This is a genomic window from Niastella sp., from assembly GCF_045805085.1.
Lineage (GTDB): Bacteria > Bacteroidota > Bacteroidia > Chitinophagales > Chitinophagaceae > Niastella.
This window is the reverse complement of sequence record NZ_JBJMLX010000184.1, coordinates 1-43,164: the sequence shown is the minus strand read 5'-3', so window position 1 is coordinate 43,164 and position 43,164 is coordinate 1. Positions and strand designations below refer to the sequence as shown.

Here is a 43,164-nt window from a genome sequence, read left to right as displayed (position 1 = left end):
TGTCAATCTTTGATGAAAGGATTTTAATGAAGCACTTGTCAGAACATCAATAAAAGATGTGATTTTGCCATTTAAAAGGGTTAAGTCTAAGCGGTCGAAGTCGTCAATTTTACACATTATTTAAGCATTAGTAAAGTGTCAATTTGAAGGCCTGAGAATGCGCGCCACTAAAACAACAGCTAACTTTTATATTGCTGCTAATATACGCTGTCTTTTTACTGGAAACAATATCTGAAAACTATTCCTTTTGAACCTTTTAGCAAGAAGGCATGCGACCTTCACCGTGTAGTCACAATAAAATAATATGTAGATTAATCTTAATCATCCGATGGCCTTACGATTTTTACCAGGTTGTTATTTCGGGCATGAAGGTATCCAAGGGCCGGAATATTATTAATGTCGCCAATTCAAAAAAGAAATACCTGCTAACGCCAATGCCGTGTGCATTGAGCGTTATGAATATTACAGGGTAACGCACAGAAACGAAACGGAGGCCAACAAGTATATTTTCGCCAGTTTGGACAAACTGTTCAATTTTATGGCATTAGATTATGTTGAGTTGAGTTCACCGTGTCCATTATTATTGATTGATTGTATTTATTTCTATTTGACAGCCATGTTCGATTCTGCCATTTTTAAACTACTATAAATCAAATCAAATTGCGAGAGTTGCGAGGGGGCCAAGTCAATGGAAAATCAGTTTAACAAGCTGATTTACACATATTTTAGAGAGCTACATTCGATTCCTGTCGGGACTACCAATAAATTGGAAAGGCTTTAAGTCATTGGACTTGAGGCCTTTTTGGTTGAATGGGACGATTCTCGCATTCCCAGTTTTTTATTAATTTTACAAGAAATGTTACCCAATGATACCCGAAGCAAAATTAAAAATATCACTGGTGGAATTATCATTGAAGGGAGCCAAGATTCTTGCACAACAATCAGAAATCTCCTTTGCGCAAGCTTTCCAACAAGTACAACGGTTAAAGAAGACTTCGAAGGTAAATCAGTCATCAAAGAAAGGCAAGCAGTCATCTTAAAAGCTTTCTGTGAGGAAAATGATTTATGGGTTAATGAAATTCCTGGAGAAGACCGATACTTAATTAGCACTACCTCGACCGCCGAAGCTTTGGCGCATTTCCCTCGGTGTTGAATTCGTCCACGATTTAAAGGCCTTTCTAAATGCAGTAAGGTCTGAATAGCCTAAGATGTCGGAAACCTCGGATATTTTTATAGCCGGGTTTTGCATTAACTGGAAGGCAATTTCTTTTCTTATTTCTCCGGCAATATCGCGGAAGGTGGTTTGTTCCTGCAGCAGTTTGCGTTGCAAATTGCGTGGTGTCATACTCATGGCGGAGGCTGCTTCTTCAATCGTAGGTATCCTTCCCTTGAACTGCATGAATAATACCTGTTTTAAATTTTCTACAGTACTGTTAGTTTCCAACCGCGCCTGCTTATCAGCCACAATGGAGCTGAAAAGTTGAAACATGGATTGATCGCTGGTGAGTATAGGGGTTGATAAGACTTCTTTACTTAAAATAATGCGGTTGGTATCTTTATTGAAAAGCACCTCACAGCCAAAAAACTTCCTGTATTCTGATATTTCCCGCATTTCGTAAGCCAGTTCAATCCTTAAAGGAACAATATGCTTACCCAACAGAGTATTGATCGTATTGATGGTTGCTGCGAATAAAAAATCATTGGCATGCCTTGCTGGTTCCGGATGTTTCATTAGCCACATCTTGTTCTGCGCCATCTCAAGAATAGCCACCTCATTGACTGTATACCTGTATTCCACCATCGGCGATGCCATATGGCCATACCTGCATAATAGCTGAAGACCCTGGTCAAGATTTTTACTGCTTTGGATCAAAAAGCCAACCATTCCATGAAGCAGTTTATCTACCCCCATGCCAACATGCAGGCCAATCAATGGATCGCCCGACAGTTTTAAAAGAGGTACCCAAATAAGCGCTGCTTTCTCCCATTCAACCATGTTTTCTGAGTCGCTAATTTCTTCGGGGCTGATGCCTGATAGCTGGCAAAGGGTATCGAAAGCTGTTCCAAATGAAGTAGCCGTTTGAAAAATAGTGCGAATGACCGTGCCCTGTAAAGCCATGACGTAAAATATATCATTTTAGGCAGAAAATACCCCTTTTCCCGCCTGTAAAATGGCGGTGCTTTGCATTGTAAATCGAAATTATATGGAATCAGGTAAAAACATATTTTTAAAAAAGTGGGTAGCTGGCAGGCAACCTCGCCGTTTATTCCGGTGCGTTAGGTGTTTTTCATCCGCTTATTGCGCACGGTTTTACCGGCGATCATGATAAACTGTTAACAACCCCGCAGTTTATGATGCATACATTGTCTTTATTTGTTTTTGTTTTCTTTCTTGTAAGAACCCAGAACAAAACATTTCAAATGGCAGGGAAACGAAAAACCCTGGCCGGCATCTGGCCGTTTTTATTTTTTACGCCCTGGGTGTTCTGGCTCGGTTATTATACCCTGTTTGTACCCTTCGACATCTTGTTTATGTTCCTGTCAATTGGTATTATCAATGCCATACAATTAAAGCCGCTGGTTAAATCTCCAACAAGATCGGTATGGCAATGTATCCTTGGCTATTTGCTCGCAGCAGTAGCTGGTATTGTTATAGGCCTGGGCGCTTATCTGCTTTGCTATAAGAACATACAGGGAATTGCGAGGGATCTGGCCACCTGGCTATCCATCAGTATTCCTGCCGCGCTCGTTGTTGCTTACTACTTCAGGTATATTTTAAAGGTACAGGTCATCATGCCCGAAGATTATAAGTCTGATAATTTGCCCGAACAGAAAGTGCCTCTCTCAAATGTTGCCGTGCTTATTCTATTCATAGGCAGCGCAGTTTTATCATCCTGTGGCAAATATGGTTACCTGGCTGAAACCGAATACAATATTGAGTTTTACATAACACAATAGAATGCAGCAACGAAAGGCCTCCGGATATATTGTTTTAATATCAATATAATAAATTTATTATTCGTTTGCCTTGCATTAAAAAAAAAATCACTTCTATTTTGTGCAGAATCCTAAAAACAAAGTATCGATGAAAAAAATCACATTCAGTATCCTATTATTATCTAGCGTTGTATTTGCTAAGGCACAAACAGAATCACCATTTAAACCCTTTAAAGTAGATGTTAGTTTGGGTTATGCCATCCCGGGCGGGACAGGCGCTAAAGGTGGGGTGTTATTTGTAGTTGAACCTAAGTATGAAGTAATTCCGAATCTTTCAGTGGGTCTTCGGATGGAAGCTGCAGTTATGGCCCGCGGAACAGTTGACGCAAATGGAAACGCAGCAGATGTTAGTGTAAAAGCTGCAGGATCTTATCTGCTTACCGGTGATTATTATTTCACCCAAAACACAGTTCGTCCGTTTGCGGGTGCTGGCTTGGGTATTTATTCCCTGGCGGCTGCTTCTGTTAATAATAACGGTGCATCTTCTTCTGTTAGTGCCGCTCATAAATTTGGCGAAATGGTTAGAGCTGGTGTTGAACTTAGCCACTTCCGTGTAGGTCTGGAATATAATATCGTTCCTTCTACCAAGGTTGATGCAATTTCTTCATCAGGCAGCAAAACCACTTACACTTCAAAGAACGGATACATGGGCATCAAAGTTGGATTTTGTATCGGTGGTGGAAAGAAATAATAAACTAGTATAATCTTTTCAATATAAGGCCCCGACAATATCGTCGGGGCTTTTTTATTTTCAAGCTCTCTGTCGCAATCCCCCTCTGAAATTGTCGCATTTACACCTCTTTGACGAAGGGTAAGGTACATAAGTTTGCTACCTAACTAATAGCTCAATTTTAAAGATTATGAATAAAAAAGTGATGATAACTGTGAATATCGAAATATTAGCACCAATTGAACATATCTGGAAGATGTGGAATGATCCAAAAGACATTCAGCAATGGAATAATATAAATGAAGAATGGCACACCCCCCTGGTAGAAAATGATTGTAAACCCGGAGGGGAATTTTTATATCGCATGGGTACGAAAGATGGTAGATTCAGTTTTGATTTTACCGGCAAATATGATGAAGTAGTAAACCATGAATTGATCTCCTATACCCTAAATAGCGGCCGCACGGCTACCATCACTTTCAGTCAGGGTTACCCGGTAATACTTACAGAAACTTTTGAGCCTGATGAAAAACCCTCAGTGGAAGAGCAGCGTGATTTTTGCCAGGCTGTACTCAATTCTTTCAAGAATTATGTGGAGGGTAAACTTGTATAGTTTATTATCTTAAGCCACTTTACTGAACTTGTTCCGGTAGTCACCGGGCGTCATTCCTACTATCTTCTTAAATAGTTGGCGAAAAGCTTTTACGTCTATATAACCCACCTTGTACATCACCTCGTTTATTTGTTGGTCGGTTGATTCAAACAGACGTTTGGCCCCTTCTACTTTAACTCTTTGAACATAATCGGCAGGCGACAATTGCGTAGCTTTTTTAAATCGCCGGGTAAAATTAATCCGGTCCATACTGCAATGAACAGCCAGCTGGTCTACGGTCAATCGGTCCCCAATATGTTGCTCAATGAATTCCTGAATATGGCGGATCACATTGTCCTTATGATCCTTCAATCCTTCAAACATAATAAAAGGAGATTGTGAATCCCGTTCAATGTCGATCTGTAAAACCCTGGCGCAATAGAGTGCGGCTTCGCGTCCACAATATTTTTCTACAATATAGAGCGCCAGGTTAAGACTTGATAAAGCGCCACCTGCGGTGTACACGCCCTGTTGATCGGTGAGGATTTTATTGGTATGCAATTCCAGTTCGGGAAACAACCGGCGAAAGTAGGCTGCTGCTTTCCAGTGCGTGGCGCAGGGTTTGCCATTCAAAAGTCCCGTAGCTGCCAGCAGGAATGTACCGGTACACAAACTGGCCACCTCTGCACCGGCACTGAATTGATTGATAACCCAATCCAGCGCTTCGCGGTTTTTACCAATCGCATAATCGTCCTGCTCTGCAAAGCTCGGCAATATAATTATCCCGGCTTTACCGATGGTATCAAGCGGCGCCACCTGCAGACTGAATAAGCCATTCGCCAATCGTTGTTGCAGGTTAGTCCCGGTAAGCCGGATATCAAAATAAGATTGACCCGTTGTTTGTTCAAGAAATTCGTTGGCCTTTTCGAACACCTCAATGGCATTAAAAAGACAACTTGGTTTCAATACCCCGTCCGCAATCAAAAAGGTCACTTGTTTCATGAAGCTAAGGTATCATGGGATAATTGAACAAACAACCCCTCAAATTGCTAAATGTACACCCCCTCAGCAATTTACTGACACTATAGCTTTGCCTTCATGAAAAATAGCAAGATTCTCGTAAGCGGCGCCGGTGGCCAGAGTGGCACGCTGATCGTACAGGCACTGGCTGCCCAACAATACCAGGTTCGTGCCCTGGTGCGCAATACCGCTAAAGCACAATATGTAGCTGATTTACCAGGGGTCAACGTCTACACCGGCGACATGACCGTACAGGAAACGCTGAAAGCCGCATTGGAGGGCGTGGAGCGGGCCATGCTGATCTCATCGGCAAATGATCGAATGGTTGAAACACAATATACGTTTATTGATGCCTGTAAACAGGCCGGTGTGCATCATGTAATCAAATTCTCCGGCGAGGAATCCCAGCATGGCTATGACTCGCAACGATTCCGGTATACCCGTGAGCACGAACAGATCGAAGATTATCTTGAACGTTCTGGTCTGCAATGGACGCACCTGCGTCCCAGTCAGTTTATGCAGGTATACCTGCGTGAAGCAGCAGCCTTTCGGCAAACCGGTGAACTTCGCTTACCCCTGGAAAATATCCGGATGTCGCCGGTTGACCTTCGCGATGTAGCGAAGATGGGAGCTGCTTTATTGGCAAAAGGCGGGTACCAGGGAGAATCATTGCGGGTCACCGGGCCGGAGGCGCTGTCTATGGCAGACATTGCAGGTATCATAAGTAAGAGCTCCGGCAAAACGATCCGTTATGTGCCGGTAAGCTGGGATGAACGCAAAGCTGCATTGTCATCAGCAGGGTTACCAGCATATTTTATAGATGCATTGGAAGAACAGGCCGCGGAAAGAAGGCGGAATCCCGAAGCGATAATAGACAACCACACGCATGAATTGTTCGGTTTAACACCCACCACTTTTGAACAATTTGCCCTGCAGCATCGTCATATGTGGGAATAACCATTATAATAATAACTAATCAGACAAATATGAATAACTACGAAACATTCTTTCAGTTACATCTCCAGTCAGCACCATTTATAATTGCAAACGCCTGGAATGTGAAAAGTGCTAAACTCATTGAAGATAATGGATATCAAGCTATCGCCACCTCAAGCGGCGCCATTGCAAATTCATTAGGATATGAGGATGGAGAAAAAGTTCCATTTAATGAATTGTTGTATGTAGTGAAAAGAATAAGTTCATGTACAAATATTCCGCTCTCAGTTGATTTTGAAAGAGGGTACACGAATGACCTGGCCGCACTAAACGAAAACATTCAACATTTGATTGATGTTGGTGTAGTGGGTATAAATTTAGAAGACGCGCAGGGGGAAGAAATATATCTGAAAAAATTAAGCAATATTAAAAACTATTTGGTGAAAACCAATCAGCAATTGTTTATCAATGCACGAACTGATGGTTTCTTGCAAAAAATAGATTCACCGCTTGAAAGAACCCTGGAAAGAGCAAAGTTGTATAAAGAGGCAGGCGCAGACGGATTATTTGTTACCGGTGTTCAGGATACCCGGATAATTAAAGAGATCACTGCAGCTGTTTCTCTTCCGGTAAATATTGTTGGAACGCCTAAGCTTTCGACTGTAAAGACCCTGGCCGACTGCGGCGTAAAGCGGATCAGTATGGCGGTTTTTTTATATAATGCAACGTATAAACAGTTGGAAAAGGTTATCAGGGAAATAAAAGAGGAACAGTCATTTGCTCCTTTATTCTAAAAGAAAGATTGCTATTCTGCGGATTTTGTATTTTAAGATAATGTAGCGATCTTGATGCCAATGAAATTGACCACTACAGTCTATAAATACAAACGTTCCGCACCGTGGATGTTAGTGCTTATGGTGCTGGCAACCGTATTGTTTTTTTACTATTCATCCGTACTCAGTCCGCTTGTGAATCTTTTCGGGATCGCCATGCTGATCTTTTTTGCAGTGTATGCGGTACTGCGGCCAAAGTCGATCTTCTCGCTTCGTTCCGTTGATGACCGAAAGCTGGAAATTACTCCTGATGAATTGATCTGGGGAACATTGCGAATGCCGATCCGGGAAGTGGAAAAACTGGATATATACATTTTTGCTTTCGACACCTTTAAACACCATACTACGGGCCTTATGGGTCGAAAGGCATATGTCACGGAATATGGTGATAAAAATACAATTGCATTCGTTTATCGCGGCGTTAAATATGATTTGATCTTTTACCTGGGTACATTTAAACATTACGATGTCTTAGTTAAGATCATTCAAAGCTGGCGCGAGAAAGGGATTGAATTTTCAGCCCGGTCTGCTTTTGAAGATAGTTACATTCGGGAAGAGGTAAAGAAATTGGGTTGAATTAAAAACATCCTATCTTTCAACAATGCACCAGGAATTTGATCCGCCTTCAGCGCTGCAGGATATCATAGAGTGCTTTTGGTACGACCGGAGGGACCTTGGGGAACAACAAACAGGTTTTGAGGTTCTGCCTGATGGCTATGCTGAAATTATTTTTTATTTTGGAAACACCGTTAGCATTTCTACCAGTAAAGGATTGCAGTCATTGCCATCACCATTTCTGACCGGCCTGCTCGATCAGCCGGCTATTTTTTACACAAGAGATCGGTTAGAGGTCATTGGCATCAGGTGTTATCCCTGGACGGTGTTCGATTTGCTCGGGCTCCCATCTGGTAAAGACGGTATACGCACTTTTGAACATCCTGTCGCCCGGCTTCAACCTCTATTGAATAAATGGATCCAGGCTGGTAAAATAGAAGAAGCGGTGGAAGCCGTAAATCAATATTTCCTGAATGCAAAGGCGAAAATCCCTACTGACAGTATGCTGTTCAAAGCAGGCATTGCCATGCGGGAGGCAAATGGCTCCATACCGGTAAATCAGGTATCGGCGGCGGCGCATGCAACTGTGCGTACCCTCGAAAGGAAATTCAAGCAAGCTGCCGGTTACACCGTTAAAGACGTGTCAAGCGTGATGCGTTTTCAGCAGGTACGGAACCAGTTATGGATGAATCCGGATTCCAACCTGGCCGGCCTGGCTCATGAACTGGGCTATACAGATCAATCTCACCTGGGCAAAGAATTCAAACGCTACACCGGCACTACTCCTGCCGCATTTGCACGAAAAGTAAAGAAAGAAAAACAGGTTGGCAACGATTTTGTCGCGTTTATACAAGCCTGACGCGAACGCATTCCTCAATTTTGTGTATCAATCATTCTATATGAAAACTACACAAGATCATCCTATACACGATGTGATCATCTCCGGTGCTGGCCCTGTAGGGCTGTTCCTCGCCTGTGAACTGGCCCTGGCCAAATGTTCCGTTTTAATATTGGAAAAGGCTGCCGATCCGCATTCGCCGCTGAAGCAACTTCCTTTCGGCATCCGCGGGCTTTCTTCGCTTACCATTGAAGCGCTTTACCGGCGAAGAATGTTAAACGAATTGGAGCTGTACAAGCGTCTTAAAAATCCCCATCAAAATGCCAAACAAGGTCCCCGTCGTCAGGTAGGGCATTTTGCCGGTATCCCATTTCATGAGGGTGATATTGATGCTTCACAATGGGAGTATCGCCTGCCTGGTTCAACCGATACCAGTTTGATCTCTGAAATGCAGGAGCTTGAAACTGTGTTTGCGCGCCGCGCAGAATCCCTGGGTGTAACAATCAAACGTGGGCTTGCTATTACCGGCTTTCAGCAAACCGGGGACGGCGTAACTGTTCATTCAGGTGAACAATCTTTCCATAGTAAATGGCTTGTGGGCTGTGATGGAAGCCGTAGTGTTGTTCGCAAGATGGGCGGTTTTGAATTTGCCGGTACGGAACCGGAATTTACAGGCTACACTGTCCTGGCTGATATTTCCGATCCGGAAAAACTTAGTCCAGGCCGAAACGTTACCCCAACAGGCATGTACGTGCAATCGCAGCCGGGTTACATACTTATTCAGGATTTTGATGGCGGCGCATTTCATAATTCAGAAAAGCCGCTTACGCTTGAACATGTGCAGGAAGTACTACGCCGCATTTCGAATACGGACGTTACCATCACAGCCCTGCATACTGCAACCACCTGGACTGACCGTGCCCGACAGGCCACCTCCTACCGAAACGGACGAATACTGTTGGCCGGCGATGCCGCGCATATTCATGCACCGTTGGGTGGCCAGGGCTTGAACCTTGGATTGGGCGATGCCATGAACCTTGGCTGGAAACTCGCCGCAACTATTCAGGAAAAAGCGCCGGAAGGTTTGCTGGATAGTTATTATGCTGAACGATACCCAATCGGTGCACAGGTGCTGGATTGGTCGCGCGCCCAGGTGGCCATCATGCAACCAAACCCAGCTGCACGTGCACTGTATGCAGTTCTCCGCGACCTTATAAATACGCGCGATGGCGCCACCTATATGGCAGCACGAGTATGGGGTATCAACATGCAGTATAATCTTGATAGCAACCACCGGCTCGCTGGTCGCAGCGTTCCCAATTTTGAGTTCGAAGATGGTGTGAAGATTGGAGAGCTCATGCATAATAGCCAGGGAGTTCTGCTGGATTTTGATGGAAATGTGTCACTTAAAAAATTGGCGAGCGCATATGGAGATCAGATTAGGTATGTTTCCTGTAATGCAAAAGACCGGTTAGGGGTAAGTGCTTTGCTGATCCGCCCCGATGGAATTATCGCCTGGGCTGCCGACAACGATCCGGATTATAATGAGCTACAACTGGCGGCTGATCGCTGGTTTGAACGCATCTCATAGTTGGCTCTGATGCTATACTATTTCTCCTGAATGTTTATTCATATTACAGCAACCCGCATAAAATTGATTGTATGCGGGTTTTTTATGCGGTTAATTTGAATAAACAGGTTTACCCTATGAGGTACAAATTTGAACCTCTATATGTGCATCTTCTACTCTAACCCAGACCAAGCCCAGACCAAGCCCAGAGAAAACCCAGACGAACCCCAGTAATTGCCTGCGCTTGATATGTGTTTAGTGTACATTGTGTTAAATATTATTTTGCATTTAAATATAAAGAGGCTATATTCGGTTAATAATAAGGGTTACTAAATCATTTATTATGGCCAGATATACTAATGGGATCAATGGTCCATTCAAGGGTAAAGTAGGTACAGTAATAGGGTCATCCTGGAAGGGTGTTCCCTATATGAAATCATTGCCCGACAAACGCACTATTCCGCCGCATGAAAAAGAACAGCAGAACCGTAACAAGTTTGCCATGGCGCACCGGTGGTTGAAGCCTGTTACAGATTTTGTGCGGGCTGGCTTTAAAGGCTACAGTGAAAAAGTGGAAGGCTTTATCGCTGCAAAATCCTGGTTGTTGAAAAATGCGTTTGAAGGCGAGGGAGAAGCAATGGCTATTAATCCATCACGGGCGAAAGTAAGTTATGGCGACCTTCACTTACCTGCTAACATTACTGCAATTAAATCAGCACCTGACGAATTGCAAATAACTTGGGATGTTCCGAAAATGGATGACGATGCCTATGACCAGATCATGATCCTGGCCTATGATATAGAGCATGGCGTGGCTGAATGGAACATCACCGGTCAGTTCCGAAATGCCGGGCGCGACACCCTTAATCTTTTTCCATCTTCATTTGAAATGATCTACCACATCTATGTGGCTTTTGTTGCTGCAGATAGAAGCCGGCAGTCTGATAGTGTTTACCTGGGCACTGTTAGCAATAATCCTGAGTGAGAAGACAGCGCATTGCTTAAAGATATCTTTCCATCTAAATGGCGTTCCACCAGGCGCCATTTTTATTTTGTCCAGATCTGCCCTCTATAATGTCCAATTAGGACCCTGTGAAAGCTATAATTAGACAATACCTTTGTTATAACACCACTAAAAATTAAAACAATGACAACCCAACAAGCTATATTGACCACGCAGGAAGTAGCCGCCCGATTTAATGAGCTGGCTCAACAGGAAAAATGGTTCCAGATCCAGGAGGAGTTTTTTGCAGACAATGTAAAAAGCATAGATCCGCCGCAATCTCCCTATATGGGCTATGCTGAGGGCAAAGATGCCGTTCGCCGGAAAGGAGAGGAATTTGTAAGCCGGATAACAGACCTGCACAGGGCCTATACCAGTGAACCGATTGTTACCGGCAACCATTTTGCCGTGGTAAGGGAAATGGAAGTAACGGTGCAGCCACATGGCAGAATTCAATTAAACGAGATCATGCTGTATGAAGTAAAGGACGGCCAGATAATATCAGAGCAATTCTTTTATTAAGAATATTATGTTTTAAATTATAAGGTACCCGCTGTAACCAGCGGGTTTTCTTAATTGCTAGCCGGCCAAAATAGGTTAGTCAATAGCCATTCTTTCCATTTGAATATAGAGTGCTGCATTGTAATTTCGGGTAATACAAATTGCCAGATTATCATGCATAATAACGATTCGATCTCGCGCCGCCAGTGGTTGGAATACCTGAAGCTTCCGGCACTGGCCGTTGCCGGTGCTGCTTTACCTGCCATAGCTGTACAGGCAGCTCCTGCACCTACCCAATACACCAGTGACAATGTACCTGGCGCCCGTATTTTCAATGTGTGCGATTTTGGCGCCAAAGGCGATGGAAAAACGCTTAATACAAAAGCCATACAGGCTGCTATTGATACCTGCAATAAAGAAAATGGCGGTACGGTGCTGATACCGGCAGGCGATTTTATTTGCGGCACGGTAGAGCTGAAGTCGAATGTAACCTTGCACCTGTCGGCACAGGGGCGATTGTTGGGCAGTACCCGTCGCGAAGATTATGTGGCGGGCAAAGGAGTACCATCAGGAAACGGGAATATCGTTTTCGTTTATGCGGTAAATGCAGTAAACATTACCATTGAAGGAAGAGGTACCATCGATGGAAATGGCCAGGCGTTCTATAATGGGAAAGGTGATAATACAGGTCCGGGTCAACATGGAGTGGGCGGCAATTTCGATCGCCCGCATTTGATCGTGTTCTATGAATGCACCAACTTCCTGGTAAGGGATGTTTTTCTTACGCGCAGCGCCTACCATTGTTTTCGCATTCTGCATTGTAAACAGGTGCAGCTACAGGGTATCAGAATATACAACCGTGTAAACAGGAATAATGATGGCTTTCATTTTAACGACAGTCAATACGTGCATATCACCAATTGCGATATCCAATGCCAGGACGATGCCTGCGCCCTTTTTGGCAGCAACCAGTTTGTTACTATAACCAACTGCAGTTTTAGTACGCGCTGGTCAATATTCCGTTTTGGCAGTGGCGAAGCGCAAAACATTGTAGTGAGTAATTGTTTGATCTATGAAACATATGGCTGTCCGGTAAAGATCAGTTCAGGGAATGCCCGGGTGGAGAACCTTAGTTTCTCGAACATCATTATGCGCAATGTAACAGGGCCCATTGGTATTGCCTTTACCGGCAAAAATAATGGAGGAAATGATACTGGTGATACGCCTTCCTTTGTGCGCAATATTTCATTCAATGGCATCCGGGCAACCGTAGTGGAGAAACCGGTTGATCACCCTGATATTGCTTTTGGCGTAAAGGTGTTCGATGGTGAGATCAATTCCTGCATAACATTGAATGGTGTTGGTAAGGCATTCCTTGAGAATATCAGCTTTACCGATGTACATGTTACGTACGCCGGTGGCGGAACAAAAGAGCAGGCGTTAAAACGGGAAGTGCCCCAGGTGGCCGCTGAATATTTCGGCGTGTGGGGAACAGCGCCGTTTGGTCCGCCGGCATATGGTATGTATGCCCGTAATGTAAAAAATCTTACGCTGAATAACGTGCGCTTTGATTATGAAAAGCCCGATGCCCGCCCGGCTGTCATATTCGACAATGTGCAGGATGCTTCCGTAATGGGCTTAAGCGCACAGGGAAGCGCCGACTCGGAACTCATCAGGATCATAAACTCAAAAGATGTATTGATCGCCGCTTCCCGGGTGTTAAGCAATGCTGCTGTATTTTTACAGGTAGAAGGCGGCGCCAGCGAAGGCATAGTTGTAAATGGTGGGGATACCCGAAAAGCATTAAAACCTCTGGTGCTTGATAAAGGAGCCGGAAAAGATGCGGTGGCGATGGGATAAAAAGAGAAATATTAATTGTTGTTATAACATTACTGGCCCTCCCGATGCATCGGGAGGGCTTTTTTATTTATACAGGCCCTGCACGCTTTTGGGGTAAAACTGCACGCATATGGCCCAAAACTGCACACTTACTAAATGGCATCTGGCTTATATAATTTTTTTTCTATTTTTCGGCCGCTTAATTATATCCTATGAAAGTTATACCAATACAAATAATCTCCATGGCTGATAAATCTTGTGCGTATACACATTTTAGCAATAATTAAATCCTTAATTTTTATTCGTCTCTTATGAAGCAATTTTTTCTCATGTTGAGCATGGGTCTGGTAATTATGTCCTGTCATAAAAAGGACAGTGATGCACCCTCTTTTCTGAATTTTAATGTAGGTACCCTTTCCTTACCACCTGTTCCGGGCGCTTCGGCAGATCTGATCGTAGAATCAAATCTCGACTGGCAGGTATCTGTAGCCGCTGGAACTGATTGGTTGCAATTGAGCAAAACAACAGGTCATGGTAACGATACCATTCATGTTACGGTAATTAAAGAAAACCAGAATGCGGCGGCGCGTTCTGCTGTTGTTACCGCTGTACCTGTTAATTCGGGGATCAATTTACAGGCGCAGGCGACTGTAGAACAAAAACCGTATAATGTACAATTGTTATCGCAAAAAACATTTGGCGGATCAGGTGAGGACTTTATTTCTGATGTAGTATCTACTCCGGATGGCGGCTTATTTTTGGCCGGTATAACCAGCAGCAATAAAAGCGGCGATGTGGGCGCCAATCATGGTGATCGCGACGTCTGGATGATCAGGTTAAACAGCAACCGCGATACGGTGTGGACCCGTGTTATGGGCGGCGCAAACTATGATGGAGCCTCAAGGGCTATTGCTACTGCAGACGGTGGTTTTGCAATTGCCGCTTATACCGATAACGCGTTTGGTTACGGCGATTGGTGGATCATAAAATTGAAAAGCAATGGTGATACTGCCTGGACAAAATCAATAGGTAGCACTTATGATGATTATGCCGAAGATATAGTCGCTACCGCGGATGGCGGGTTTGTTGTGGTTGGTGGCTATTCCACTTCTGTACATAATGAAGATGTGATGGTGGTGAAATTTAACAATAATGGAGACATAGCCTGGCAAAAAACATATGGAGGGTCAAGCTATGATAGAGCAGATGCAGTTACTGTTTATCCCGATGGATCCATGATGATAGCAGCCTCTACATCGAGCAATAATTCCGGTGATGTAGGCGCCACTCATGGATATATGGATTATTGGATCTTAAAATTAAATGCGAATGGCGATAAGGTATGGGCGAAGGCCTATGGCGGTAGTCAATATGACACTCCTTTTGAGTTAGCAATTACGGCCGATGGCGGCGCCATTATTACAGGTTCAAGCAGCAGTAGCCAGTCTGGTGATGTAACAGGCGCCAACCATGGAAAGGCCGATCTGTGGGTAGTGAAAGTGAATGCGAATGGCGATATGGAATGGAACACATTGCTTGGCGGAACCGGTACAGAGGAGGATTGCGTGGTAAAAGCTACTCCTGATGGCGGTTACTTAATAGCATGCGATACAGATTCAAAAGATGGCGATGTTGGCGCAACACAGGGATCGAACGATCTGTGGGTGCTTAAACTGAACACCAGCGGTAAGATCCTATGGAGTAAAACATTTGGTGGAACAAGATATGAAGAAGCAACCAGCCTGTTGTTGAATACTGATGGCAGCTTTTATGTTACCGGTTATAACGAAAGTGTTGGGGGAGTTGATACAGGAGATGGATGGCTGTTGAAACTTAAAGATTACTAAACAATAGTTCATTTATAAAAAAGTCCTCCCCATATGTAGGGAGGACTTTTTATGGCTATTGACGAGAAACGCCTTTATACATCTGCCTCTTTTTTAGGCGTGGGCTTCAGCACGGCAAAACCTTTTTTACCATGCACCAGCATTTTTAAGGTTCTTCTTCTTAGAGAGATAGCGATGGTGCCCTGGCCTTCTTCGGCCATTTGCCGGTAGCCCGACAGAATATCTTTGTACGACAATACACCCAGCACACTATTATTGGTGCGGTCAACCACCGGCAACACATCCACATTTTCCGAAGCCATTAACTGCACCGCTGTTTTTAAAGTATTGCGCGGTGAGATCACCGTGGCCTTTCTTTTAATGAGCGTTTGAATGGGTTGCGTTATCTCATGATGCATGCTGAACAAATTGGAAGCGCTTACGATGCCTTTGAAGATGCCTTCATTGTTCACCACGATATAATAATTTCTTTGTTGATCTTTCTGCTGTTCTAAAAAAATCCTTACTTCTTTCACACTGGTATCTCCATTTATTACAGTAGCATCTGACAATACCTGTTCTACAGTGATCTTTTCCAGTACATCGGGCTGATAAATATCTGGTGTTTTAACGCCGCGGCGGGCGATCTTTTCAGTCATGATGGTATTTTCCATCAGGAAGTACGACACAATATAGGCAGCAATACAACCGGCCAGCAAGGGAAGTAAAGCATTTTCCTGCCCCGTGGTTTCAATGGCGAAAATGATAGAGGTAAGCAAAGCCCGTGAGGCGCCTGCAAACATGGCCGACATCCCAATTAATGCGGCCATTGAAACGTTGATGCCTGCCTGTGGAAAGATGGCCATGGCGGCAATGCCCAAGGCGGCTCCGGTGGCGCCCCCAATAGTTAATAAAGGCGCCAGTGTACCCCCCGAGGTTCCACTGCCCAATGCAATGGCCCAGGAAATAAATTTCATAACCGCCAGCGATACGATCAGTTGTAAGGTCATTTGCCCGGATAATACGTGCGTGATATTCTCATACCCAACACCCAGTGTATATGGTGCAAAATAGCCTACTAAACCTACTGCCAAACCGCCGATGGCCGGCCACCAGGCCCAATGGACAGGCAGCTTTTCAAAAGCATCTTCAATAAGATATACTATTTTGGTTACGCCGGCAGCCAGCAATCCGATAGCAATACCTATTATACTGTAGGTAATCAGCGCCATATTGGAAGGTGATTCCATTACAGGTGATGGAAAAACAGGTCCGGCTTCAAACAGCAAATGATGGCCGGCTGCACCGGTAATACAGGCTAATGCTACAGGTATTATTGAACGGGGTGAAAATTCAAACAGTAATAATTCAATGGCGAGAAAGATGGCGGCTACCGGGCTGCCGAATATGGCCGACATACCAGCTGTAGCACCGGCTGTAAGCAGGATCTTTCTTTCATAAGCGCTTATGCGGAAGAGTTGTCCGATGGTGGAACCCAGGGCCCCTCCTGTTGCAATGATCGGGCCTTCTGCACCAAATGGGCCACCGGTACCAATGGAAATGGCCGAGGAAAGCGGTTTCAAATAGGTTATGCTGGGTCTTATCTTACTGTTGTTGGTCAGGATCTGCTCCATGGCTTCGGGAATACCATGTCCGCGTATAGCTTTTGAGCCGTATAAAGCCATCAATCCTACGATCAATCCACCAATGGCCGGAACAATGATCACGAACAGGCCATAATGATGGCCGCCGGGATTGCCGGGCGCCACCGACCAGGTATGATTAAATGCAAGATTGGTGAAGAGGTTAATGAGGTATACCAGTCCCTTTGCAATAAAGCTGATGCAAATGGCCACTGCTACAGCGAACCCTGATAGCATGGCAAGTCTTTTTTTATTACCTGCCTGCGCCTGGTTCATGTCATTAAGGCTCATTGTTTCGTCGAGCGATACAGAGATGGGGATACGATTGTGTGAATGTTTAGCTGTATGATCCATTTATTCGATGTTAGGTTCGTTTACCAGTTTTTGCAAGGCAATCGTATTATTTATTTTTATTCGCTTACCAGTTGAAGTAATGATGTCTTCGGCCACGAGATTGGTAAATAATTTAAAAACCGTCTCATAAGTGGTGCCTGCATAGGAGGCAATATCCTGCCGGCTGATAGGTATGCTGATGTATTGTTCCGTGTCGGTTCCAAACAGACTGGCTATTTCCAGCAATGCCTGGGCGATTCTACTTTTTACTTCCATTAAGGCAAGGTCGCGCATGCGTTTCTCCGCATTTTGCAATTCAATAGCATACACCTGCAATAAGCGATATGTAAATACAGGATTGGTTTGTAGAGTGGCTTGCAGAAAGTTGTAGGGAATATAACAAACTTTTGAGTCTTCCAGGCAGGTAGCGGAAACAGGAAATACCTGGGTGGCGCCAAAACCGCGATGTCCCAAAACATCACCCGCTTTGGCAAAGCGAACAATCAGTTCCCGTTGGTCACCCCATTGTTTATGCACTTTTACCGAGCCTGAGGTTATAAAATAAATGCCCTCAACCGGGTTGCCTTCTTTGAAGATAATGGTGCCTTTTTTCAACTGTAACGTCTTCTTTTTGATCGCGATAAGCTCTTTCCAATCTGATAAACAATGCTTACATAAAAAGCAACTGGTCAGGTCGCATGAATTGTCAGGCATGGCGCAAAATTAAGGATTATTTGTATAGAATGAAATATTAAAAATATTGCTTTGGAAATGTTATTTGTTAAAAAGAACTAATTTTGTGTATCAAAACATTGCGAGGGCAATGTTTTACTCTCCCTTCAGAACGACCTGTTTTTGCAGCCTGAGACTTCATTTTTTATTAATAAACATAAGGTTATGAATTCTTCATATCTGACTACTTTCTCAAAAGCCCTGTTAACCGGTGTGTTTGCAGGCATTTCCGCCACCTTTATCTGCATCATTTACAACGTTATTTTCAGGGATGAAACCAGTTACCAGTTGTTCAATCTGATTAATGTTTCGTCGCTCATCTTCGGAGTAAATATTGCGTTTATGTTAATTGGGGTCATTTATTACTGGTTCATTAAATACCTGAAGCGGAGCGGTGAAATGATCTATATAGGGGTGTTTGTCTTGATCACTATTATTGGTATTATTAAAACCTCCGGTATTCAACGCACAGATGATCAGGTAGCGAATGTACAGTTCCATCACCTGTTTATTGCCATGATAATTATATGGAGCCTTGCAGCTTCTGTTGGTATTCCTGTGATGTTTCACAGCAAGCGTTTTGAAGAGCATGTATTATAAAAACGGGACTTTTTTCAGGAACTCATTTTTATACACTCTCCCAACAGGTATTGATACGTCTCCTATCAATACCTGTTCTGTTTGCACACTTTTTATTTTTTCCAGTGCTACGATAAAGGATTTATGCACACGCGCGAATTTGTTCTCGGGCAGTTTATCCTCCATATAGCTAAGCCTTTCGGATGCAACAAATACTTTTTGCGGGGTGTGAACTTTTATAAAATCTTTAAGTCCCTCGATGTATAGAATGTCTTTTAGGAAAATTTTTGTCTGTCCTTTCCCTATTTTCAGAAAAATATAGGCTGTTTCAAAGCTGTCGGGAATGCCGGGTTTTTCTACGGGCACATTATTATAGAAATGGAACCTGGAAATGGATTTCATAAACCGTTCCTGGGTAATAGGTTTTAAAAGATAATCCATAACATCCAGTTCAAACGCTTCCACCGCGTATTCCCGGTAGGCAGTGGTGAGTATGATCTTCGGACAAACCTTTAATGACCTGATCAGTTCCAACCCCGAGACCCTGGGCATTTGAATATCCAGAAAAATCAAGTCAACGGTATTCTTTTGTAAAAAGTTGAAGCCATCCAATGCATTGTCAAATGAGGCCAGCAGCTCAAAATCGGGTAGGTTGGCAAGATGCATCGCTATCAACTCCCTGGCCGGCTGTTCATCATCTATAACAATACATTTTATCATTTACTGACCATTATTTTTATGATCACCAGGTACGAGTGCAGGCCTTCCACCATCTTCCATTCATGCGTATCCGGATAAATTAATTGTAAGCGTTGCTGTACATTTTTTATTCCAATGCCGTCGTTTTTAGGATCGCCTGGTTCAATCTTTCCCTCAACGCTGTTTTCAATTTTTATAGAGAACTGATCTTCCTGTCTTACAACATCTATCCTTATCCAGCCGGGGCTGATTGAATTGGCGATGCCATGTTTGAAACAGTTTTCAACCAGCGGTAATAGCAACAGCGGGGCAATATAAAGTTCGTTTATTTCGCCATATATGTTTACTGCTGCATCCAGCTTACTCCCATACCTGTTCTTCTGTAATTCAATGTAGTGCTTTAAATAAGCGAGCTCGGAAGTGAGTAGAACGAATGGCTGTTTGGCCTCATACAGGTTATAATTCAAAAAGCTTGATAAATGTGCCACCAGTTTCGCTGTTTCCGGACTTGTTTTTAAAGCGGTTGAATAAATATTGTTCAGGGCATTAAAAATGAAATGCGGTTGCACCTGCGATTTTAACAATTCCAGTTCGGCCATTGTTTTCTGTTGTAACAGGCTTTGGGCTCTCTGCTTTTCTTCGTACCACGCCTGTACAAAGTAAAACAGGGCATACACGCCTGCGATCAGGTACAGGTTCACCAGCTCAACAATCAACTTGCCGAATGAGAGCAAAGGTATTTTTTGCGCTGCCGGGTAAAACTCCGGATAAATTATATAATAGTTTATGTTCCTCCTGATCAGCAACAGGATCAATGTCACGGTTATTTGAAAGAACCAGAATTTTAGCCGCTCGCCTTTATTATAAAATTTCTTTATAAAAACATGAACTGTTAGGTAGGAGATGATAAACGATAAGGGTAGCGCCATGCAGGCATTTACAAAATAGAGTCGATAGTCTCCCGACAGGGCAGCCAACCCGAACCACTCGTATAAAAAGTACAGCAGCCAGAAGATCAGATTGAAAATAATTCCCCTGTTTGGTTTTTGCATTGCCTGGTTCCCTCACTTTTAGTTAACAAACTTAGGATTTAAGCACTGTCTGGGGTGGTGCATTTTCGACCAACTCCGGAAATTTCAGACCAACTACCGACGGCGAATTAATCGGGCGTTCACCGGGAGGGTGATACAAGTGTTGGGTATTAAAAATAAATTTGGGGTACAAGTTATAAACAACCATCCATGAAAAGAGTATATAGCATCGATGTGCTCAGGGGAATTGTAATGGTCATTATGACATTGGACCATGTGAGAGACCTGTTGCATACAACCGCTATCACCCAGCAACCCACTGATTTAAACACCACTACACCAGTGTTGTTTTTTACCCGTTGGGTCACCCATTTGTGCGCCCCCACATTTGTTTTTCTTTCCGGCGTATCTGCTTTTCTCTCCATGAAGCGTACAAACGATCTGCATGCTTCAAAACGATTTTTATTGACGAGAGGTTTATGGTTGATTGTGCTGGAGTTTACACTGGTGGGGTTTGGTGTATGGTTCGATATTCATTTTGCCGTACTCTTCTTCAATGTAATTGCTACCATTGGTCTTGGGTTTATTGTGCTGGCTCTGCTGCTTAAGTGCTCACCCAAAACAATTGCGGTTATGGGGTTATGCATCCTGTTCCTGCATAACCTGGCGCCATTGGTGCCCGGCGATGAAAATGGATTATTTAAACAACTGTTGATGCCGTTGTTTTCGCCTGCCTCCTACCCATTGGGCAATGGCAGAACGTTTATCATCGGTTATCCACCGATCCCCTGGCTGGGAATAATGCTTTTGGGGTTTGCAGGCGGCCGCTTTTTTGAACTGGAAACGCAGCAACAGCGGTCGTTGTTTTTAAAGACCGGTTTGGCCGCCATTGGATTGTTTATACTACTCCGGTTCATCAATGTATATGGTGACCCTGCACCCTGGTCGCAACAAAAGAATGGCTTGTTTACCTTTCTCTCTTTTATAAATGTAACCAAGTATCCGCCTTCACTTCAGTTCGGTCTGTTGTTTTTGGGTCTCCTGTTCCTAATAGCGGCGGCCATTGCCGGCATAAAAAATAAATGGACAGAATTAGTTTGCGTATATGGCAAAGTGCCGCTGCTTTATTTTGTGCTGCACTGGTACCTTATTCATCCGCTTGTTTTTATAATGGTATTTCTACAGGGCTTTACAAGCGCTGATCTGGTTTTTGGTTTTAATTTTGGGAGACCAAAATCAGGCAGCGGATTACCGCTATGGGCCATTTACTTAGTGTGGATGGCTATTGTTATAGCCATGTATCCGCTGTGTAAATGGTATGGGCGATACAAAGAAAGAAATAAAGGAAAAATGTGGGTGCGATTACTATAATTTTTTTAACCAATCCTGTTCTTTGGTTGTTAAGGCTGACATGTCAGGTTGGTCTCAAAAGAAAAGGTGAATTAATTACAAGAACAGTCACGCTGCACAATTGGGAGGGCGACGGCAAAATACCCAGGTCTTCAAAACCCCTGTGGCAGGAACTGGAAAAAGGTACCTGGTACGTGCGGTTTTGTCGTATTAAAAATGCAGATACGCTGCGGCAACTATTCAGCGATATCCGTAACGCCCGGGCGGTGATCTGGGAAATGCGCGGTTATCCCAATTATAATGTTAGTGCGGCGTTGTATAAATTTCTCTTTCCGGTAAAAACAACATTTACCGGGGAAAGAAATGCATGGGATTATTATCCGGGCGCATTTGTAAAGGGTTCATTTGAGTTTATGCCGGAAGGCAAAGAATCCCTGATCTATAATGGGCCGCTGATAATTTTGGTTGATGAGCAAACCCAAAGCCTAAGCGAATCGGTAGCGATGGCGTTAAAGCAACGTGCAAACTCCTATACAATAGGCAGGCAAACAGCAGGCACTACCGGCAATATCACCTGGCTTACTTTACCGGGCGCCCTGGAAGTAAGTTATACGGGTGTAGGCGTGGTAGGTGCACAGGGAAGCTTTCGTGAGGGAAATGGTATCAAACTCGACCTGGATGTACCAGCCCGCCGGGATTATATATTACAGGGAAGGGATGCTATATTGGAAAAGGCAATTTCTTATGCCCGGAGATTACAGTAAGAATCAGGCCGGGGCGCCTTAACAATTCCGTCTGACCATTTGTTATTACCTTTGATTTGTATAAGTGCTTAATTGATCGTATTTCAATTGTAATACAATGGATAAGAAAATTCCCACCGAGAGCCTGTTGGATTATTATGCCAGAACGGGGCATGCCATCACAAAAGATCATTTACCCATTACGAGTGAATCGGGTCATTTCAATGTGCGGCTTACGACCGTTTGTTGCGGGAAAACTCCTTTTAACCGGCGGGATTATTTAAAAATATGTATATGTACAGGTTCGGGCCGGGGCAGCGGTACACTGGTATATGACGACCGGGAAATACAGTTGAGCCAGCCCTGTATCATTTTTACCCATCCATCTGTACCTGCTTCCGTTGAGATCACAAAAATGAGCCGCTATAACTGCATCTTCAATAAACAATTTATAGAGGGGCAAATGTCGCCTGATGTGCAGTATGCAAGCCCGTTGTTTAATGCCTCCCTGTTCCCGGTTATAACGCTTACTGAAGAGGAATTAGACAGGATGAATGGCTACTTTGCGGAAATGAAACGATTGCAGGAATCGGATTACGTGTTTAAATGGGATATGATCCGCAACATTCTGCAGTTACTGATCCATGAAGGAATACGGTTGCAACAGCAACAGGTTTTACAAAATGGTGTTGTTCGCGACCGCCTGGTGAATTCATTCTTTTCCCTTTTGAATCAGCAATTCCCGGTTGATTCACCTGAGAATTCGTTAAAATTATTAACACCTGCGCATTTTGCCGACCAGTTGCACGTGCATGTGAACCATTTAAATAGTGTTATTAAAAAGAATACGGGAAAATCGACCCGGGTTATTATTCACGAACGCATTGTTGCCGAGGCCAAGGCCTTGTTACGCAATACCAGCTGGAATGTGGCTGAAATTGGCTATGCGCTTGGGTTTGAGTATCCTTCTCATTTTAACAAATACTTCAAGCAATTTACTACGGTGACGCCTATGGAGTTCCGGCAGACCAATATGGCGGTAGCCCTGGCCCTTTGATTTGTATAATCATCCCTTTGAATGGTATAATCGTGTTTGTGTTCCGGTTGATTAATTTTACATCGTCAATTAAAAGATATCAACCATGAGGAGCATTACACAATCGAGGATACGTTCAAACACCTATATGGCATTAGGCCTGATCCCGCTTTCCGGCTTTGCTATGGATGTTTATATACCATCGCTGCCGGATATGGCGCTGCAGTTACACACAACGCCTGCAGCTATTCAATTAACCCTTTCTTTGTTTATCATTAGTTATGGGATTTCCCAGCTGATAGTTGGCGGCTTGCTCGACAGCTATGGTCGTTACTGGCCAACCATGCTCTCCATGCTGGCATTCAGCGCCGCCAGCTTCGCTATAGCTTTTGCACAAAATATTAATGTGATATATGCCATGCGGATCGTTCAGGGCTTTACGGTAGCCGTAATTGTCGTGGCCAAACGATCGTTTTTTGTGGATGTATATAAAGGAGAAGAATTGAAGAAATACACCAGTTTGTTTTCTGTTATCTGGGCAATAGGACCAATTGTGGCGCCCTTCCTGGGTGGCTTTTTTCAAACAACCTGGGGCTGGACTTCCAACTTTATCTTCCTGGGCATATTTAGTTTAGGTTTCTTTTTAATTGAAGTGCTCATAGGTGGAGAATCGCAAAAACAGGCACAGCCATTCAGTGTTCGTACCATTCTTGGTACTTATGGCAAGATGATAAAAACGCCTGACTTTACCGCCGGGATGATAATTCTTGGGCTTGCCTATGCGATGATCCTGTTGTATGGTATGGCCAGTCCGTTCTTGATAGAACAACGTTTACATTTTAATCCACATGTAACCGGTTACTGTGCCCTGTTTTCAGGTGTTTCAGTAATGGTGGGCGGTACTTTGTCGAGACTGCTGATCGCAAAACCTTTTGTGAAGAAACTGATGTTTGCTTCTATTGTGCAACTGGCAGCATTAGCGGTGCTGATTACCCTGACCACTTTTTATCAGAATTTACCTACGCTGTTGCTGTACGTTTTCCTGGTGCATAGTACAGGTGGATTTATTTTTAATAACCTGATGTCGTACTGTTTGATCCGTTTTCCGCAATATGCAGGTAAAGCAGCTGGTTTGGTAGGCGGCGGATTCTCTGTAGTGACTTCGATCTTAAGTTCATTACTGGTAAATTTTTTAAGTATAACCAACCAAACAGTACTGGGCATTGGTTATGGCGTATTGGTAGTTGGAGTTTTGTTCACCATTATAAGAACGAAATGGATAGTAAACGAAAGACCGGCATCAAGTGAAAACGCACAACGCAGTCCGGCAACTGCTGCAGCGTAAAGATGAGATTTGAGATGTAAGCGAGTATATATATTGTTTGTTTAGGACAACAAAACCCCGATGGTACCGTCGGGGTTTGTTGTTTTTAACAGGGTTAAATATTTAATTTTTTTTATCTTTTTGTGGTACGAAATTCGCAGCTGACCCAACCATCAACCCCAGTAGTATGAAGTATGTATTTTTCCTGTCCCTTGTTTTTTCGTCCAGTGTTATTGTAGAAGCAAATCCGGCCATTCGGGTTCCTGAAAAACGGGTGTCTGCGGTGGTCACCCTTTCAACAGATTATTCGGGCATGGCGAATGATGTGCTTAAAAATGTTAACGAGCACCGCCGTAAAAAAGGTTTATCTCCTCTAGTAATGAATAATGTAATGAGTGCGGAAGCCTTAAAGCATAGTCAAAATATGGCGTCGCGCCGTACTTCCTTCGGACATAATGGTTTCGACGGCCGTTCAAACAGGATCTCTTCTGCCATAAGTGGCATTTCAGAAATAGGCGAGAATGTTTCCATGGGTAGCACTTCTGCCAAAGAAGTGGTAGATAACTGGTTAAGAAGCGCTGTGCATAGAGAAAATATAGAGGGTCGCTACAAAATAACCGGTATTGGTATTGCGGCCGATAAAAGAGGCATTTTATATTTCACGCAGATCTTTGCCATGAACTAGTTAAAGAAAAAGCAGGCTATTGCTCGTACTGATATTGAATTCCGTTTGCGAAGGGCGTCCACCAGCAGGCTTTTTGGCCGCATGATTTTAATGCATTGTTAGCCCAGGTATTACAGGTATGAAATAAACTGTATCTGCCTTTTGCTTCATAAAAGGCGTCGTGATCGCCATAAGGTTTGGCTGTTGAGATAGCTATGGGCTGACCGGCAGCAGTTGTTTGCAAACTGTTTTGAATGAACGTGATTAACCGCTGGTATTGCTCATTGGAGAGTTCCACCTTTACACAGTTCTTTCCTTCTTTTACTTTTTTAAGATAGTTGGTATGTACGGCGGAAGTGCTTAACCAGAAGGCTGCTTTAAAGGCGGTGCTTGCTTTCAGATCGGCCCAGGTAGGCGTTTCCAGGTAAAAGCCTTTATCACCCCAGCCAAAGGAAATGTAGTTGAATGCTGTATCGCAGGTGCGGGTATTGGTATACAGTATACTTTGGCTCCAGTCTTTCAGCTCTGTTTTAACGGGAAGTATCAGATCGGTATGTACAGGGCTTGTTTTTATGTATACAGGAACCTGGTGAACGTTATTGGCTTCAGCTTTTACGGTTACATGCGATAATGCCCAGGCACTACCCAAATACAGGAGAAGAAGCAGGACAATGGTTAAAAGGGTATAACCCGTGTATTTGAAAAATAGTCTCATGTGGTTATTGATCTCATCTTAATTCCGCGAACCGCATGAAAGTAACCTATTTTTTGATTAAATAACCTGTATGGATCTTAGTAAAGCGGATAGATTTAACAGATAGTTATCAAGTGCCGATACCCATTTACATGAACGGTAAATAGTTACCCGTATAATTCTTCCCGTACATTAACGGTATAAAGTTACCCGTATAATTCTTCCCGCATTTGTACTAATAAGCTTTCAATCCTGTCTTTATCAGGCATGGCTGGTAAAGGGCTTTCTTCATACGCTGTTCCTATACGTTGCATCAACGAATCGGCCATTACCAGCAGGTCATCATATTGATATTGACCGGTCTTTATGGATAACAGTTCCTCCCGGTTCAATCGTTTTATAGTGAGCTTTCCTTCGCGTAAGATCTCTTCGGCCACCTGCAACAACCGGATGGTGTGCATCATGTTCTTGGCATCATAACCCTTACCATGCGCTGCATTATCCTGGTAACGGGTTTCATTTCGCTTTTCTAGCCATTCCCGGTATTCGCGGTATTCTTTACAATATGAAGAATAGCTTTCCAGGTTGAAAAACAGGTAAGCGCTTTCTTTTTCGCCTTTAGGGATTGATGATAAGGAGACATCATTGGCCAATTCAGTACTTATAACGCCTCTGTACCGGTGCTGGTTAGCGGCATCATAAAATAAGGCATACAGTCCTTTTGAGTGCGGTATGCTGGTGAGCCCGCAATGTTCCTGTAAATAATTATTTTTTGCCAGCCATTCCCGTAATGGAATGGATTGATATCCTTCCAGGATGAAACAAAAATCAGGCACCGTTTTACGTACCGGGTCAACCGGGTTTACGATCTTCTTTTTATAGCCTCTCGCTTTTTTTATTTGTGTAAGCGCATAACCGGCAAAAGTTTCCCTGCACAATTTAGACAGGAACAGATCGAGACTCAACCTGTTCATGATGGGGTGTTTATACAAAATACAATCTTCAGGCGATGCCAACAGTTCCAGAATATTAGGGTTGTTACGGATCAGTAGTTCAACAAAACGGCCCAGCTCATAATACACTTCGTCACTGGTTTCATTGCTGATCTGCGGAATATATTCCAGACCATAAAACTGCGCTTTAGGCAAATAGTAAACACCCCTCAGATCTGTATCAGACTGAGCGGTGTTTAATCCATATGCTTTGCTGCCGCTGATGCATTCAAAAAGCAGCAGTCCCTTTTCTTTTATGTCATTGATGGTCATACCGGGTAATAGTATTTACAAAAAATGCATCCAGTGCATCAGCAGTAAACTGATCTCTTTTTAAATGCGTACTTGCTTCGCTGATGCGGGCAAATTCCTGATCGATGTATGATCTCAGCTCATCGCTGATGGTTATGATAAAACCTTCCGGTGCAGTGGCTTTTAACCCGATCAGATCGTGCACCTGCTTTTTTATACCGTCGGGCAGCAATGTCATTAACGGACCGATGGTCATGGGTGCAATGGATTGTTTTTCAAGGCACCATTTGGCTGCCAGCAGCGGGCGAAGTATATAGAACAGCTTCTTGATCTTTATTTCGTTCCCATTGTCAATTGACTCCATGGCTCCCCGGGCAATACCAAGGTAATGATGAATATTGGAAATCTGGCCAAAATAAGATTGACACAATGACCACAATTCATCTCTGAAACCTGGCAACTGCCCGTATACAATGGGCGACTGCAACCATTCAAACGGTGTAGTGTTTGATTTTCGCATCAGTTGCAACACCTTGCGAAGATCCCAGCCATACATATCCAGATCGCCACTGATGGCGAAGTTGAGATCGTATTCTCTGTCCATTACCGACAGGTAGTATCTGTAAGGGCGCACGTAAATGAACCGAACATCATAATCACTGTCCGGCGAAGGGAATTCCCAACCCCGGCTGCCTGATTCGCAGGCATACAGGATGCGGATGCCGTGCTCCTTTTCTACTGCTGCCAGTTTATCTATGATCAGTTGTTGCATATTATTCCGTTTTAAAAATGATCCTACCCTGGTATTCGGCTGCTATTACTTTGCCATAAACGATCTTCGTCCAGCCATTTTCAAAGCCATGGTTATTCGCTATCAGGTAACCTTTGTTGGTATCTTTCTTTACTACTTTATGTGCATCGATGTACCTGCCTTTTATTTTACAAAATACAATATCGCCAATGTTATAGTCTGATGCTTTTACAAAAGTTAGCAGGCTCCCATTTTTCAATATAGGCAACATGGAGTTGCCAAACGCTTTTAATTTTCCGGTTCCGGCTTCGTCTAAATCTGCCTTGAGCCGTTCATATTTGTTCATCTTATAAAAAAATTACGCATGTACCCCCGGTGAGACTCGAACTCACATACTCATCGCTGAGCTGTATGGCTGTAAATACGCTTCCCTACTAAGCAACAGGGCTTTTCGGTGCACTGTAAATTCTACCCATAATTTCGCGTAGATAGTACGGGGATTTCCATACACGCTGCGGTTCCAATTTTACCGCAGGCTTTTCCATTTAAGCTACGGGGGCTTATACCCCCGAAGCGATAAGCTTTGGGGGTTGTTATTAATCTATTAACAGCTTTGTTACTGCTGCCGTATTCTGTGCCCACTTGTTAGTGTACACTTCATCTGCTTTTGCTGGTTCTTCAACCAGTTGCAGTTGCTGGGCTTCGGCTTTTATTTTAAGCAATTGCCCGATGGTTAATTTGCTGTTCAGTTTTTTCAGCATGTTCTCTACCGTTCTGGTATCCAGGTTCTGTACAACCTGACCTGCAAATTGTAATTCCAGCCAAACGATCTCGCTTTTGGCAACATCCAGCACCCCGAACAACAATCCTTTGCTGGTATCATTCACTACCCGTACCTGATGTTGTACACAGGAAGGGTCATACGCTACACCTGATTTTTGAGAAACGGTCATTTTATGTTTGCTGTTCATCCAGCCCACTACCAGGTTAGGAGTTATACCACCGCTGCTGTATGCATTGCAGGTAAAGCTTACGTATAAAGCGCCTGCTTTTTGCAACTCGGGTATATTCATTTCAATGTATTCGGCTGTACCGATCTTGTTAGGAATATACCTGATATCACCGCTATGCTGACAACCAGTAACCGTCAGCGCGCTGTAGGAGCAGCGTTCGGTTCTGTCTTTATACGCAATCAAACAGCTCAGGTCCATATCCATATGCTGGGCAGGTAAACCGGCTCCCCATTGCATGAACAGGCGAACAGCGTCCCCTTCCACGGCAAACCGGGTACCCATTAACACAGCTGACAAATCCTGTACGGTTTCGCTTCTGTCACCTATTGAAACCGGTATTTTGAACAGCGTTGGTTCTATATACATGGTTTTACCGGTAGCGGCTATTTTGGCAAAACGGGTTTTAACCGCCAGTAAGCACAGGTCAGCGACAGCGTCCTTCATTTCCTGCAGCTGGTCATCGTTGTACAACGCCAGCATCCGGTTGGGCTGAATGTTCTTGTTTACGCCACCCAATGGTTTTACCACACGGGTATTATTTTTATCGAAATAGTTTTCGGCATACATCGCCAGCGTAAACAACAGGCGGGCCGGTACTTTATCGATGATATCCATAAAGGCCGCAATGGTAATATCGCTGCCAAACCACAGCATATTGGCGAACAGCGAGCGGGCAAATAACCCCGGACGCTGTTGCAATAAGGCAAAGGCGTTTGTAACATCATAGCGCAGCTTGTAATGTTCTATCCAACCCTGCCATACTTCGTAATCTTCTTTATAGAATTTATCCAGCAGATCACGCAGTTTATCATAGCCTTTCCGTTTGCTGTATTCAGCCAGGCGCAAAGCCCTGATAAAACGTACCCACATCCCGCGTTTAGGGTGCATCATTTCACACATTCTGGCGGTATCCTGGTTCATGTTATTTAACCAGGTAGCTACCATTACGCTTTCTTTCCGCGAGTATTTCAGCTTCAGGGCAGCTTTTGCCTGCAATTTTGAGCTGGCGCTTTTATCCAGGATCCCCACGAGGTGGCTGTTGTTTACACCCTTGCGTTTGATAAGGGTAGCAGGTTCTATAATTTGTAAGAACCCGGTATGTTTATACCATAAGTAACGCAATACATCGGTTGGTGAGCTGAACAATGCCTGTGCTTTTTCCGCTTCGTTCCGGGTGATATAGATATCTATAACGGCCATCAACGTTTCCTTCATGCCTACAGGTACTGTTGGCAAAGGCAATTCAGACAGCAATATTTTCAGGCTATCCAGCTGAGTGGCATCCAGGGCTGTTTTAGACGATAACAGATCAGCCAGGAAACTGATAGCATCTTTTGATGTCCACAATTCCAGTACTTTCTGTTCGCTTCCCTGTTTGAAATTTTCAATAGCACCAAATTCAAACGGTTTACCGCAGAATGGACAACCATTATAGCGGTGCAGCGGAAAGGTATTGTCCGGGATGGTATGTCCGCAAGGCAATACGGTCCCTTTGAATTTATAAATATTGGCAAACCAGGTCACTAAATGATCTACTAATGATTCACCGGTTGGCACCAGCCAGTTTTTAACCAGTGGCGTCCAGTTCTTATTTACGCCGGTTACATCCCGCAGCATTTCAAGCACGGTTAACTGAAAACCCGGTGCGGTATTATTTAAAGTTTTCAGCAAAGGTTCAGAAACGCCAAAACCCAGGCTGGCTAAATTGGCCGCTAACAAGCCCGTGTTTCCTGTAAGGGACTCATAGTTGTTGATAATGGCCGCTTCAGGAATATATATTGCCTGTTGACGAATGCTGACTGTTAATAAAGGGTTCATAGTACTTAATTTAAAAACCTGATAATTTTTGTTGCTGAGACTTGGGAAAAGTGGTTTTGAAGTAAGCAACAATTGACCATAGTTTAGCGAAGCAGGTTGGATTCGAACCAACGACCCAAGTAGGGAAGTAAGTGCTAATTGACCGCGATAATTTTCAAACAGTTCACCTAATTGAATAGAAGTATGTCTGAATTGACCCGGTAATGTTAAAACTTTTCTTTGCTCTACCAACTGAGCTACTGCTTCGGGTTATCAAAAACGGTAATTGAAATAGTTTGTTTTAAAAGACTTGAAGTAACTGTTTCTTGACCATGATTTTGATAGAGCAAATATGCACGCAGCACCGCGCAGCAGAGTTGCGCAGAGAAAAAATATTTTGGTGTACCGCTTTTAATTGTCTGGTTAACACGGAATTAAAGCTGAAAATAATTTCTATTCGCAAAATATGGGGGAGAATTGCGCAGGTGTATTGCGTAATGAAATTTTGGTTATTACTTTTACCACCCCAACCAACGCTATGTCAATAAATAAACTGGCCCTTATACGTTATAAAACCATCGATGACTGCCTGCGTAACAGGTATCGTAAGTGGACCCTCGACGACCTGATTGTAAAAGTAGCCGATGTGCTGTACGAAATGGAAGGTATTACCACCGGTGTCAGTAAGCGTACCATTCAGGCCGATATTCAAATAATGCGCAGCGATAAACTGGGTTACAATGCGCCTATTGTTGTTGTTGATAGAAAATTCTATTCCTACAGCGATCCCGAGTTCAGCATCACCAACGCTCCGGTAAATAAAGCCGACGTGGAAAAAATGAAGGAGATCGTGGGCGTATTGAAGCAGTTCAACGGGTTTACTTATTTTGATGAAATGAGTGATATGATCGCCCGCCTTGAAAATAACCTGCACCGTACTGCGAACCAGGGACGCAATTGTATTCAATTTGAAAATAACCACTTGCTGAAGGGGATTGAACATATCAATCCCCTGTACCAGGTTATACTGAATAAAAAGTCGTTGCTGGTAGAATACAAGTCATTTAAAGCGGCCGCTTCACAACATATTATTTGTTATCCTTATTTGCTGAAGGAATACCGCAACCGCTGGTTCCTGATAGCCCGGAACAAAAAACGGAAACTGTTGCTTACCATGGCGCTCGACCGCATCATAGAATTTCAGGAACTGGCCAAAGAGCCGTTCGATGATCATGATGGGATTGACTTTGACAGTTACTTTGATAACCTGATAGGGGTTACCAAGAATGAGAGCGACAAAGCCAATAAAGTGGTGCTATTTATTGACAAATACAATGCGCCGTATGTGTTGACCAAACCCATTCACCATTCCCAGCAATTGCTGAAGGAAAATGAGCATGGGATCATCATCCGCATAGATGTGGTAATAAACTTTGAACTGGAGCGGGAAATATTGGGCTTTGGCGAATGCATGAAAGTACTGGCCCCACGGATCCTAAAGTCGAGGATCCAGAAAAGATTGCACATGGCGATACAAAAATATGAGCGGGAGGAGAAGGAAGAGATTTAATGATCCCTTACTATACTAACGGTTGCCTGCTGTACCGATGTGAAAAAAACCTTTAAAAAAAGGTGATTATACGCAGATTTACCCGCGTTCTCTTTTGTAGCTTTAAGGCATTAAAAAACCTTTCCCATGGCTAAAAGCGCAAAAAAGGCAATACCAAAACATAAGCCCCAAGCCCAACCTACGCCACAGCCTGGTCCCGACAACACTATCGATACCAATATAACTACCATGAACAACATGCCAACACTAACTGCCACTTCGCTGGTTGCAGAAAGCGCCCCGCATTCCCAGCAGGTGAGCATTACCTTTACATTTACCGGTGGCATAGGGCAGGCCACTTCTCTGCTTTTCAGAAAAGGCGTATTGATTAATATGCAAAGTATAAGCAGCAGCGGTAATATCCGGTTTTCAGAAGTACAAAGCGGCGATTCCATTTCAGTGAATGGCGTTTGTACCGGCAGCGCACTAATTGTTATTGATACTCCAACCATCCCCACTACCCCGGAACAGTTTACAGCAGGGATCATCATTACAGGCTATTTAATTCAATAATCAAACAGGCATTATGATCGGAAAAATTACGGGCGTCGTAATGGTGCTGCTGTTTTGCATTACCACCAGGCTGGTTGCGCAAACGGGTACCACACCCAATCCTATATTAACGGCAGATTCTTTAGCTACCGGAAACTATAAAGATGTACTGAACAGCTTTTTTCAATTCGCATTTGACCGGCTCGCCAGTCCTGATAAAACAATAAAATTTACCGGTACTCCTTTTGCCGTTATGGCAAAGCTCGATACCCTATTGCTGGTTGACACCATCTATAAAAGATACAGAACGCTCAGGAACCTGAACTATACGTTTGGTCTTCGGCTCGATACTTCCTTCCGGTTCAATGGGTTTTCAGCGGGGCTTAAATACGCCCTCATCAATAAAAGAGATGAAACCGTGCAGAACGCATTTGTGAGGACCGTGCTGTCCAATGCAGTCGTAAAACAAATGTTTGCATTAAATAATCATATGGTGGCAAAGATCCCTACCATGCCCAATCCGGAGCCTTTAATGCAGGAATATTCGAGTTTTACCCGGGGATTAAAAAGTTTCCGTTCCCTGAGTAAACCCTTGCAGGATTCCATGCTGGCTTTTGCCGCCAGCAGCGACAGCACGCGGGCTTTGTTTGAAACCCTTATGCAAAATCCGAACTTCAATATAAAGCGCACGGCCGATAGTCTTTACCAGGACATGAAAACGAACTTCAATAAAAATGCGTTGTGGACGGTTGGGGTTACAGACACCACTTTGAAGAACCAGTTTGCTTTTGCCAACGTGGTATTTCAAACTGAATTTTTAAAGAGCGTTAATAAGTATAGTAAAACCAAGAATGACCTGGAGCTGAATATCAAATCGCAATTACAGTTGGTTGACGATACACTGAAAGCCGGTCGCGATTTGCGGCGGGCCGTATTTAATTTTGAACCCGGTTTTAACTGGGTGATCAATACAAAGGGTACCAGGAAGAGTTATCTCGAATTAAAGTTCAGTGGGGGCTATTATCATATCTTCAATGGTATATATGTAAAAGAAGACAAGGACCAGCTTTGGGTAAATGGTACGGTACGCATCAGGATCTTCAATGATATCTGGGTGCCGTTTGAGGTGAAGTACGATCCCAAAAGCGGGAATTTGTTCGGTTTTATAAATGTCAGGGCCAACTTCAGGGCGCTGGCAGGCGCTGCCCGGCAATTAGCGAAATAACCGGGAATACGGTTGGGAAATATTCGCAAAGAAGGCGTTGCATGGGGCGGTAAGTATAGAAATACCCGTGGCACAGTTTTATAATAAGGGTATATATGCGCTGCCACGTCAGATCATATTTATGGCTGGGGCTTTTATGCATATCCCTTAATTCAACTGCACAAACACCCGTAGCAGATACGGCTACAAACAAATGCGTTGCTGCGGGACCAGCTTACAAACGGCCTCCATTTTATCAATGGTTATGGGGCCGCAATCATCGTGTTGAATGGACAACTCCGGTTTGCGTTCCTGTTTTACTATTAGATACAGCCTTTGGCGGGTTAATTCCTTATAAGATCGGGGGTGGCAATGAATCGAAATCATTGCGGCTGCGAACAAAAGAAGGAAAGGAATATGCCTTACGTTCCATTAACAAGTCAAGGGAGGAAGTGATACCTCCCCGGGTAAAAGGCACGTTCCTCGAAGATATGGTCAAAGATGGGGTTTCTATGTCGTACCCTTATGGCGCCTTTGCAGTGAGCAATATGATGGAGCACGCTGGCATTTATCACACCCTGCCTGCACTTGTATATCTTCCTCAACAAAAAGCGCTGGATACATTCAATGCTAAATTTGGCAATGATCTGTATTTGCTGGAACAGAAACCAGAAGGCGATTGGCGCGAAGCGGATAACCTGGGCAATTTTAAAACTTTTATCAGCACCGATGAAGTATTGATAAAACTTCAACGGAACAATACCTATACAGTAGATCAGCACGCTTTTGCCCGGGCCAGGTTGTTTGATATGCTGATAGGAGATTGGGACCGTCATGAAGGTAACTGGAGTTGGGGGGAAACGCCCACTCCCAATGGGATATTGTTGAAGCCAGTTCCCCGCGACAGGGATCAGGCCTTTTATTACCACAATGGCGTTATCATTAACCGGGTGATCCAGGGAACGGGCCTTAGCTTTATGCAACATTTCGATTACAGGGTAAAGGATATTGAGAGGTTGAACTCCTCGGCAAGAAGCGCAGACCGTTTCTTTACCAATGCCCTCACGCTTACTGATTGGACATATGAGGCGGAAACCTTAAAAAAAGCATTGACAGATTCAGTGATTGCGCAATCTGTAGCGCAATTACCACCCGAAATATATGCCGTAAAAGGACAGGTGCTGATTGATAAATTAAAGGCCCGTCGCGACCAGTTGCCCCGGTTTGCAAAGGAGTATTACCAGTTTATTTCAAAAGAAGTGGAAATAACCGGCAGCCGCCAACGGGAATATTTTGAAGTATCGGGCGCGGGCGACAATGAAACCTCAGTGACCGTATTCCGCATAAATGAAAACGGACAAAAAGCAGCTACCCCTTATTATAACAGGATCTTCAATCCCGCAGAAACAAAAGAGATCCGGTTGTTTGGCATAAAAGGAGACGATGTTTATGTAGTTAACAACGACCGGAACAACATCACCATACGAATTATAGGTGGCGAGGGCAAGGATTCGATTGTTCAATCGAGTCATAAGGTGCATGTATACGACGATGCCAATAATGTTTTTCAAACCAGTTCAGCCCGCATGCATTTGTCGTCAGATACAAGCATTCACAACTGGGAATATAAGTGGTTCAGGTATGACAAATCAGGGATAAGACCAGAAGCGTTTTATAATAATGCTGACCGCATATTCGTGGGCCTGCGTTACCGGTTCAGGAAATATAAATGGCGGCAGGAACCATTTGCCTGGGAGCAGCAGGCAGGCGTTCGGTATTCTGTTTCTCAAAGTGCGCTTAGTTTCTTTTGGTCGGCTATATATCCACATGTATTAGGTCAGTGGAACCTGATGATGCGGGCCGATTATGATGTTATTCGCTGGACGAATTTTTATGGTACGGGTAATGAAACTAAATCAGCCACCAGTAACATCAACTATTACCGGTTACGAAGTGAAGAGTGGTATGCTGCTGCGGGGTTGAACCGAAGTTTTGGAAGAAGCACGGTAGCAGCAACCGGTTATTACGCAAGAACAAAAGGCAAGATCGATCCGGATCGGTATCCATCAAAAGTATTTACCAATAACGGCGATTTGTTTAAGGCAAATCCTTATGCCGGCTTGCTGTTAACCTATTCATATGTACACGTTAAAGACTCCGTGGCGCCGGAAAGCGGTTATACATTTTTGGCCAATGCGGTTTTTGCAAACAATTTTCTGCAACGGGAGTTCTATCAGATCTACAATGCGCATGCTCAGCTATATGTTCCGATCATTGACCATGTTTCGCTGGCAATAAGAGCAGGCGCCGAAACTATTGTGAACAATAATGTACTCAATACCGGCCAGGCATACGAGCATGCTATTATCGGCGGTCCACGTACGCTGCGTGGTTTCAGGCGGGAACGGTTCTGGGGTAAAACTGCATTTTATAATAATAATGAATTACGGTACATCACCAATTTCCGTAGCTATATTATGAATGGCAAAATAGGCGTCTTTGCCTTCTTTGACCAGGGCCGGGTTTGGATGCCCGGTGAACGATCGAACAAAATACACGTCTCCTATGGTCCCGGCATCATGCTGGTGCCTTTCAACAAATATAATATCTCCGTTACTTACGGTATTACTGAAGAGATCAGGCTGGTGCAGTTACGGTTGAACCGGGTGTTATAGTGTTCCTTTCTGCAAAATCAATGATTTTTTACAATTCTCCGCCTTTGGGGGGTAGTAGTTTTGTGTTAAACAAATACCAATGAGATCGCTACCGCCCAAAGTATACCTGTTAAGCCTGCTGATGGCCCCTGGCATCATGAACGCGCAGGCAACAACTAATATAAAAAATAATAAAAAGGAGATAGTTATGAACACGACACAACAAAACAAAGAAGTAGTACGGCAGTTATTCGAGCAGGGTTTAAACAAACGCAACTTCGACCTGGTAAATGAACTGGTATCGGCTGAGTTTACCGGATTGCAGGATAAAAAAGGCGGTGCTGCTTTTGTGGGACCGGTGCTTCCCCTGATAAAATCTTTCCCCGATATTCAATGGAATGTGATTGACGTGGTTGGCGATGGCGATAAAGTAGCGCTGCACTGGAAGTGGCAGGGAACACAAAGTGCTCCCTGGTTCAACCTGGCGGGTACAAACAAAACGATCACCAATGAGGGTATGAGTGTAATGACCGTGAAAGCGGGTAAAGTAATAAACGCCCAGGTGTTAACAGACCGGTTAGGTTTTTTGCAAACACTGGACGTGTTGCCCACCGATGTAAACGTGCTGTATAATAAAAAAGCGCATATTGGACAGGTTAACTTTATTGACAAGTTCTTTGTGCCGGCGGCTGCAATCAAAGAATTTCAGGAAAGAATGCATATAAACAGGAACTTTATAAAAACACTGCCGGGTTTTATTGAAGACGCTGCTTATGAATACAACGACAATGAAGGAAATTTAATTTGTATAACAGTAGCCATGTGGCAGAACAGCGAAGCATTGAACAAAGCCAAAGAGGCGGTACAGGCGGAATATAAAAAGCAGGGTTTTGATGCCCCGGCCATGTTCAAGAGGTTGAATATTACGATGGATCGTGGTATTTATACACAGATGCAGAATTAATGAGATGTTCTAAATCTTTTTATGGGGGAACGCATGTTCCCCCATTTTTTATTCTACAACGGTATGTTCCCATGCTTCTTTTTAGGCAGTTTAGCCACCTTATTTTCCAGCATGGCAAATGCTTTAATCAATTTGGCGCGGGTGTATTTGGGTTCTATCACTTCATCAACGAACCCTCTTTCGGCTGCCAGGTACGGCGTGGCGAATTTCTCTGCATACTCCGCTTCCTTCTCGGCCAGTTTTTTTGCAGGGTCAGCGGCTTCAGAAATTTCTTTCTTAAATATGATCTCACTGGCGCCCTTGGCGCCCATTACCGCAATTTCTGCCGTAGGCCAGGCATAGTTAATGTCGGCGCCAATATGTTTTGAATTCATTACATCATATGCGCCGCCATACGCCTTGCGCGTGATAATGGTAACCCGGGGAACCGTTGCCTCGCTGAATGCATACAACAGTTTGGCGCCATTGGTAATAATGCCATGCCATTCCTGGTCAGTGCCTGGTAAAAAGCCCGGCACATCAACCAGTACCAATAAAGGAATATTAAAACAATCGCAAAAGCGGGTGAACCGCGCTGCTTTTTTTGAACTGTCAATATCCAGTACACCGGCCAGACTAATGGGTTGATTGGCTACAATGCCTATACTTCTGCCTGCTAACCGCGCAAAGCCGATCACGATGTTGGTGGCATAATCGGCATGTATTTCAAAAAAAGAAGCTTCGTCGCAAATGCCTTCTATCACCGCCCGCATATCGTATGGCTGGTTATTGCTTTCGGGGACGATGGTTTCCAGTGCAGGGCGCGTTTCATCGCCCAGCGTGTAAGGGAGCTTCGGCGTGGTATCTTCACAGTTTTGGGGAAGATAGCTCAATAGTTTTTTTACCTCGGCAATACATTCCATATCGTTGGCCGCCGTGAGGTGGGTAACACCCGATTTGGTAGAATGGGCGGAGGCGCCACCTAATTCTTCCGGACTCACTTCTTCATTGGTAACTGTTTTCACCACATTGGGACCGGTAACGAACATATAGCTGGTATTTTCTACCATTAGGGTGAAATCGGTCATGGCGGGTGAATACACGGCGCCACCGGCGCAGGGCCCCATAATGGCAGATATTTGTGGTATCACGCCTGATGCCAGTACATTGCGATAAAAGATATCTGCATAACCGCCTAACGATCTTACGCCTTCCTGGATGCGTGCGCCGCCTGAATCATTTAATCCGACCATGGGCGCACCGGTTTTCATGGCCAGGTCCATCACCTTGCAGATCTTTTCGGCATGGGTTTCAGATAATGCGCCGCCAAATACGGTAAAGTCCTGTGCAAATGCATAGACCAGCCGGCCATTGATGGTGCCATAACCCGTGATAACGCCATCGCCATAAAATTGCTGGCTATCCATACCAAAGTCCTTGGTGCGGTGCAGCACCAGGGCGCCAATTTCTTCAAACGATCCGGGATCCATTAACAGTGTAATGCGTTCGCGGGCTGTTAATTTCCCTTTTTTATGCTGTGCTTCATTTCTATGCGTACCACCACCCAGTTTTCCTTTCTCTATCTTTTGCTTTAATATTTCCGATTTATTTTTTTTCATCAGGGAGCTTTTACAGGTTATGACCGATTTGTCCAGTTAGTAGGCGTTGATTCAACTGCCTTTACTTCTTTTTGTTTCTGCAGCCAGTAACGCAAGGCTATCAGCGCGGCCAATTCGGCCTTGCCTTTTTGTTGGGCCAGCAGTTTTTCGGGGGTATAATATTTTTGAACGAATTGGGTGTCGAAGCGGCCGGTTAGAAATGCTTCATGGTTCATTACAAAATTACCAAAGGGCAAAGTGGTTTCTACCCCTTCTATGATGTAACCGGCAATGGCCGCTTTCATTTTTTGAATGGCTTCAGTGCGGTTGCGCCCGTGAGTTATCAGTTTGGCGATCATGGGGTCGTAATAAACGGGGATCACCATTCCTTCGGTATATCCATCATCAACCCGAACGCCTTCGCCTTGTGGTGTTTTGTATTTAGTAAGTGTACCGGTAGCCGGTAAAAAATCATGCAAAGGATCTTCGGCATACACGCGAACTTCCAGCGCATGTCCGTTGATGGTAAGCTCATTTTGCTGGAACCGGAGTTTTTCGCCCCGTGCGATATTTATTTGTTCTTCAACCAGGTCAATACCGGTGATCATTTCAGTAACGGGGTGTTCTACCTGCAGCCGCGTGTTCATTTCCAGGAAATAAAAATTGAGTTGTTCATCCAGCAGGAACTCCACGGTGCCGGTGCTGCGGTAGTTACATGATTTGGCGACCATCACTGCGGCTTCTCCCATCTTTTGCCGGATCTCAGGCGTTAAAACAGAAGAAGGAGATTCTTCCACTACTTTCTGATGGCGCCGTTGTATGCTGCATTCGCGTTCAAACAAATGAACCGTATTGCCATAGTTATCGGCCAGCACCTGTATTTCAATATGACGGGGCGAGCTTACGTATTTTTCAATAAATACCGACCCATCGCCAAATGATGACAGCGCTTCGCTGGTAGCCCTTTCCATTTGTTCTTCCAGCTCACCTTCCCGGGCGGCTATGCGCATGCCCTTGCCGCCACCACCGGCCGATGCTTTAATAAGAATGGGATAACCGATCTCTGCCGCTATCTTTTTGGCAACCCCGATATTATCGATCGCTTTGTCAATACCCGGCACCATGGGTATATTATATTGCTTTACACATTCCTTGGCTGCCAGTTTGGAGCCCATGATACGCATGGCTTCGTGACCGGGCCCAATGAAAGTAATGCCTGCTTCTTCTACCTTTTTGGCAAAGTTGGCGTTTTCGCTCAGGAAGCCATAACCGGGATGAATGCCATCTACCTTCAATTGTTTGGCAAAGGCAATGATGGCGTCACCATTGAGGTATGACTGGCTCGAAGGGGCCGGACCCAGGCAAACGGCTTCATCGGCAAACAATACATGCGGGGCATGTCTGTCGGCTTCAGAATATACCGCTACCGATCTAATACCCATCCGGTGGATGGTGCGCATGATCCGCAAAGCAATTTCGCCGCGATTGGCCACTAATATTTTTTGCATCGTTCCTTGTTCTGTTGATGAATGTTATTCCAATTCAATGAGTACCTGGTTTTTTTCAACTGCCTGTCCGGCTGTAACCATTACTTTTTTAATGACGGCATCGGCGTGGATCAGAATACTGTTCTCCATTTTCATGGCTTCCAGGATCACCAATCGATCGCCTTCTTTTACGGATTGTCCATCGGTTACATCTATGTTCAGCACCAGTCCGGGCATGGGCGCCTTTATTTGTTTTATTTGTTTGCTGGTCGCCGTGCCAAAACCCATCTGCTCAAGTTTCTGATCGAGCGCGTTCTTGATCACCACCTCAAAAGTTTCACCACCGGTTTCAATGGTAAAGGTTTTGTTGAGCTCATCGGCAGCCAACAACCGGGCATTTACTGACTGGTGAGCTTTAATGCCATTAAATTCAGTGGATGAGGTAGCAACCAGGTCAAGGGTTTCCAGATCGGCGGGAGTAAAGTAGAAGGTAAACCCGTTGACCAGTATTTTATATGAATCATTAGGGGGCATTAGCAGTATTTTGTTGTAATTTAAGTAATTGAGTAATGCCATAAAAACAAAAGCCGCAATGGGTTATAGAATCAGTAACGGTAGATTGCGTAATTTTAACAGGTGAATATAAATGTATCAATAGCGCTGGCAACACCAGAGGATGCGGCAGGGATTGCCAATGTGATCAGCGAGGCTGCTTACGACCTCACGGCTAAACATGGCCATGGGCACTGGAGTGCAATAGCCAGTGCAAAGGGCGTGCTGAATGGGATGAGTAAAGCGAAAGTGCTGGTAGCCAAAAATGGTGCAGAAGTGATAGGCTCCTTGCGGTTAACTTCTTCGCGGCCATGGGTTATTGACCCTGCTTATTTTACCCCGGTTCCCCGCCCCGTTTACCTGGTTGATATGGCCGTACGGCCCGGTTATCAGCGAATCGGTGTGGGCAGGGCCTTGATAGAGGAGGCAAAAAAAATGGCCACTGCGCTGGCCGGTGATTCTCTACGGCTCGATGCCTATGAAGGCGTAGCCGGTGCTTGCGGGTTTTATGAAAAATGCGGCTTCACCGAAATGGGCCATATTTTGTATAAAACGGTTCCCCATGTCTATTTCGAGTGGCTGATAGTAAGATAATTATACTGCTGGCGGTAATAACGTATACAGCACTTTAATGAATTCTTCAGAGGAGGCATCTTTACAAATATATCCATCGGCCCCTAATTCCTTGGCCTTGTTCTTATAGCCGGTTCCATCATTCATGGAAAAGAAAATGATCTTTATGGCGGGCCATTTTTTCTTTAATTGAGCGGCTGTTTCAAACCCATTCATTACAGGCATATTGATATCGAGCAGGCAAAGATCAGGAGAGGGAGATGCTTTCTCTTCGAGTTTTTCGAGGAATTGTTGCCCGTTTTCAGCTTCCAGCACCACTTTATAACCCATACCGGTTAACCGGTAGTTCACTGCTTTGCGTAACAAGGCATGGTCGTCTACTAAGGCTATTGTTGATTGATGATTTTTCATGGTATATTAATTAAAATTTACAAGGGTCAGGATTGACATAACTAATTATGAAAATTCTGGGCCAGCCTGTAACGGGCTGATTTTGTGGAATTGAGGAAGAAGGTGGGGAATTTAATAGTAATCACTTAGTTCCTGATAAAGGAGATCTTCTGATCTCGGCAAGCAATTTTTTAACATTCATTCTAATCAGGATAAGCTCATTACGGGGAGCATTCTCTTTTAAGGCCTTGATGAATTTTCCAACTTCTACCATATACTGTCTATGAAGATTCATAAAGTAGTCTGACGTGGTGATTTCTTTCATACACACATATTCATAGATACACAATAGGTTTCGATTATAGTACAAAGGTTGTACCTGCCAGATTTTTTAGTCTCAGCAGGTACAACAGAACCTAACTGTAGAATGATAAGTTAAACTGGGGAACTGGTACCCCATCAAATCAGGCCTCCTCATATGCTTTTTCCAAAGTAGCAATGTCAAGCTTGTCCATTTTAAACAGGACCTCCTGCATTTTTTGGACTTTCCTGCCATCCCCGCTTAACCACTCGCCTAACCGGGAAGGAACAATCTGCCATGATAAACCGAACTTGTCTTTCAACCAGCCGCAATGACTGGGTTGGCCGCCATCAGCGATCAATTTGTTCCACAAGTTATCCAGTTCCTCCTGGCTGTTCGTATTCACTACTAATGAAATGGCCTCAGTGAATTTGAAATCCGGGCCACCATTCAATGCGAGGAACTCGCTGCCATCCAGTTCAAAGCAAATGGTCATTACGCTGCCCTTAGGGCCGGGACCCGCCTCTGTGTAGTGGGTAACCGTTTTT

Annotated in this window: 40 protein-coding genes and 1 pseudogene; 24 read left to right on the top strand and 17 right to left on the bottom strand. The window is 44.1% G+C overall.

Annotation, left to right across the window (positions count from 1 at the left end):
* Nucleotides 1-1,099: 1,099 nt before the first annotated feature.
* Nucleotides 1,100-2,119: an AraC family transcriptional regulator gene (locus ACJ751_RS09470; RefSeq protein WP_407745245.1), complete on the bottom strand. Its 1,020-nt coding sequence runs from the start codon at nucleotides 2,117-2,119 to the stop codon at nucleotides 1,100-1,102.
* Nucleotides 2,120-2,421: 302 nt separating this feature from the next.
* On the opposite strand from ACJ751_RS09470, the gene ACJ751_RS09465 reads away from it, so the two are divergent.
* The 3 genes from ACJ751_RS09465 to ACJ751_RS09455 all read left to right on the top strand — a co-directional run bounded on the left by ACJ751_RS09465 (nucleotide 2,422) and on the right by ACJ751_RS09455 (nucleotide 4,280).
* Nucleotides 2,422-2,958 (top strand): hypothetical protein, encoded by a 537-nt coding sequence (locus ACJ751_RS09465; protein ID WP_407745244.1) that lies wholly within the window; start codon nucleotides 2,422-2,424, stop codon nucleotides 2,956-2,958.
* A gap of 127 nt (nucleotides 2,959-3,085) precedes the next feature.
* Nucleotides 3,086-3,688, top strand: a complete 603-nt coding sequence (locus tag ACJ751_RS09460) for an outer membrane beta-barrel protein (RefSeq protein ID WP_407745243.1) — start codon at nucleotides 3,086-3,088, stop codon at nucleotides 3,686-3,688.
* Nucleotides 3,689-3,857: 169 nt separating this feature from the next.
* Nucleotides 3,858-4,280 carry an SRPBCC domain-containing protein gene (locus tag ACJ751_RS09455; RefSeq protein ID WP_407745242.1) on the top strand — a complete coding sequence of 141 codons (423 nt, stop codon included), beginning with the start codon at nucleotides 3,858-3,860 and terminating at the stop codon, nucleotides 4,278-4,280.
* Nucleotides 4,281-4,289: 9 nt separating this feature from the next.
* Here ACJ751_RS09455 and ACJ751_RS09450 read toward each other — a convergent pair whose 3' ends face one another.
* On the bottom strand, nucleotides 4,290-5,261 hold the full coding sequence (locus ACJ751_RS09450) for a GlxA family transcriptional regulator (RefSeq protein ID WP_407745241.1): 972 nt from the start codon (nucleotides 5,259-5,261) through the stop codon (nucleotides 4,290-4,292).
* A 96-nt stretch (nucleotides 5,262-5,357) separates the two neighbouring features.
* On the opposite strand from ACJ751_RS09450, the gene ACJ751_RS09445 reads away from it, so the two are divergent.
* From ACJ751_RS09445 to ACJ751_RS09405, 9 genes are all read left to right on the top strand, one after another.
* Entirely contained in the window at nucleotides 5,358-6,236 is an 879-nt protein-coding gene (locus ACJ751_RS09445) for an SDR family oxidoreductase (protein WP_407745240.1), read from the top strand.
* Between the two features lie 29 nt (nucleotides 6,237-6,265).
* Nucleotides 6,266-7,009: an isocitrate lyase/phosphoenolpyruvate mutase family protein gene (locus tag ACJ751_RS09440; RefSeq protein WP_407745239.1), complete on the top strand. Its 744-nt coding sequence runs from the start codon at nucleotides 6,266-6,268 to the stop codon at nucleotides 7,007-7,009.
* 60 nt (nucleotides 7,010-7,069) lie between these two features.
* Nucleotides 7,070-7,624, top strand: coding sequence for a hypothetical protein (locus tag ACJ751_RS09435; protein ID WP_407745238.1), 555 nt, complete (start codon nucleotides 7,070-7,072; stop codon nucleotides 7,622-7,624).
* Nucleotides 7,625-7,649: 25 nt separating this feature from the next.
* Nucleotides 7,650-8,462, top strand: coding sequence for a DUF6597 domain-containing transcriptional factor (locus ACJ751_RS09430; RefSeq protein WP_407745237.1), 813 nt, complete (start codon nucleotides 7,650-7,652; stop codon nucleotides 8,460-8,462).
* Nucleotides 8,463-8,502: 40 nt separating this feature from the next.
* Nucleotides 8,503-10,032: an FAD-dependent monooxygenase gene (locus ACJ751_RS09425; protein ID WP_407745236.1), complete on the top strand. Its 1,530-nt coding sequence runs from the start codon at nucleotides 8,503-8,505 to the stop codon at nucleotides 10,030-10,032.
* Between the two features lie 322 nt (nucleotides 10,033-10,354).
* Nucleotides 10,355-10,996, top strand: coding sequence for a DUF6266 family protein (locus tag ACJ751_RS09420; RefSeq protein WP_407745235.1), 642 nt, complete (start codon nucleotides 10,355-10,357; stop codon nucleotides 10,994-10,996).
* Between the two features lie 162 nt (nucleotides 10,997-11,158).
* A complete protein-coding gene (locus ACJ751_RS09415; RefSeq protein WP_407745234.1) occupies nucleotides 11,159-11,536 on the top strand; it encodes a SnoaL-like domain-containing protein in 378 nt (125 codons plus the stop codon).
* A 153-nt stretch (nucleotides 11,537-11,689) separates the two neighbouring features.
* Nucleotides 11,690-13,375 carry a glycoside hydrolase family 28 protein gene (locus ACJ751_RS09410; protein WP_407745233.1) on the top strand — a complete coding sequence of 562 codons (1,686 nt, stop codon included), beginning with the start codon at nucleotides 11,690-11,692 and terminating at the stop codon, nucleotides 13,373-13,375.
* A gap of 290 nt (nucleotides 13,376-13,665) precedes the next feature.
* Entirely contained in the window at nucleotides 13,666-15,201 is a 1,536-nt protein-coding gene (locus ACJ751_RS09405; protein WP_407745232.1) for a BACON domain-containing protein, read from the top strand.
* 74 nt (nucleotides 15,202-15,275) lie between these two features.
* On the opposite strand, the gene ACJ751_RS09400 is transcribed toward ACJ751_RS09405, so the two are convergent.
* Nucleotides 15,276-17,177 carry a chloride channel protein gene (locus ACJ751_RS09400; protein WP_407745231.1) on the bottom strand — a complete coding sequence of 634 codons (1,902 nt, stop codon included), beginning with the start codon at nucleotides 17,175-17,177 and terminating at the stop codon, nucleotides 15,276-15,278.
* Nucleotides 17,178-17,870 carry a Crp/Fnr family transcriptional regulator gene (locus tag ACJ751_RS09395; protein ID WP_407745230.1) on the bottom strand — a complete coding sequence of 231 codons (693 nt, stop codon included), beginning with the start codon at nucleotides 17,868-17,870 and terminating at the stop codon, nucleotides 17,178-17,180.
* Nucleotides 17,871-18,053: 183 nt separating this feature from the next.
* Here ACJ751_RS09395 and ACJ751_RS09390 point away from each other — a divergent pair, with 183 nt between their 5' ends.
* A complete protein-coding gene (locus ACJ751_RS09390; protein WP_407745229.1) occupies nucleotides 18,054-18,488 on the top strand; it encodes a hypothetical protein in 435 nt (144 codons plus the stop codon).
* Here ACJ751_RS09390 and ACJ751_RS09385 read toward each other — a convergent pair.
* Nucleotides 18,483-19,187, bottom strand: a complete 705-nt coding sequence (locus tag ACJ751_RS09385) for a LytR/AlgR family response regulator transcription factor (protein ID WP_407745228.1) — start codon at nucleotides 19,185-19,187, stop codon at nucleotides 18,483-18,485. The genes ACJ751_RS09390 and ACJ751_RS09385 overlap by 6 nt on opposite strands.
* The gene (locus tag ACJ751_RS09380) at nucleotides 19,184-20,218 is read right to left on the bottom strand and encodes a sensor histidine kinase (protein WP_407745227.1); all 1,035 of its coding nucleotides are present in this window, start codon (nucleotides 20,216-20,218) and stop codon (nucleotides 19,184-19,186) included. The genes ACJ751_RS09385 and ACJ751_RS09380 overlap by 4 nt, the downstream gene beginning before the upstream one ends.
* A 189-nt stretch (nucleotides 20,219-20,407) precedes the next feature.
* Between ACJ751_RS09380 and ACJ751_RS09375 the strand changes: the two genes are divergently transcribed.
* The 5 genes from ACJ751_RS09375 to ACJ751_RS09355 all read left to right on the top strand — a co-directional run bounded on the left by ACJ751_RS09375 (nucleotide 20,408) and on the right by ACJ751_RS09355 (nucleotide 25,335).
* Nucleotides 20,408-21,568: a DUF1624 domain-containing protein gene (locus ACJ751_RS09375; protein ID WP_407745226.1), complete on the top strand. Its 1,161-nt coding sequence runs from the start codon at nucleotides 20,408-20,410 to the stop codon at nucleotides 21,566-21,568.
* 26 nt (nucleotides 21,569-21,594) lie between these two features.
* Nucleotides 21,595-22,311, top strand: coding sequence for a S41 family peptidase (locus tag ACJ751_RS09370; RefSeq protein WP_407745225.1), 717 nt, complete (start codon nucleotides 21,595-21,597; stop codon nucleotides 22,309-22,311).
* Between the two features lie 97 nt (nucleotides 22,312-22,408).
* Nucleotides 22,409-23,347 (top strand): helix-turn-helix domain-containing protein, encoded by a 939-nt coding sequence (locus tag ACJ751_RS09365; RefSeq protein WP_407745224.1) that lies wholly within the window; start codon nucleotides 22,409-22,411, stop codon nucleotides 23,345-23,347.
* A gap of 127 nt (nucleotides 23,348-23,474) precedes the next feature.
* Entirely contained in the window at nucleotides 23,475-24,671 is a 1,197-nt protein-coding gene (locus ACJ751_RS09360) for an MFS transporter (RefSeq protein WP_407745223.1), read from the top strand.
* 166 nt (nucleotides 24,672-24,837) lie between these two features.
* The gene (locus tag ACJ751_RS09355; protein WP_407745222.1) at nucleotides 24,838-25,335 is read left to right on the top strand and encodes a CAP domain-containing protein; all 498 of its coding nucleotides are present in this window, start codon (nucleotides 24,838-24,840) and stop codon (nucleotides 25,333-25,335) included.
* Nucleotides 25,336-25,351: 16 nt separating this feature from the next.
* Here ACJ751_RS09355 and ACJ751_RS09350 read toward each other — a convergent pair whose 3' ends face one another.
* The 6 genes and pseudogenes from ACJ751_RS09350 to ACJ751_RS09325 all read right to left on the bottom strand — a co-directional run bounded on the left by ACJ751_RS09350 (nucleotide 25,352) and on the right by ACJ751_RS09325 (nucleotide 30,834).
* Nucleotides 25,352-26,029 (bottom strand): TIGR02117 family protein, encoded by a 678-nt coding sequence (locus ACJ751_RS09350; protein ID WP_407745221.1) that lies wholly within the window; start codon nucleotides 26,027-26,029, stop codon nucleotides 25,352-25,354.
* Between the two features lie 185 nt (nucleotides 26,030-26,214).
* Nucleotides 26,215-27,273: a DNA polymerase beta superfamily protein gene (locus ACJ751_RS09345; RefSeq protein ID WP_407745220.1), complete on the bottom strand. Its 1,059-nt coding sequence runs from the start codon at nucleotides 27,271-27,273 to the stop codon at nucleotides 26,215-26,217.
* Nucleotides 27,260-28,024 carry a DNA polymerase beta superfamily protein gene (locus tag ACJ751_RS09340; RefSeq protein ID WP_407745219.1) on the bottom strand — a complete coding sequence of 255 codons (765 nt, stop codon included), beginning with the start codon at nucleotides 28,022-28,024 and terminating at the stop codon, nucleotides 27,260-27,262. The genes ACJ751_RS09345 and ACJ751_RS09340 overlap by 14 nt, the downstream gene beginning before the upstream one ends.
* A 1-nt stretch (nucleotide 28,025) precedes the next feature.
* Nucleotides 28,026-28,349, bottom strand: coding sequence for a S24 family peptidase (locus tag ACJ751_RS09335; RefSeq protein ID WP_407745218.1), 324 nt, complete (start codon nucleotides 28,347-28,349; stop codon nucleotides 28,026-28,028).
* Between the two features lie 21 nt (nucleotides 28,350-28,370).
* Nucleotides 28,371-28,452 (bottom strand): annotated as a pseudogene (locus ACJ751_RS09330).
* 147 nt (nucleotides 28,453-28,599) lie between these two features.
* Nucleotides 28,600-30,834: a hypothetical protein gene (locus ACJ751_RS09325; protein WP_407745217.1), complete on the bottom strand. Its 2,235-nt coding sequence runs from the start codon at nucleotides 30,832-30,834 to the stop codon at nucleotides 28,600-28,602.
* A 517-nt stretch (nucleotides 30,835-31,351) separates the two neighbouring features.
* On the opposite strand from ACJ751_RS09325, the gene ACJ751_RS09320 reads away from it, so the two are divergent.
* From ACJ751_RS09320 to ACJ751_RS09300, 5 genes are all read left to right on the top strand, one after another.
* Nucleotides 31,352-32,383, top strand: coding sequence for a helix-turn-helix transcriptional regulator (locus tag ACJ751_RS09320; protein ID WP_407745216.1), 1,032 nt, complete (start codon nucleotides 31,352-31,354; stop codon nucleotides 32,381-32,383).
* 126 nt (nucleotides 32,384-32,509) lie between these two features.
* Nucleotides 32,510-32,935 (top strand): hypothetical protein, encoded by a 426-nt coding sequence (locus ACJ751_RS09315; protein ID WP_407745215.1) that lies wholly within the window; start codon nucleotides 32,510-32,512, stop codon nucleotides 32,933-32,935.
* A gap of 13 nt (nucleotides 32,936-32,948) precedes the next feature.
* Complete coding sequence (locus ACJ751_RS09310; RefSeq protein WP_407745214.1) at nucleotides 32,949-34,139, top strand: hypothetical protein; 1,191 nt, start codon at nucleotides 32,949-32,951, stop codon at nucleotides 34,137-34,139.
* A 95-nt stretch (nucleotides 34,140-34,234) separates the two neighbouring features.
* On the top strand, nucleotides 34,235-36,793 hold the full coding sequence (locus ACJ751_RS09305; protein WP_407745213.1) for a ShlB/FhaC/HecB family hemolysin secretion/activation protein: 2,559 nt from the start codon (nucleotides 34,235-34,237) through the stop codon (nucleotides 36,791-36,793).
* 79 nt (nucleotides 36,794-36,872) lie between these two features.
* Nucleotides 36,873-37,736 carry an ester cyclase gene (locus ACJ751_RS09300; RefSeq protein WP_407745212.1) on the top strand — a complete coding sequence of 288 codons (864 nt, stop codon included), beginning with the start codon at nucleotides 36,873-36,875 and terminating at the stop codon, nucleotides 37,734-37,736.
* A gap of 53 nt (nucleotides 37,737-37,789) precedes the next feature.
* Here ACJ751_RS09300 and ACJ751_RS09295 read toward each other — a convergent pair whose 3' ends face one another.
* The 3 genes from ACJ751_RS09295 to ACJ751_RS09285 are packed head-to-tail and all read right to left on the bottom strand — an operon-like array spanning nucleotide 37,790 to nucleotide 41,334.
* Nucleotides 37,790-39,334, bottom strand: a complete 1,545-nt coding sequence (locus tag ACJ751_RS09295) for an acyl-CoA carboxylase subunit beta (RefSeq protein WP_407745211.1) — start codon at nucleotides 39,332-39,334, stop codon at nucleotides 37,790-37,792.
* A gap of 17 nt (nucleotides 39,335-39,351) precedes the next feature.
* Nucleotides 39,352-40,821, bottom strand: coding sequence for an acetyl-CoA carboxylase biotin carboxylase subunit (accC, locus tag ACJ751_RS09290; protein ID WP_407745210.1), 1,470 nt, complete (start codon nucleotides 40,819-40,821; stop codon nucleotides 39,352-39,354).
* Between the two features lie 24 nt (nucleotides 40,822-40,845).
* Nucleotides 40,846-41,334 carry a biotin/lipoyl-containing protein gene (locus tag ACJ751_RS09285; protein WP_407745209.1) on the bottom strand — a complete coding sequence of 163 codons (489 nt, stop codon included), beginning with the start codon at nucleotides 41,332-41,334 and terminating at the stop codon, nucleotides 40,846-40,848.
* A 102-nt stretch (nucleotides 41,335-41,436) separates the two neighbouring features.
* Between ACJ751_RS09285 and ACJ751_RS09280 the strand changes: the two genes are divergently transcribed.
* Nucleotides 41,437-41,946, top strand: a complete 510-nt coding sequence (locus ACJ751_RS09280) for a GNAT family N-acetyltransferase (protein ID WP_407745208.1) — start codon at nucleotides 41,437-41,439, stop codon at nucleotides 41,944-41,946.
* On the opposite strand, the gene ACJ751_RS09275 is transcribed toward ACJ751_RS09280, so the two are convergent.
* Together ACJ751_RS09275 and ACJ751_RS09270 are read right to left on the bottom strand one after the other, a co-directional pair.
* Nucleotides 41,947-42,336 (bottom strand): response regulator transcription factor, encoded by a 390-nt coding sequence (locus ACJ751_RS09275; RefSeq protein ID WP_407745207.1) that lies wholly within the window; start codon nucleotides 42,334-42,336, stop codon nucleotides 41,947-41,949. It abuts the gene before it with no gap.
* Between the two features lie 443 nt (nucleotides 42,337-42,779).
* Nucleotides 42,780-43,164 (bottom strand): VOC family protein (locus tag ACJ751_RS09270; RefSeq protein ID WP_407745206.1); only part of this gene is annotated, 385 nt, incomplete at its 5' end.

What these genes read in the sequence shown, in the direction of transcription:
- ACJ751_RS09425 (WP_407745236.1), top strand. Translation starts at nt 8,503, where the DNA reads ATGAAAACTACACAAGATCATCCTATACACGATGTGATCATCTCCGGT.
- ACJ751_RS09405 (WP_407745232.1), top strand. Translation starts at nt 13,666, where the DNA reads ATGAAGCAATTTTTTCTCATGTTGAGCATGGGTCTGGTAATTATGTCC.
- ACJ751_RS09445 (WP_407745240.1), top strand. Translation starts at nt 5,358, where the DNA reads ATGAAAAATAGCAAGATTCTCGTAAGCGGCGCCGGTGGCCAGAGTGGC.
- ACJ751_RS09455 (WP_407745242.1), top strand. Translation starts at nt 3,858, where the DNA reads ATGAATAAAAAAGTGATGATAACTGTGAATATCGAAATATTAGCACCA.
- ACJ751_RS09430 (WP_407745237.1), top strand. Translation starts at nt 7,650, where the DNA reads ATGCACCAGGAATTTGATCCGCCTTCAGCGCTGCAGGATATCATAGAG.
- ACJ751_RS09355 (WP_407745222.1), top strand. Translation starts at nt 24,838, where the DNA reads ATGAAGTATGTATTTTTCCTGTCCCTTGTTTTTTCGTCCAGTGTTATT.
- ACJ751_RS09340 (WP_407745219.1), bottom strand. Translation starts at nt 28,024, where the DNA reads ATGCAACAACTGATCATAGATAAACTGGCAGCAGTAGAAAAGGAGCAC.
- ACJ751_RS09320 (WP_407745216.1), top strand. Translation starts at nt 31,352, where the DNA reads ATGTCAATAAATAAACTGGCCCTTATACGTTATAAAACCATCGATGAC.
- ACJ751_RS09420 (WP_407745235.1), top strand. Translation starts at nt 10,355, where the DNA reads ATGGCCAGATATACTAATGGGATCAATGGTCCATTCAAGGGTAAAGTA.
- ACJ751_RS09385 (WP_407745228.1), bottom strand. Translation starts at nt 19,187, where the DNA reads ATGATAAAATGTATTGTTATAGATGATGAACAGCCGGCCAGGGAGTTG.
- ACJ751_RS09335 (WP_407745218.1), bottom strand. Translation starts at nt 28,349, where the DNA reads ATGAACAAATATGAACGGCTCAAGGCAGATTTAGACGAAGCCGGAACC.
- ACJ751_RS09295 (WP_407745211.1), bottom strand. Translation starts at nt 39,334, where the DNA reads ATGAAAAAAAATAAATCGGAAATATTAAAGCAAAAGATAGAGAAAGGA.
- ACJ751_RS09315 (WP_407745215.1), top strand. Translation starts at nt 32,510, where the DNA reads ATGGCTAAAAGCGCAAAAAAGGCAATACCAAAACATAAGCCCCAAGCC.
- ACJ751_RS09345 (WP_407745220.1), bottom strand. Translation starts at nt 27,273, where the DNA reads ATGACCATCAATGACATAAAAGAAAAGGGACTGCTGCTTTTTGAATGC.
- ACJ751_RS09300 (WP_407745212.1), top strand. Translation starts at nt 36,873, where the DNA reads ATGAGATCGCTACCGCCCAAAGTATACCTGTTAAGCCTGCTGATGGCC.
- ACJ751_RS09450 (WP_407745241.1), bottom strand. Translation starts at nt 5,261, where the DNA reads ATGAAACAAGTGACCTTTTTGATTGCGGACGGGGTATTGAAACCAAGT.
- ACJ751_RS09390 (WP_407745229.1), top strand. Translation starts at nt 18,054, where the DNA reads ATGAATTCTTCATATCTGACTACTTTCTCAAAAGCCCTGTTAACCGGT.
- ACJ751_RS09275 (WP_407745207.1), bottom strand. Translation starts at nt 42,336, where the DNA reads ATGAAAAATCATCAATCAACAATAGCCTTAGTAGACGACCATGCCTTG.
- ACJ751_RS09415 (WP_407745234.1), top strand. Translation starts at nt 11,159, where the DNA reads ATGACAACCCAACAAGCTATATTGACCACGCAGGAAGTAGCCGCCCGA.
- ACJ751_RS09285 (WP_407745209.1), bottom strand. Translation starts at nt 41,334, where the DNA reads ATGCCCCCTAATGATTCATATAAAATACTGGTCAACGGGTTTACCTTC.
- ACJ751_RS09305 (WP_407745213.1), top strand. Translation starts at nt 34,235, where the DNA reads ATGCGCTGCCACGTCAGATCATATTTATGGCTGGGGCTTTTATGCATA.
- ACJ751_RS09365 (WP_407745224.1), top strand. Translation starts at nt 22,409, where the DNA reads ATGGATAAGAAAATTCCCACCGAGAGCCTGTTGGATTATTATGCCAGA.
- ACJ751_RS09400 (WP_407745231.1), bottom strand. Translation starts at nt 17,177, where the DNA reads ATGGATCATACAGCTAAACATTCACACAATCGTATCCCCATCTCTGTA.
- ACJ751_RS09395 (WP_407745230.1), bottom strand. Translation starts at nt 17,870, where the DNA reads ATGCCTGACAATTCATGCGACCTGACCAGTTGCTTTTTATGTAAGCAT.
- ACJ751_RS09465 (WP_407745244.1), top strand. Translation starts at nt 2,422, where the DNA reads ATGGCAGGGAAACGAAAAACCCTGGCCGGCATCTGGCCGTTTTTATTT.
- ACJ751_RS09440 (WP_407745239.1), top strand. Translation starts at nt 6,266, where the DNA reads ATGAATAACTACGAAACATTCTTTCAGTTACATCTCCAGTCAGCACCA.
- ACJ751_RS09375 (WP_407745226.1), top strand. Translation starts at nt 20,408, where the DNA reads ATGAAAAGAGTATATAGCATCGATGTGCTCAGGGGAATTGTAATGGTC.
- ACJ751_RS09310 (WP_407745214.1), top strand. Translation starts at nt 32,949, where the DNA reads ATGATCGGAAAAATTACGGGCGTCGTAATGGTGCTGCTGTTTTGCATT.
- ACJ751_RS09360 (WP_407745223.1), top strand. Translation starts at nt 23,475, where the DNA reads ATGGCATTAGGCCTGATCCCGCTTTCCGGCTTTGCTATGGATGTTTAT.
- ACJ751_RS09460 (WP_407745243.1), top strand. Translation starts at nt 3,086, where the DNA reads ATGAAAAAAATCACATTCAGTATCCTATTATTATCTAGCGTTGTATTT.
- ACJ751_RS09325 (WP_407745217.1), bottom strand. Translation starts at nt 30,834, where the DNA reads ATGAACCCTTTATTAACAGTCAGCATTCGTCAACAGGCAATATATATT.
- ACJ751_RS09470 (WP_407745245.1), bottom strand. Translation starts at nt 2,119, where the DNA reads ATGGCTTTACAGGGCACGGTCATTCGCACTATTTTTCAAACGGCTACT.
- ACJ751_RS09380 (WP_407745227.1), bottom strand. Translation starts at nt 20,218, where the DNA reads ATGCAAAAACCAAACAGGGGAATTATTTTCAATCTGATCTTCTGGCTG.
- ACJ751_RS09410 (WP_407745233.1), top strand. Translation starts at nt 11,690, where the DNA reads ATGCATAATAACGATTCGATCTCGCGCCGCCAGTGGTTGGAATACCTG.
- ACJ751_RS09435 (WP_407745238.1), top strand. Translation starts at nt 7,070, where the DNA reads ATGAAATTGACCACTACAGTCTATAAATACAAACGTTCCGCACCGTGG.
- ACJ751_RS09350 (WP_407745221.1), bottom strand. Translation starts at nt 26,029, where the DNA reads ATGAGACTATTTTTCAAATACACGGGTTATACCCTTTTAACCATTGTC.
- accC (WP_407745210.1), bottom strand. Translation starts at nt 40,821, where the DNA reads ATGCAAAAAATATTAGTGGCCAATCGCGGCGAAATTGCTTTGCGGATC.